Source organism: Nostoc sp., from assembly GCF_036917375.1.
Classification (GTDB): domain Bacteria; phylum Cyanobacteriota; class Cyanobacteriia; order Cyanobacteriales; family Nostocaceae; genus Nostoc.
Genome location: NZ_JBALDN010000083.1, coordinates 1 through 49,310, shown reverse-complemented (window position 1 = coordinate 49,310; position 49,310 = coordinate 1). Strand labels below are relative to the sequence as shown.

The 49,310-nt window shown below is 39.9% G+C and carries 33 protein-coding genes; 19 read left to right on the top strand and 14 right to left on the bottom strand.

All coding sequences use genetic code 11. The features are described from left to right. The first annotated feature begins 435 nt into the window (after positions 1 to 435). The 3 genes from V7K45_RS21755 to V7K45_RS21745 are packed head-to-tail and all read left to right on the top strand — an operon-like array spanning position 436 to position 3,461. Positions 436 to 1,983, top strand: a complete 1,548-nt coding sequence (locus V7K45_RS21755) for an FAD-binding oxidoreductase (protein WP_335007078.1) — start codon at positions 436 to 438, stop codon at positions 1,981 to 1,983. A 23-nt stretch (positions 1,984 to 2,006) separates the two neighbouring features. Beyond that, positions 2,007 to 2,711: an actin-binding WH2 domain-containing protein gene (locus V7K45_RS21750; RefSeq protein WP_334717701.1), complete on the top strand. Its 705-nt coding sequence runs from the start codon at positions 2,007 to 2,009 to the stop codon at positions 2,709 to 2,711. Positions 2,712 to 2,753: 42 nt separating this feature from the next. Beyond that, the gene (locus V7K45_RS21745; protein ID WP_335007077.1) at positions 2,754 to 3,461 is read left to right on the top strand and encodes an actin-binding WH2 domain-containing protein; all 708 of its coding nucleotides are present in this window, start codon (positions 2,754 to 2,756) and stop codon (positions 3,459 to 3,461) included. Positions 3,462 to 3,696: 235 nt separating this feature from the next. Here V7K45_RS21745 and V7K45_RS21740 read toward each other — a convergent pair whose 3' ends face one another. Next, on the bottom strand, positions 3,697 to 4,119 hold the full coding sequence (locus tag V7K45_RS21740; protein WP_335007076.1) for a lysozyme inhibitor LprI family protein: 423 nt from the start codon (positions 4,117 to 4,119) through the stop codon (positions 3,697 to 3,699). 758 nt (positions 4,120 to 4,877) lie between these two features. Here V7K45_RS21740 and crtR point away from each other — a divergent pair. Further along, positions 4,878 to 5,939, top strand: a complete 1,062-nt coding sequence (gene crtR / locus V7K45_RS21735) for a beta-carotene hydroxylase (protein ID WP_335007075.1) — start codon at positions 4,878 to 4,880, stop codon at positions 5,937 to 5,939. Between the two features lie 272 nt (positions 5,940 to 6,211). Here crtR and V7K45_RS21730 read toward each other — a convergent pair whose 3' ends face one another. Continuing rightward, entirely contained in the window at positions 6,212 to 7,138 is a 927-nt protein-coding gene (locus V7K45_RS21730) for a phosphodiester glycosidase family protein (RefSeq protein ID WP_335007074.1), read from the bottom strand. Between the two features lie 84 nt (positions 7,139 to 7,222). Beyond that, positions 7,223 to 8,476 carry a DUF4912 domain-containing protein gene (locus V7K45_RS21725; protein ID WP_335007073.1) on the bottom strand — a complete coding sequence of 418 codons (1,254 nt, stop codon included), beginning with the start codon at positions 8,474 to 8,476 and terminating at the stop codon, positions 7,223 to 7,225. 618 nt (positions 8,477 to 9,094) lie between these two features. On the opposite strand from V7K45_RS21725, the gene V7K45_RS21720 reads away from it, so the two are divergent. Continuing rightward, positions 9,095 to 9,295, top strand: coding sequence for a hypothetical protein (locus V7K45_RS21720; RefSeq protein ID WP_335007072.1), 201 nt, complete (start codon positions 9,095 to 9,097; stop codon positions 9,293 to 9,295). Between the two features lie 905 nt (positions 9,296 to 10,200). Next, entirely contained in the window at positions 10,201 to 15,609 is a 5,409-nt protein-coding gene (locus V7K45_RS21715) for a translocation/assembly module TamB domain-containing protein (protein WP_335007071.1), read from the top strand. 104 nt (positions 15,610 to 15,713) lie between these two features. On the opposite strand, the gene V7K45_RS21710 is transcribed toward V7K45_RS21715, so the two are convergent. The 5 genes from V7K45_RS21710 to V7K45_RS21690 all read right to left on the bottom strand — a co-directional run bounded on the left by V7K45_RS21710 (position 15,714) and on the right by V7K45_RS21690 (position 20,980). Beyond that, entirely contained in the window at positions 15,714 to 16,646 is a 933-nt protein-coding gene (locus tag V7K45_RS21710; RefSeq protein ID WP_335007070.1) for a polysaccharide deacetylase family protein, read from the bottom strand. Positions 16,647 to 17,098: 452 nt separating this feature from the next. Continuing rightward, a complete protein-coding gene (locus V7K45_RS21705) occupies positions 17,099 to 17,437 on the bottom strand; it encodes a hypothetical protein (protein WP_289797160.1) in 339 nt (112 codons plus the stop codon). Positions 17,438 to 18,001: 564 nt separating this feature from the next. Then, entirely contained in the window at positions 18,002 to 19,360 is a 1,359-nt protein-coding gene (locus V7K45_RS21700) for an aromatic ring-hydroxylating dioxygenase subunit alpha (RefSeq protein ID WP_335007069.1), read from the bottom strand. A gap of 696 nt (positions 19,361 to 20,056) precedes the next feature. Continuing rightward, entirely contained in the window at positions 20,057 to 20,422 is a 366-nt protein-coding gene (locus V7K45_RS21695; protein WP_099101269.1) for a Lin0512 family protein, read from the bottom strand. Between the two features lie 189 nt (positions 20,423 to 20,611). Continuing rightward, positions 20,612 to 20,980 (bottom strand): Crp/Fnr family transcriptional regulator, encoded by a 369-nt coding sequence (locus tag V7K45_RS21690; protein WP_335007068.1) that lies wholly within the window; start codon positions 20,978 to 20,980, stop codon positions 20,612 to 20,614. 359 nt (positions 20,981 to 21,339) lie between these two features. On the opposite strand from V7K45_RS21690, the gene ileS reads away from it, so the two are divergent. Continuing rightward, positions 21,340 to 24,222 (top strand): isoleucine--tRNA ligase, encoded by a 2,883-nt coding sequence (gene ileS / locus V7K45_RS21685; protein ID WP_335007067.1) that lies wholly within the window; start codon positions 21,340 to 21,342, stop codon positions 24,220 to 24,222. Between the two features lie 787 nt (positions 24,223 to 25,009). After that, on the top strand, positions 25,010 to 26,167 hold the full coding sequence (locus V7K45_RS21680; RefSeq protein ID WP_335007066.1) for a histidine decarboxylase: 1,158 nt from the start codon (positions 25,010 to 25,012) through the stop codon (positions 26,165 to 26,167). A gap of 68 nt (positions 26,168 to 26,235) precedes the next feature. Here V7K45_RS21680 and V7K45_RS21675 read toward each other — a convergent pair whose 3' ends face one another. Next, positions 26,236 to 29,619, bottom strand: a complete 3,384-nt coding sequence (locus V7K45_RS21675; RefSeq protein ID WP_335007065.1) for an amino acid permease — start codon at positions 29,617 to 29,619, stop codon at positions 26,236 to 26,238. Between the two features lie 422 nt (positions 29,620 to 30,041). Further along, positions 30,042 to 30,926, bottom strand: coding sequence for a ParA family protein (locus V7K45_RS21670; RefSeq protein WP_335007064.1), 885 nt, complete (start codon positions 30,924 to 30,926; stop codon positions 30,042 to 30,044). 517 nt (positions 30,927 to 31,443) lie between these two features. On the opposite strand from V7K45_RS21670, the gene V7K45_RS21665 reads away from it, so the two are divergent. From V7K45_RS21665 to V7K45_RS21655, 3 genes are all read left to right on the top strand, one after another. Next, entirely contained in the window at positions 31,444 to 31,854 is a 411-nt protein-coding gene (locus V7K45_RS21665; RefSeq protein ID WP_335007063.1) for a 2TM domain-containing protein, read from the top strand. A gap of 340 nt (positions 31,855 to 32,194) precedes the next feature. Further along, positions 32,195 to 32,518 (top strand): phasin family protein, encoded by a 324-nt coding sequence (locus V7K45_RS21660; protein ID WP_094352173.1) that lies wholly within the window; start codon positions 32,195 to 32,197, stop codon positions 32,516 to 32,518. Between the two features lie 78 nt (positions 32,519 to 32,596). Next, positions 32,597 to 33,118, top strand: a complete 522-nt coding sequence (locus tag V7K45_RS21655) for an FKBP-type peptidyl-prolyl cis-trans isomerase (RefSeq protein WP_322737549.1) — start codon at positions 32,597 to 32,599, stop codon at positions 33,116 to 33,118. Between the two features lie 185 nt (positions 33,119 to 33,303). On the opposite strand, the gene V7K45_RS21650 is transcribed toward V7K45_RS21655, so the two are convergent. The 4 genes from V7K45_RS21650 to gloB form a co-directional block, all read right to left on the bottom strand. Further along, positions 33,304 to 33,822, bottom strand: coding sequence for an alpha-ketoglutarate-dependent dioxygenase AlkB (locus V7K45_RS21650; protein WP_335007062.1), 519 nt, complete (start codon positions 33,820 to 33,822; stop codon positions 33,304 to 33,306). 24 nt (positions 33,823 to 33,846) lie between these two features. After that, positions 33,847 to 36,744 carry a replicative DNA helicase gene (gene dnaB / locus V7K45_RS21645; protein WP_335007061.1) on the bottom strand — a complete coding sequence of 966 codons (2,898 nt, stop codon included), beginning with the start codon at positions 36,742 to 36,744 and terminating at the stop codon, positions 33,847 to 33,849. Between the two features lie 168 nt (positions 36,745 to 36,912). Further along, positions 36,913 to 37,371 carry a 50S ribosomal protein L9 gene (gene rplI / locus V7K45_RS21640; RefSeq protein ID WP_335007079.1) on the bottom strand — a complete coding sequence of 153 codons (459 nt, stop codon included), beginning with the start codon at positions 37,369 to 37,371 and terminating at the stop codon, positions 36,913 to 36,915. A gap of 413 nt (positions 37,372 to 37,784) precedes the next feature. Next, positions 37,785 to 38,558, bottom strand: coding sequence for a hydroxyacylglutathione hydrolase (gene gloB, locus V7K45_RS21635; protein WP_335007060.1), 774 nt, complete (start codon positions 38,556 to 38,558; stop codon positions 37,785 to 37,787). 420 nt (positions 38,559 to 38,978) lie between these two features. On the opposite strand from gloB, the gene V7K45_RS21630 reads away from it, so the two are divergent. The 8 genes from V7K45_RS21630 (at position 38,979) to V7K45_RS21595 (ending at position 49,118) form a co-directional block, all read left to right on the top strand. Next, the gene (locus V7K45_RS21630) at positions 38,979 to 40,343 is read left to right on the top strand and encodes a glycosyltransferase (protein ID WP_335007058.1); all 1,365 of its coding nucleotides are present in this window, start codon (positions 38,979 to 38,981) and stop codon (positions 40,341 to 40,343) included. 120 nt (positions 40,344 to 40,463) lie between these two features. Beyond that, positions 40,464 to 41,627: a glycosyltransferase family 4 protein gene (locus tag V7K45_RS21625; RefSeq protein ID WP_335007056.1), complete on the top strand. Its 1,164-nt coding sequence runs from the start codon at positions 40,464 to 40,466 to the stop codon at positions 41,625 to 41,627. A 41-nt stretch (positions 41,628 to 41,668) separates the two neighbouring features. After that, complete coding sequence (locus V7K45_RS21620) at positions 41,669 to 43,909, top strand: ATP-binding cassette domain-containing protein (RefSeq protein WP_335007054.1); 2,241 nt, start codon at positions 41,669 to 41,671, stop codon at positions 43,907 to 43,909. Positions 43,910 to 43,977: 68 nt separating this feature from the next. After that, a complete protein-coding gene (locus V7K45_RS21615; protein WP_335007052.1) occupies positions 43,978 to 45,195 on the top strand; it encodes a glycosyltransferase family 4 protein in 1,218 nt (405 codons plus the stop codon). Positions 45,196 to 45,226: 31 nt separating this feature from the next. After that, entirely contained in the window at positions 45,227 to 46,186 is a 960-nt protein-coding gene (locus tag V7K45_RS21610; RefSeq protein ID WP_335007050.1) for a glycosyltransferase family 10 domain-containing protein, read from the top strand. A gap of 3 nt (positions 46,187 to 46,189) precedes the next feature. Next, complete coding sequence (locus V7K45_RS21605; protein ID WP_335007048.1) at positions 46,190 to 47,173, top strand: Npun_R2821/Npun_R2822 family protein; 984 nt, start codon at positions 46,190 to 46,192, stop codon at positions 47,171 to 47,173. 3 nt (positions 47,174 to 47,176) lie between these two features. Further along, positions 47,177 to 48,067 (top strand): Npun_R2821/Npun_R2822 family protein, encoded by an 891-nt coding sequence (locus V7K45_RS21600; protein ID WP_335007046.1) that lies wholly within the window; start codon positions 47,177 to 47,179, stop codon positions 48,065 to 48,067. Positions 48,068 to 48,083: 16 nt separating this feature from the next. Then, positions 48,084 to 49,118, top strand: a complete 1,035-nt coding sequence (locus tag V7K45_RS21595; RefSeq protein WP_335007044.1) for an Npun_R2821/Npun_R2822 family protein — start codon at positions 48,084 to 48,086, stop codon at positions 49,116 to 49,118. Positions 49,119 to 49,310: the final 192 nt, after the last annotated feature.

Here is a 49,310-nt window from a genome sequence, read left to right as displayed (position 1 = left end):
TGATCAACTTACACTTGAGCAGGTAATTTCTGTCTCTTCTTACAACTTTATCCTGGAAGCTTTATTTTATGCAGCTTCATATTAAATTGGTATAAAGCTAGTTGGGTTTACAGGGATGACTTCAGAAGCGTAGCGGTTAAAGTCCCTAACGTTGAAAGATATCCGCCAGGGATTGTAAATCCCTGTCTAATAGCAAAAGTCCATTTATAATGGACTAAATACAGAGACAAATAGATATGTGATTTTTAGAACTTTATTGCAGCATATCCATTATTTTCACTGGCAGATGCAAGATGTGAGTTAGCCTGTTGACTAACATTGAGGCTACAAGCCTAGCATCGTGGTTGACCACGCTTGTAGCTCTCCAAAAATAATATCGTATCTACTTTCTTCATTCTCAGGTAGTTTTGGAATGTAGAGTTAAATTTTTCCAAAATGTCTTTAACTGAAGAAATTCTTTCCCAATTACCCGGCGATGTTTTAAAAGGATTGCGCCAAGGCGATCGCATTCTCACATCTCTGCGCGAAAACACCGCACCACTACCAACGTTAGTCAAAGAAAGTCAACAACCTTTAGGCGATACGGACTTCGATGTAATTATCTGCGGTGGCACTTTAGGGATTTTAATTGGTTGCGCCTTGGCGGTAAAGGGATTGCGGGTGGCGTTGCTGGAACGGGGAATTTTGCGGGGGAGGGAACAAGAGTGGAATATTTCTCGCAAAGAATTAGATGTATTTGTGGAATTGAACTTGCTGACTGAGGAAGAATTAGTAAGTGCGATCGCCACTCAATATAACCCAGCACGAGTTAGTTTTGCTGGCGGCACAGAAGTTTGGGTAGAGGATGTTTTGAATATCGGCGTAGATCCAGTTTATCTACTCGCTACTTTGAAAACCCGATTTCTCGCCGTGGGTGGAAAGTTATTAGAAAACACACCTTTTACCGAAGCAGTGGTTCATCCCGATGGGGTGATGGTAAATAACCAATTCAAAACTCGCTTATTAATCGACGCGATGGGACATTTTTCACCCATCACCCAACAAGCACGCCAAGGCAAAAAACCAGACGCTTTATGCTTGGTTGTCGGAAGTTGCGCCCAAGGTTTTCCTGAAAATAACTCAGGCGACTTATTATTATCATTCACTGAGTTGCAAAATCAATGCCAGTACTTCTGGGAAGCCTTTCCAGCTAGGGATGGCAGAACCACTTACTTGTTTACCTACATGGATGCAGATACTCAACGCTTGAGTTTAGAAACTCTATTTGAGGAATATCTGCGTCTGTTACCAGAATATCAGGGAGTGGAATTAAGCAACCTGAAATTTCAACGGGCGCTATTTGGTTTCTTTCCCACCTATCGCCAAAGTCCCTTAAAAACTCCTTGGAATCGCATTCTACCAGCCGGAGATAGCAGTGGTAATCAATCTCCCTTGAGTTTTGGTGGTTTTGGAGCAATGGTGCGTCACCTGAAGCGTTTAACTTATGGCATTTCCGAAGCGCTGGAAACAGAAAAATTATCTGCAAAAGCGTTAACACTGCTGCAACCTTATCAGCCAAGTTTGACTGTTACCTGGTTGTTTCAAAGAGCGATGAGTGTTGGTGTAAATCAGAAAATTGCCCCAGATCAAATTAACCAATTACTCTCAGCAGTATTTCAGGAAATGCAACAGTTAGGTACACCAGTGCTAAAACCATTTTTACAAGATATCGTGCAGTTTTCAGCACTAACGCAAACACTGTTAAAAACTGGTTTATATCATCCTGGAATAGTTGCCAAGATAATTCCGCAAGTAGGTTTGGCAAGTTTGTTAGATTGGATGTTACATTACAGTAATTTAGGTGTATACACTGCCTTGTTTTCGTTAAGTCCAATGCTAGAAATATGGATTAAGAATCAAGCAAATGAACAACAATATTATTGGCATCGTTTGATTGATGCTTGGAAGTATGGTTCTGGCGGTGATTACTCAGATGAAACTTAGCATTTTATCAGTGTGAGGATAACATGATTGAACGGAAATCATCAGGAATCAAATACTTTGCAGTGCTGATTGGATTCCTGCGCGATCGCCAAGGATTTCTAGAGGAAATTCGTCAAGGTACGAGATTACCAAATAAAATCATTTCACTCTTGGTTTGCAGTTCCTTATTTATCGCCGCTTATGGCGGAATCATTGGTGCATATCATAGCTGGATGCAAGCTTTGTCTTCCGCCATTAAACTCCCAGCCCTTTATTTAATCACACTTTTGATTTGCATTCCAACGTTGTTCTTTGCGAATATTATTTTTGGTTCCAAGCGGAGTTTTGCCCAGCATTTAGCATTAGTATTAACTGCGGTTTCAGTCACGAGCGTACTTTTATTTAGCTTTGCTCCAATCACACTCTTTTTCTTAATTACCACCAATAATTACCAGTTTTTAATTCTGTTAAATGTATTTATCTTTGCCATAACTGGATTTATTGGTGTTTCGTCTTTATACCAAGCCACGAGTTTAGTTTTAGAACAAGATGATGAAGGTAGTAAAACCCGCCAGAAAATTTTACAATTTTGGTTATTTCTTTACGCTTTCGTAGGCAGTCAGTTAGGATGGACTCTCAGACCGTTTTTCGGCACACCTGGTTCTGTGTTTGAACTATTCCGCGAAAGAGAAGGTAATTTCTATTTAAGCGTGATTAAATCTCTTAGCTATCTCTTTGGATTCCGTTAATTAGTCATTAGTAATTCCACAAAATATACAAACGATAAAATTATGCTGAAAAAGCAAAATCGCGGAATTCAACAATTTAGTGTTTTAGTGAATTTACTGCGCGATCGCCAGTCATTTTTAGAAGAAATTCGTCAGGGAATCAGATTACAAAATAAAATTAGTTCTCTATTCGTATCTAGCTCTATATTTTTTGCCCTTTATGGAGCAATTATCGGTGCATCCCACAGTTGGGGACAAGCATTATCTGGTGCTATTAAGCTTCCGGTATTCTATTTAATTACACTGATTATTTGTTTCCCGACGTTATTCTTTTTTAATGTTTTGTTTGGTTCTCGGAGCAGTATTCTACAGCATTTCGTTGTATTACTCACATCTGTGTCAGTGATTAGCGTACTTTTATTTAGCTTGGCACCCGTTACGCTATTTTTTCTAATAACTACACCCGATTCTTATCAATTTTTTAAACTGCTGAATGTGTTCATTTTTGGCATTACAGGCATATTTGGCGTGAAGTTCCTGTATGAAGGAATGCAATTACTTTCTCAACAAGATGAAGTTGGCAAAAAAACCCGCACCACTATTTTAAGATCCTGGTTATTGCTTTATGCCTTTGTTGGTATGCAATTAGGATGGTTTCTCAGACCGTTTTTTGGTGCCCCTGACTCGAAATTTGAGTTATTTCGGGCGGTGAAAGGAAACTTTTATTTAGACATTGTAGCGGCGATTTCCGAAATTTTAGGTTTGCGTTAATCTCAGAAAAAGATAATTACTCTAGTTCCCATTGACAACTAGTAATTAAAAACTTTCCTCGTTCCCACGCTGCCGCTTGGGAATGCATTCATTAAGTCTCTGACTCAATAAACCTCTTGCACAAATGCAAATTTCAAAGTCCCTCTCCCAAGCTTGGGAGAGGGATTTAGAGTGAGGGCTTTAGATTCATGCAACAAGTCTAATCTCTAAAAGCTTCTTCTAGCCTGCTTTCAGCTTAAGGGTCAGTTTTCAGATATTCTTGTAATTGTTGGGTACGCAGTTTTGTGGTATCTCCCAAACAACCAAAATAAATTGTAGGGGCAATACTTCCGCCCTCATATCTGCTTCTCTCAAACTCACAATTGGTATCTCGAAACTTAATCCATGCTTGTTGTGCAGCAATCAATTTCTGTTTTCTAGGCCTTTCTAATGTAGATATCAATTGTTGATAAACTTGATTCAGTTTTTTATCTGCATTCTGATAAGATAACTTCGTACATTCATTAATTGCTGCTTGAGTTTGAGGATTATTGCAGTTTAACTTTTGAACTAAGCGCATCTCAGATAAATCAGGCGTTGTGCCTGCTATTGTCATGGCGAGGGGATTTAAACTGCTGAAAGTTAGTATGCTGGACAAAACTAGTAATAATTGACGCATAGCAAAATCTTCGTTCTTAAATATATAAATTTGATCTTTTTGGTGGTCTCGAACTCAGAATCAGAGTAGAAAGTGGTATGCTCCACAGAGAAGTGTCATGGTTTGCGCGAAGCTTTCCCTATTCTGGCTACCAGTAAACTCCAGCGATGGAGTTTTGGTTAAAACAACAAGACGGCAACTGCATGGAATCGAAAGAGGATAAGCGATCGCTAGTATATATACTTATTGCATCATCAGAAAAAAGGATGAAATTTTTATTTAAGCAAATAAAATATATATTTTTGTTAGAAGTATGATATTTGTGTCTAAAATATTTTAATTATACGCCAAATCCCGATAAAACTCTTGCATTGATCGTTAAAATAACTGTATTCTTTATATTGTTGAAAATTGTTTTTCACAAAAGCAATAACAAAGCACAATTTCAGCACATCGGAAAAAACATTGACTGGGGCAAATCGGTAAATGTCGATATTAAACCAAAATCTATGTATGCCGTTGTTGCTACCATTATGAGTAATAGGAGCAACTCCCGAAATGAAAAACAAAATATTTTGTTTATGTGTGTAGTGTAACAAGGAATTCAAAATTTTTACTATTCCCTATCTCTTACAGTCCATACCTAATTTGAATAGAGAAGAGTATTGGCTAAATTTTCAATCTTTTCATCTCTTTAATCGGGGCAAGAAATCTATTCTGTGCTGGCTGAGTTTGGGATTTAAAACCCATTTTATCAACGAATCAAGACCAGGAAAATTATGACCTCTTTAGATCCTAATTTTTTTGACATCCCGGACAAAAGCCTAATCATCATCGACCCAGCCGTTGATGACTATAAAAAGCTAAATGGCAACAACTTGGAAGTCATCTTTAAAGACGTAGTAGATACAGAAGTAAGAACGGTAACTTCAGAAGCACAAAAACTGCTGAAAGCTCCACCAAAGGAATTTTTAGCGCCTCCTGGTGATTTCAATCCTACACTACTACTGTTTTTAGCATCTGTGACAGTACTGGTGTCATCTCATTGCGGTTACTGGCTTTGGCACTGGCCAGACTGGCTGTGTTTTAGTTTTAACACTATTGCTTTGCATTGTTCTGGAACAGTAATTCATGATGCTTGTCACCAATCTGCCCACCGCAATCGAGTCATTAATGCCATATTAGGGCATGGTAGCGCCCTGATGCTAGGGTTTGTTTTCCCAGTGTTTACACGAGTACATTTGCAGCATCATGCTCATGTCAACGATCCCAAAGATGACCCAGATCATTTTGTTTCTACAGGTGGCCCGCTGTGGATGATTGCATTTCGATTCTTGTCTCACGAGGTGTTTTTCTTTCGACGGCGACTGTGGCGCAAATATGAGCTATGGGAATGGTTAATTAGCCGTTCAATTGTTGTTGCAATTGTTTATATCTCAGTTCAGTATCATTTTTTAATGTACGTTCTCAATTTTTGGGTTGTACCTTCTGGTATCGTGGGATTAGTACTGGGCTTATTTTTTGATTATTTGCCCCATCGTCCCTTTGTTGAACGCGATCGCTGGAAAAATGCTCGTGTATACCCCAGCCCAATTCTTAACATCCTGATTTTAGGCCAGAACTACCATTTAATTCATCATTTATGGACTTGTATTCCCTGGTACAAATATCAGTCTACATACTATTTGATGAAACCTTTATTAGATGAAAAAGGCTGTTATCAAACTTCAGGTTTACTGCAAAAGAAAGACTTTTTAGAGTTTATTTACGATATCTTTGTAGGAATTCGCTTTTCTCATCAAAAAACTAAAAATCAAGAGGAATCACAAAGTCGTAAATAAGCATTCTATCTCGTTCCCATGCTCTGCATGGGAATGCCCTCATTGAGCCTCTGCCTCCAGTCTGGAATTGAGTCAGAGACTCAATGAATGCATTCCCAGTCGGAGACTGGGAACGAGGGAAAATATTTGTAGAGACGGCGATTTATCGCGTCTCAAAAACCCAAAATTATTGCCAGTAGCCCTTAACTGAACCCTATTTTATTAAACACTAATCACCCCTCCCCGATGCTTTGGCGGGGAGGGGTACAATAATTATAGGAATTATAACTATTTTATTTTTTGTAAATCAAAAAAACTGAACCAATCGGCCCAAGATTTTCTACATAAGTTTTCTGGTTGTAATACAATCCTGGAGACATACCTCCATCAAATAAAATTCCTTCTTGAATCTTACCTAAACAGTTATTGCTAGCAATACCTTCCAAGACATTATCAAACATATCTGGCAGTAACTCTTGATTAAGTTGCGATAATTCAATCTCAGAATTAGCTTTCAAGTCATTAACTAATAAAATTACATAGCCTTGATTCGTGATAGCTGCCAAAGAGCGATTAGTTGCATTTTTACAAGCAAATTCTCCCAAATCTTGACAAATATCTTTAAACTTCCCCTGACGATAGAATCTGCCATTCCCGCCCACCAAATTGTAATTGAGAATATCGTTCGTTCTTCTGCCAGCTTGAATAGTAGCCTGTCGCTGCTGGGGTGTACCTCCTGATATCCCAAAGGAGGAACGTTTATTTTTAAATGCTCCTGAATACTCTACGCCACGAGAAATATTTAAGCCTTGGGGTTTATCTTCAGTATCTATATAGTCGGCATTAATTGCGGCAATGGGTAGCTGTCCGTTTAACTTGGCATTCTCATCGGCGATGAGTTCATGAAACTGTTTTGCTACATATTCTTTACGCAATTTCCCTCTACTGTCTTTGGCGTAAAGTTTATGAGATAGACCAACATTAACTTTGAAATCTAATTCTGCTGATTTGGGATTAAAAATAATTACATTGTTAATACCTTTAGGATTTTTTTTACCTTGATTATTGGTTTTAAAAAAATCAATGCTGAACTTGGCATCTTTGCCAGGGCAACTTTTAGACGCTTTTGGGACTAAATTTGCTTCAATCTTTTGACAACCTGATAATAAGCTTGCACTAATTATCAAAATAAATAACAAAAATAATTTTCTTGTAGACATAATAATACAAAAAAACCGCTACAGAATTACTATAGCGGGGAATAATTTAAAATTTCAGTCTGGAGTCAATCTCAGAGCCAAAACTTAAGAGAACCATTCTAAGACAGCTTCTTCTTTGGTGTTAGTATTCCGAGATGGTGTCTCACGGTTAAATTTCATCTGAATTGACCGAGTTTGCTCGCCATCAGCAGCTACAGCCAAAATTGGGTAGTCAATTAAACCATCCTGGAAGGACATCTGGAAGCGGAATGTTCCATCTGGATTCAGCTTAATTGGACGGCCACCAATAGTTACAGTAGCATCGGGTTCGGTTGCACCGTAGACTATCAACTCAGCATCGGCAATCAACCAGAACTTGCGCGGACGCACTGGTACGGCGGAAGCCGAGAAGCCAACACCTGACATTCCTGCACCGGAAGCAGTTAAGCCAGAGACGGTAGGAGTTGCCCACAGACCAACACCCGATGGGAAAATGTAGGAGCTGATGGCTTGTTCAGGACGTACTGCACCTTGTTGGGAGCCGAAGATAGAACCAGCAACCCGTTGTGCTTCGGCAGATTCTGCTAAACTAAAGATTTCGTCGTAGATGGGGTTGCCGTTACCATTCACAACAGCATTACCATTGGCGGTAGCTGCAATCTTCTTGGCAGGAGGAACTAGTTCGTACTGAGTTTTGCCACGTAAATCTTCTTCAAAATTTACAGTAATGAAGACATCCTCAATCCAATCAGAAGGATAGACGGGAGGAATGTGTACTTTACTAGAACGAGCTAGTACTAACCAGCGACCATCAGCAGCACGATAGCCAATATCGATTACATAATCGCGATCGCTAACTGGAACTGGTAGATACCATTCTCTAGCTAGTTCATCAGCGGGATATTCTTGAATGCTATGTGGGCTTTGGTATTCGATATCGATGTCGGTGACATCATAAATCCGTAGTGCCAGTTGTTGTCCGCCTTGCCGACGCAGTTCCTCTTTGTGTTCATTGGGAACATCCCAGTAAGTGTAAGCCCACTGAGGATCGCGCGGTAACAGTACAATCCGGCTTTCACCATAGCCAGAAGGCAAATCTGCCAGTCCTTCATCAACATCAGCTAAAGATCCACCAGTACGATCTTCCTGACCTAATTCAAACTTTGCAGCTTCCACGGTTTCTTGTGCCTCCAATGAACGAGATGGACTGAGTAAGTTTTTGCTACGCTGGACTTCTTGTATTGATGCCAGTAGTTGTGATTTACGCATTCGGCTATAGCGAGAGATGCTATATTCGCTAGCAACTTTGCGTAGTTGGCGTAAGGTCATCTCCTCTAGTGGCGGGCGTTCTTTTGCCATTAATTTGGCCTCCAGTAGTTTAAGCGGTAAATGATTTCCCCTGGTTAAAGAATGCTATGTAAAATCTCATCCATTCCAGATGAATTTCTTATCCTGACTCCTGGTTTTGCCCAGTTTTTAAGTTTTTTAATCTGTTTTTAAATTGAGCCAACACCCTTTCAATTCCTTATTGTGCCAAAATTAGCATTTCTTTGGGATCGGAGGATTTTTATTTGTTAAGTCTATATTAACCACTAAGTATATCTAGGGATCAAGGGGTCAGAGGTAGGTTTTTTACCTGTTTCACGAATTTATCAGCCCTTCTGGGATCTTATTGTCATGAAAACATGACAATTATAACGATTTACATGTTTAGCAATGGACATAATGTCAATTTTTCATGACATTGCTTTCTGGGTTAGCCAAAAACCCCAATTCTTGAAGAATTCAGAAGTCAGAATTTACGAGCAAAGCCAAAGACGCTGCGCTATCCACTCTTTCGTTCAAAATTCATTCTGTTTCGTTAAGCGATCGCCTTTCTCACCCACCATTATGTGAAATTAAGTCCCCAGATAGTGTGTACCCCACCATAGAAGAACTTAAGCTTGGCATATAAGTTTAGGGTTTAGGGAAATAGTTATGAATAAGGAAACAGTTCCTAGTCAAGCTGAAAAGTCTAATCCAGAAGGCGATCCATCACAATTAAGTCCAGAGGTTTTGGACAAAATCAAACACCCTGCGAGAATAGACGATGTTATTCGAGAGCAATCACCAGAAGAACGTAGAAGTAACCCAGCTTTAGTACCAGAAATGATTGACGATCCATCTGATAATGATTGATTGAGCTTGCAAAACAGTAATCGAAAAGCTCAGATTCGCTACTTCTCTACAAAGTAGCGAATCTTGTTAGTAATGTGTTGCTATTCAAGATTATGTAATTATTCGCGATATATTTCCGGCGTGTTGATGTCTAATAGCACAGCCTGAGTATCAAATTTAACTTGATGAATTCATGGATAAAATTATTTGATAATTTTATATAAACCTAAGAGGATGTTTGAAAAGTCCTGATTGATGTATCAAATATTTTTTACCCCACCCTAACCCTCCCCTTATAAAGGGGAGGGAACCGGATTTTTTTGTTTCCCCCCTTTATAAGGGGGGATTAAGGGGGGTAATAATTTGATTAACACAACATACCACTTTTCAAACATCCTCTAAGTTTTATTCATAGATATTTTGTAAGTGTGTTCGCATATACATTTGCCTTTTGAATAATGGGAGGCTAAATTACCATTGTCATCTATACTAAGTTAGATTCTGGAAAGTTAAAGTTTCTAACCAGGGTCGTATATACAGAAGTGATTATAAAGTCATTTAATAAAATATTACTGACTTGCTGAAAGATAATATCTATACCAATTCTTTGGAAGATGCACATAATATTTTAAAGAATTTTCCTAATACCAGCAAAGTTTCCAAATCTCTAAAACTAACAAAACTAATGCCTGGTGAAAAATTATTAATCGAAATAAATTCAGGAATTACACAAAATCATGAAATAACATAGACGCACCGCAAATGCGTCTTATTGGCGCAGCCTCTCCTCGAAAATACAAGTAGCTTGCTATAAAGTTCTTGCGTAAGTCCTGATATTGTGAAACCATAAATTGTAACTTGCTGATACAACTAATTAATTTGTCTCTAGCCTCACTCCAGAAAAATTACTGGTAGTAGTAACAATCATGACGCGATCGCCAAATTCAGAAAACAATCAGGAACCATCTAATCGTCGTCTGTGGCTCCTGCTTTTAGGCCGTACCAGTTTGGCTTTGGGTGGGGTTTTGCTAGTTGGAATTATAGTTGGTGCTTGGTGGGCTAGAAACTATGTATACAAAGATTTAGCACCGTTAGTACAGCAAAATCTTGAGCAATTACTGGGGCGTCCAGTAAAAGTTGGGAACGTTGAACGTTTTTCCCTTTCTAGTCTGAGATTTAGCTCTCTATCGATACCAGCCACTCCCAACGATGCAGATCGGGTGATAGCAAAAGCTTTGGATGTGCAGTTCTCGCCGTTGCAACTCTTTCTTACCCGAAAACTGGCATTAAATGTCACGTTAATTCAACCCAACGTCTACATTCAACAAGATAAAGATGGTCGTTGGGTGACGGCTCAAGTTAAGGCTGGAGAGGGACAAGGTTTTATTCAAACTGAGTTGCAGTCACTTCAAATTCAAGATGGCAATATAGAATTGATGCCATTCACTGCACCGACTAAACCGAAAGGCTCAGTAATATTAGATCGAGTTGGTGGGATTGCCCGATTTTCCGATCGAAATCAAAGGATCGGTTATGACTTCAATACTCAACTCACTAGGGGAGGCGCTGTCAAAATTGTTGGCGAAACCCAAGTAAAAGCTCAACAAACTAACCTCCAACTACAAGCACAAAATTTACAAGCATCTGATATCACTCGATTAATTCAGTTACCCATCGCTCTGCAAGCAGGATATTTAAATGCTGACTTAGGGGTGCAGATTCCACCCAAACTTTCAGATATCGCAATTACGGGAACAGCTACAGCTAATCAAGTCACCGCTAAAATTAAAAATCTTCCTCAGCCGATTTCTAATTTTAATGGGAAATTTCTATTTCAGGGTCAGACAGTTACTTTAGATAATCTGAGTACGAACTTTGGCAAAGTTCCTATTGTGGCGAATGGAACAATTAATACTCAAACAGGTTTTAATGTTTCTGCTCTGATCAAACCTGTTACTGCGAAAAATATCTTAGATACATTTAAAGTGAATTCGTCAGTCCCGGCTAGTGGCGAAATTCAAGCAAATATTAAAATACTAGGCGCACTTCAGCAACCAGTCGTGAGCGGTACGGTAAGTAACACCAAACCGATTCAAGTTGACCGCGTTCAATTTAAATCCATCAATACTGATTTTCGCTTGAATGCATCTCAAACTGCATCTCAACTAACTGTCTCCAATCTGAAAATAGTCCCCGCAGCTGGCGGTCAAATTATCGGCGGCGGTCAAGCTAATCTGGGAGCCAAAGATGGGGTAATATTTAATGCTCAAGCTGATGGAATATCAGGAGATATACTAGCACGCAGCTATGGCGTTACTCTCCCGATCGCAGTGGGGAATGTTTCAGCAAAAGCCCAAATTTCTGGCTCACTTCGCAAACAGCCTTTAAAACTTGATGTTTCCAATGTTCGGATAACGCCGCCAGCCGGGGGACAAATCACAGCCAATGGTCAAATTCAACTCGCTCCCCAAGGTGAGGTAGGCGTAGATATTCAAGCTCAAGGTATCCCAGGAAATGCGATCGCTCAAGGTTACGGCGTTTCAACTCCGATTAATGTTGGTGGTATATCTGCGAACGCTAAAATTTCTGGTTCTCTGGGTACACCGCTAAACGTCAACGTTTCTCGCGTTCAAGCAAATCCAGATGTGGGAGGGCAAGTCACAGCTAGCGGACGAGTTCAGCTTGCACCCCAAGGGAGGGTGGCGTTGAATGTGCAAGCAAAAAATATACCAGGGGATGCGATCGCCAAAGCCTACAATTCCTCACCCTCCATTACCATTGGGAATGTCTCGGCAAATGCCGATATTTCCGGGACTCTGAGCAATCTGCAAACAGTAGCGCGGGTGCAAGCACCTAGTGCTACCTATCCCACTACCGGGCGAGTTGTTGTTACCAAACAAGGAGAGAATATCGTCTTTCCCGATGCGGTTGTGAATGTCGCAGGCGGGACAATCACAGCTCAAGGTCAACTTGCACAACAACGCTGGCAAGGATCTGTCAAAACTTCTCAAATTCAACTCAGCCGTTTCTCACCACAATTGCGAGGACGGCTGAATAGCAATATTCAGTTAGCTGGCACAACACAATCTTTCCAGCTTGCGGATATTCGCGCCGCCGGACAAATCAGCCTTCCCCAAGGAGTAGCGCAGCTAGCAAAACCCCTGACTGCAAGATTTCAGTGGAATGGACAGCAGATTATAGTTGAAAACGCAAGTACCGCAGGATTCAGTGCTAATGGTGCGATCGCTATTCAGTCTCCCCCAACTGGCGCACCCCAAATTGCCGGATTTGATTTAAATGTACTGGCGCGAAATTTCAACTTGCAAAATACTGGTTTTAAAGTTCCTGGGGACGTAGCAATAGCAGGGCGACTGGACTTTAATGGAAAAGTTACAGGCACTCCAGATGTACCGCAAGCGAATGGGAATATCCGGCTGCGGAATTTCAATGTGAGTAACTTGGCATTTGACCCACTGTTAACCGGAAATGTGAATTTTCAAGGGGGACAAGGAGGAAGTCTGCGATTAGCTGGGAAGCAAGATCGGATTGCCCTTAACTTAGGTGCAGATTATCGTCCTACCTCATTTTTAGTTAAACGCGATGAGGCAGTTACTAGAGGGAGAACTGAGGGAGATAACTTGATAATCAACGCCCAGCAGTTTCCCATCGCCCTTGTTGGCGGCTTTTTACCTAACAATCAATTGAAACCTTTGGGGGGGCAATTATCGGGCAATTTAGTTGTCAATCTGAATAATTATGCCATTGCGGGAGATGTGGCGATCGCAGCACCTCGCGTTGCCAGAGTTGCAGCCGATGAATTTCGCGGCAACATCAATTATGCCGATGGTACGGCTAGCTTGGCTAATGGTCTATTGCGGATTGGGGATAGCAACATCGCTCTCAGTGGCAATGTGCAAGCAGGGAATGACCCGCAATTTCAATTTCAAGCTAATTTTGCCCAAGCCAAAATCCAGAGACTTTTACAAGCGTTTAATATCTACGACTTTAAAGACCTTAGTACCGGGTTGCAGCCTCCGACGTTAGCTGGTGCAGAAGCACTGCCAACTGAATCTATCAGTTTGCCCAATGCAGACTTGAAAACACAGTTAGCATATTTCTCGAATATTACAACAGCGATCGCCAAAGAACAGCAAGCAGAAACAAAACAAGCCGCGTCTTTACCCAGCCTTGCAGAATTAACGGGTGCTTTAAGCGGAGCAATTACAGCCAATGGCTCGTTGAAGTCTGGGTTAAATGTTGGCTTTAATTTTCAAGGTGCTAATTGGCAATGGGGTAATTATTCCATCAACCAACTCGTTGCTCAAGGCACTTTTGCCAATGGTCTTGTCACGCTTTCGCCCTTAAGTGTGGGGATTGATGGAGGACTAGTGGCATTTTCAGGACAGTTAGGAACTGAGCAACTATCTGGAAAATTGAATGTAGCCAGTCTGCCTTTATCACTTTTAGAGCCTTTTATCGAAAAATACCCCGTAGATATCACTGGTAATGTAAATGCTGATGCCACTTTAGCAGGTAGTTTACAAGACCCCAGAGTTCAAGGGAAAGTGGCGCTAGCGAATGCGACCCTTAACAAACAACCCGTACAAACAGGACAGGTGAACTTTGATTACAACAAAGCTCGCTTGAATTTTGATAGTACCTTACTCGTGACAGGAACGCAGCCAGTTGCAATTACAGGTAGTGTACCTGCTCCTTTACCTTTTGCCAAAGTGCAACCTGATAGCAATCAAATCAACATCGACGCCAATGTGCAAAATGAAGGATTGGCACTGTTAAATCTGTTGACCAACAATCAAGTCGCTTGGGTAGACGGTCAAGGAAAAGTAGATTTAAATGTTCGAGGTACTTTAAACGAACCAATTATCAATGGCAACGCTACATTTAATAATGCTACCTTTAGCGCTCAAGCCTTATCCGATCCTCTCACGAATGTCACAGGAACAGCGCAATTTAATGGTAGTACGGTAAGCGTTGAAAATATCCAAGGTAATTACAATCAAGGGCAAGTAACTGCATCAGGCATCCTGCCGATTTTTGATGCTCAACAAGCCGCAGCCAATCCCCTAACAGTATCAATAGCAGACAAACTCAACTTTAAGCTTGCAGGACTGTATGAAGGTGGTGTTGGTGGTGATGTCGTGATTCGCGGTACAGCCTTAAAACCTGTAATTGGTGGAGAGATTAAACTGAGTGATGGTAAGGTAATTATTGGCAACTCGCCTACTGCTGCTAAAAAATCAGCAGCTACAACTGAGGCTAATACTAAGGTCATAAATCTAGATAGACAAGAGGCTAACCCTAACGTCACACCGACAGCAGAGAATAGCACTAACCCAGTGGCTACAGTAGATGGAAGTACTAAGCCAGTGGCGACAGCAGACGCAAGCACTAGCACCGCAACTCCACCCAATTTACCTGTAGAGTTTGCAGATTTAAAGTTGATTTTAGACAAAGATATTCGGGTTACAACTCAGTCCTTCCTAAGCTTTGTACCAGGAGGAGAGGCATTAAGTCAGCCTTTATTGAGCTTTGACGCTAAAGGTGACTTGACCATTAATGGTACATTAGCCAAACCGCTTCCTGAAGGAGTCATTCGTTTGACAGGAGGACGACTGAGCTTATTTTCCACTGAGTTCACCTTGGCGAAAGGCTACGAACAAACTGCGCGGTTTACTCCTAGTCAAGGACTTGACCCGACTTTGGATGTCCGATTAACGGCAATTGTACCGGAAGCATCAGCAAGGAACACTCAAACTTTGGAATCACCATTGTCTTCTGAAGTTAGTGATGTTTCTGTAAACAAATTTGGGACTTTACGTAGCGTTACCGTTCAAGCTAGGGTGAACGGGCCAGCTAGTAAATTGGGCGACAATCTAGAACTGACGAGCGAACCTAGCCGTAGTAAGGGAGAAATAGTTGCGCTGCTGGGTGGCTCAATTCTGGGTTCTTTCGGTCAAGCAGATGCAGGACAAGGGCTGACTAATTTTGCTAGTTCTACCATTTTAGGTAGTTTACAAGGAACCATCACTGCGATCGGACAGGCTGTTGGTTTCAGTGAATTTCGGATATTTCCGACTCCATCTATTAATAATGAAGAATCAAAAGCATCAAGAGCTTCAATTCTTAATTTATCAGCAGAAGGTGTGTTTGATATTAATAAAAATTTCTCTGCCTCTTTATCACGCGCTCTTTCTAGCGATGACTCTTTCCGTTTCAATGTCCTCTATCGAGTCAATGACGAAATTCTGATGCGAGGCTCAACTGATGTGGGGGATGACAATCAACTTCAAGTTGAGTATGAAACCCGATTTTAGATTGCTGTATTGGCATTGTCAGTTAAGGCAAGAGACGCGATGAATCGCGTCTTTGACGAGCAATAATTTTCATCAAAAAACCTTAACCGAACCGTATTGGGATATCACTGATGATTAAGCTGTTGGTTTGGATGTTCTTGATTTTTTACCACAGGTGATGCTGCTGTCTCTACACTTTTTTCTTGAGCTTGTATTTCCAGTAGTTGGGGAATTGTCACAAATCTATAGCCTTGGGCCTTTAAACCTGAGATCATTTCTGGTAAAGCTTTGACAGATTTGGAACGGTTGCCACCCCCATCGTGCAACAGTACAATTGCACCCGGTTTTGCATATTTCAGCACATTTTTGACCAGCCCTGGAACTTGAGGCGAACGACGTTCAGCATCTCCCGATTGTTCTGACCACATCATGACAGCGTATTTCTCGCTTTTGGCATATTCGACTAGCCCATTATTCAGAAAACCCCCAGGAGGACGAAACAGAGTAGTTTTCTCTCCAGTAGTCTTGTAAATGATTTCTGCTGTACGATCGATTTCACTAGCCGCAGTAGCTAAATCCATGTGGCGATACCAATGATGCCATGTGTGATTACCAATTACGTGACCATCAGCAGCCACTTGCTTGGCAACTTCGGGAAAATATTTCACCATTTCCCCGACCATGAAGAATGTTGCCTTGATATCATTTTTCTTCAAGATTTCTAAAATCTGTGCCGTATTTTTGGGGCTGGGGCCATCATCAAAAGTTAGGGCAATAACTTTCTCATTCGGTTTTAGTTTCCCTTGATAAACGATTGTTCCCTGAAATGCCTTTGGCATTTCATTTATCTGGTCTGTGACTGGACTTATATTCTCTGCATCTGCACTCATCAGCTTGTTATGACTAGCTTTACCACTCTCGCTTTTTGGCTTGACAATTCCCAACAAATGCTCAAATCCGCTTGTAGTTAAAAGCAAGCTGATACCTAAACTACTAGCACCAGTAACCAATGTAACAAATATTATTTTCAGTAATAAAGATAATTTACGACTAGACACATTAAATCTCCTCAATCAAATATTAGTTATTAGTTATTGGGGATTGGTTTCTCCCTGATGTTCCCATACCTTATATCATGTCCGCGCGATCGCTTATTAAACTGGAATTATCCGGACTTGATATTATTTCTAGTCTGTTGTAATTAATATATCTACTGCTGAAAGAAAAAAGAAAACAATAAAATACCTTGAAACATTCTAGCTAAAGGATGTCTCAATCTAGTCTGTACTAATTTGCTACTATTATTAAACTGAATAAAATAATACTCAGTAAATTTAGCTGACCAGTAGAGCCAGCAATGATAGCAGTATAACCGTAACTTGGAGAAATGCTAGGTAGTCTTTATTGGCTATTTGCTTGCGATCGCTTCCAGGGGGCGGTTACGCCATCGCAGTTATTTCTTATCCTTGTAGAGAGGCAGAAGGTGACAACCTACTACCTCATGTCCTTTTCAATCTTCGTCTAGGGCTGGGAAAGCTTCTTCAAGCTGCCACAACCGATCTTTATTTTCAACAAACCAAATACGAGTTTCTGGAGTTAATTTACTCCAAATGTCTTCAACCGGGATGTGAGGAGATGCATACTGGTACTGCTGACCAAGTGATTTGAGATTGTCCGCTACATCACGGGGAATTCCGAATTGTTCCCAGTCAACTGTTATATGTCTTCCCGAAACTCCGGCTGTGGGGTCGAAAACCAATTGTGCCGATCTGACTAAATCAGCAAAGTGTTTTGGTTTGAGTTTGGTGATCTCCTGAATTTGGAGTGATTCGTTATGCTCTTGAGACATGATCGCCGCAGTGGTAAAGATTAGTGGTCTATTGAACTTACTGCCAGAGATTTTTATCCCAATATTTTTACTTTAGCGCAGACCCACTAACTCGATCGTGACTTAACCACACAAGGGGTTTGAGCAAATCGTTTCAGGTGAGCAAATTTACCACACATCTATCAGTACAATAGACCTCTTGGCATTTGTGCTTTTTGCATTCTTGGGGAAAAGGGTAAAGGTTAAAGGGGAAGGGGACAATACAGAACTTTTTCCCCCCGCCCCTTATCCCCTTCTTGGGACCCCACCTTCCCCTTTTCCCGACAAATGCCAAGAAGTCTAATGTCTAATACCAATTTGAAAAATGATTGCGACAGATGGAAAACTGAAACACTTATCCAATGGATGTTTCACAATCCAAAATCTAAAATCGTTCGACTGAGCGTAGCCGTTCGCGTAGCGTTCCGCAGGAAAGTCTAAAATCCAAAATGGTATAAGCTAGTAATGAAAAGTTTGTAGTAAGCACTTTAGTGCTTAGAAAATAAGGACTAAAGTCCTTACTACGAACTGTTCCCAGTACTTATTTTAGTGACGAGTGTAGGAATGCTCAAAGTGAGTTTTGAGTGTATGAGCCATAACAGAGATGACAATTGCTGCTATGGAAACCGATATTGCTGCGATTTTGATTCTAGAATCATCTGCAAGTATTGCTACAGCCGCTAGAGCGATCGCTACTCCGATACAACCTTGTTTGACCTGATTTGTCACTTGATAAGCTCGATTGCAAGAACTACAAATAAGTGTGTGTCGCGAAAATCTGTCTAGCAAAATCGGCTTTGAATTCAACTCGTCATTGTCAACATTTTTAAATGTAGAATAGCCGTGATAAAAAGGCAAAGATGACCCAAATTGATCTAGCCACTTGCGGTACTCAATCACTAATGTGTCAGATGTTTTCAGCGGCAAATATAATTCTTTGAGACTTCTTCCCAAACGCTCAATTTCTGCTTGTTGTCCCGCAATCAGAGGCAAATCCTGCTCCAATATTTTGTTCGTATTCAAGTGATCGAGCCAGCGCGGCCTCAGCTTGACTCCCCAAGTCATGAAATTACGATAACCTCTAGCTAAAAGACGGCATCGCCCTTTACCTAAAGGAATTGAATACAAAGCTAGTCCAAATGTCCAATCTTTTTTTTCAATATAAGCAGTGTTCAGCACAAGGCTTGGAGCAACAAAATTAATATATTTCCAGGGTTCATTTGATTTGTTAGCTCCCCGCCACCTGCCTTTAACCCCCTGAGCCGAATTCTCTAGCACTTCCATTTCTAGCGGTTGGGCATTTTTCCGATTACCACCCCCTCTAGTGCCATTATGGCTAATAGCAACATGAGCCGGATCGATGACATTTTCGACTAGATATGTTTGGTCATAAGGCAGATCCAATATAAAGTCTGCACACACAAATCCTGGCTTGTCTAAATCTGGCAAAATTGGAATAATTTCATCAACAGCAGTTTCTTTTTCGCCTGCCCATACCCAAATCATGCCTTGGCGTTCCACAACTTTAAAAGATGGCACGCAAGCATTTACTGGAATTTTTGCATCTGTTGCTAATTGGGGAATGTGCAGACATTGACCATCACTGCCAAACTGCCAGCCGTGATACAAGCACTCAATTTTGCCGTCAATAATTTGTCCTTCAGAAAGTTTGGCTGTACGGTGAGGACAACGATCTGCTAAACAAATCAATTGTCCATCTTTGTCTTTGAACAAAACCAAAGGTTCATCGTACAAGGAAAAGCTATGAGGGCGGTTGACAGGCAAATCTTTTACAAAGGTGACAGGATACCAGCATTGCCTCCAGTTAAATTCTGGCTTTTCCTCTAGTTTCTCAAAGGTAGAAGTTGGTGGTGTCGCCTGTAGTGTTTCTGTTTCTAATGACATATTTATCTCCAGGTTTCTATTATTTTAGACTTTTGGATTAGCAAATCTTTAGTCCTATAGATAGAACATTTCTAGGGAAAAACTTTAAAAATCACCAAAGTAGAGCGGTGTAAATAATTTAAGGTTTGTAGTGAGAGCTTCAACCCTCATAAGAAAACTAAAGCCCTCACTACGAATTAATCTCAATATTTTTTATATTACTTAATCTAGTTTGATTTATTCTCACCGACTTACTAATGAGCAAGCATTGAAATAAGTCAAAGGTCATTTTGCTTGCGGAAAATACTGAAATTAGTAAGCAAACTGGGGTTTGAATAAGTCAAAGGTCATTTTGCTTGCGGAAAATACCAAAATGAGTAAGCAAACTGGGGTTTGAATAAGTCAAAGGTCATTTTACTTGCGGAAAACACCAAAATGAGTAAGCAAACTGGGGTTTGAGTAAGTCAAAGGTCATTTTGCTTGCGGAAAACACCAAAATGAGTAAGCAAACACAGCTTTTGAGTAAGTCAAACCTCATTTTGAGAAAGCATTTAAGTATTTTGAGAAAGTAAACGGGTATTTTTATAAAGAAATGAGGCTTTTTGATAAAGTAATCAGCAAATATACTTGACGATTGAAAATCGCGCCTGCACAAATGAAGTCGGCGATCGAATAACTTGATAACTTAGTGATTTGTTTATAGAATAATTACCTCAGCTACTCATCTTCGATTAGAACTGTAACAGCTGCGATCGCAATCAACATTTCGTCATTTTTATCATTGAGTTCGGGAATCGCCCGCCCCTGAACTATCATCCCCCCAGATTCTACGGTGAGGGTTTTTCGCCCAAATGGTAATACAGCGAGTACTTCTTCTTCTCTAACTTGTTCTGGGTATGGGACTGCTACCTGAACTTCTATAATCATTTGATTGGGGTGACTCAAACCTGCAACCTCCCAAACACCAGGTAAAGCATTGTGAGCGATCGCATTACGTACTGCCCTAGATGCTGCTACAGTCGGTTCTTGTCCGTGTTGATCTATTCCCATCCCCATCTCAATAATCAAGCGTTTACGCGCCATTGCTAACTCCGGTAAATCTTGCACCTTTCACTTTATATAAATCAGGAGTCAAAAACCAGCATCTAGAATTCTCTAAATACTGACTTCTAACTCCCCAAGGGAGAGAATATATTTATGGCCTTCTAAAAAAGCAGGCAAAATTAGTGGCAGATTCTGATTAGTTTTGGAACTTATGCCGACTGAGGTGATTTAGACCATACGCTGCAAACGACTTAAACGCTCTGAGTAGCTTTTCATCACCTGTATCGCAAACATAGGTGTTTCCTGAACAGCAAAGAGAAACCCCTCTTCATCAAGGAAACCTAGTTTAGTATCCACCTTGGCAATAGCTGTGTAATTTCTATTTTTTACCCCTACAAGTATGCCAGCACCAAAAACTTCGCCTGTTTCAATGGTTTCTACAACCTTGCCATTGACTACTATATCTACCTCTCCTTCCACAATGCCGTACATATTATCACCAGACTGTCCTTCTTCAAAGATGACTTGGCCTGCTGAAAATGCTTTAGGATCGGGTTGTTTTTGAAATATACCGACTGTTACAACAGGACTTAACATTAGAGCAACCCCAAAATTCTTGGTTTTTAGACGAAACTTTTTGATAGCTTTAGGCGAACCCAGAAAAGTATACTACTTTCTGTTGGTTAACTCTCAATCTCCGCAAAATTCCTGATTAGTTGCCTGGTTGACTTTTATTAGGAGCGGACAAGAGAACATGAAAACCCGCCCTAGTACAGAATGGCGTAAATCAACATACCATTTCAAATGGGGTAAGAGTTTAGAATACAATTCTTTTGATTTTTGACTTCCGCCTTGCGGTACTAGCCTTATAAAGGTAAATAAAATAGCGAATTTTGGTTTTCAGGCTATCTTCTATAATTAATAAAACCTGCACACCTAATTCTAGGCATGAGACTGTGACCGAATCAGGAAGTTACAAAGATACTGTAAACCTACCCAAGACTAACTTTGATATGCGGGCAAACGCCATCAAGCGCGAGCCTGAAATCCAAAAATTTTGGGAAGAAAATAAAATTTACGATCGCCTCTTTGAAAATAACCCCGGCGAATTATTTATACTGCACGATGGGCCTCCCTACGCTAATGGCTCACTCCATATTGGTCATGCCTTAAATAAAATTCTCAAAGATATTATTAACCGCTACCAAATGTTACAAGGGCGTAAAGTTCGCTACGTCCCTGGTTGGGATTGTCACGGTTTACCGATTGAGTTAAAAGTTTTGCAGAACATGAAGTCAGCAGAACGGCAAAATTTAACGTCTTTACAACTGCGGCAGAAAGCGAAAGAATTTGGACTAGCTACGGTAAACGACCAGCGCCAAAATTTTAAACGCTACGGTATTTGGGGTGATTGGGAACATCCTTATCTAACTCTGAAGCCGGAATATGAAGCGGCTCAAATTGGCGTGTTTGGTCAGATGTTCTTAAAAGGCTACATCTATCGCGGTTTGAAGCCGGTTCACTGGAGTCCCAGTTCTAAAACTGCTTTGGCTGAAGCTGAGTTGGAATATCCAGAAGGTCACGTTTCCCGCAGTATCTATGCAGCTTTTGCAGTTACAAGTTTGGCTGAAACTGTAAAACCACTGTTGGCGGAATATCAGTCAGATTTGGGCGTGGCTATCTGGACGACTACACCTTGGACAATTCCAGGGAATTTGGCTGTGGCAGTAAATGCAGATTTAAATTATGCAGTGGTGGAAGTTTCCCGCCCAACAGGGGAGGCGCAGGGTAATTTCAAATACCTAATCGTTGCTGCTGATTTAGTCGAACGTTTATCTTCAACCTTGGGAGTTGAGTTAACTGTAAAAGCCACGTTCAAGGGGAATGATTTAGAACATACTACTTACCGTCATCCTCTATATGACCGCGAAAGTCCGATTGTTGTCGGTGGTGATTACATCACTACTGAGTCGGGTACGGGGTTGGTACATACTGCTCCCGGTCATGGTCAAGAAGATTACATCGTTGGTCAACGTTACGGTTTGCCCATCCTTGCACCAGTAGATGACAATGGCAATTTTACCGAAGAAGCGGGACAATTTGCGGGGTTGAATGTGCTGGGTGATGGGAATCAGGCGGTGATTGATGCATTAAATGCGGCTGGTTCTTTGTTGAAGGAAGAACCATATCCCCACAAGTATCCTTATGATTGGCGGACGAAAAAGCCAACGATTTTCCGCGCCACTGAACAATGGTTTGCTTCCGTGGAAGGATTTAGAGAAGAAGCATTGAAAGCGATCGCCACGGTAAAATGGATTCCAGCCCAAGGTGAAAATCGGATCACGCCAATGGTGGCGGAACGTTCCGATTGGTGTATCTCTCGTCAACGTGCTTGGGGTGTACCCATTCCCGTTTTCTACGATGAAGCGACGGGAGAACCACTGCTGAATGAGGAAACAATCAACCATGTCCAAGGAATTATCGCTGAAAAAGGTTCCGATGCTTGGTGGGAACTTTCAGTTGAGGAGTTATTACCCGAATCCTATCGCCAAAATGGCAAGTCTTACCGCAAAGGTACAGACACAATGGATGTATGGTTTGATTCTGGCTCATCTTGGGCGGCTGTTGTCCAACAACGTCCAGAGTTACGCTACCCTGCTGACATATATTTGGAAGGTTCCGACCAACATCGCGGTTGGTTTCAATCCAGCTTGCTCACCAGTGTAGCGGTAAATGACATTGCGCCTTACAAAACTGTGCTAACTCACGGCTTCGCTTTGGACGAACAAGGGCGAAAGATGAGTAAGTCAGAAGGAAATGTGGTCGATCCAAATACAATCATTGAAGGTGGAAAAAATCAAAAAGTAGAACCGCCTTACGGTGCAGATGTATTGCGATTGTGGGTATCATCGGTTGACTACTCCGGCGATGTTCGCATTGGCAAAAACATCATTAAGCAAATGAATGATGTTAGAGGCAAAATTCGCAATACGGCGCGGTTTTTGTTGGGTAGCTTGGATGATTTTGACCCGGAAAAAGATGCAGTTCCCTTCGAGGAATTGCCAGAACTTGACCGTTATATGCTGCACCGCATCACCGAAGTATTTGAAGAAGTTACCGAAGCCTTTGAGAGTTTCCAATTCTTCCGCTTTTTCCAAACAGTGCAGAATTTCTGCGTGGTGGATTTATCCAACTTTTATTTAGATGTGGCCAAAGATAGGCTGTACATCAGTGCAAAAGATGCTTTCCGCCGTCGCAGTTGTCAAACGGTGCTGAAAATAGCTTTAGATAATTTAGCACGAGCGATCGCACCAGTACTATCCCACACCGCCGAAGATATCTGGCAATATCTCCCATACAAAACACCTTACAAATCGGTGTTTGAAGCCGGTTGGGTGCAGGTTGAGGAAAAATGGCGTAATCCAGATTTAGCGGAATTTTGGGAAACGTTGCGACAACTCCGCACCGATGTTAACAAGGTGTTGGAACAAGCCAGGATAGAAAAACTCATTGGTTCTTCCCTAGAGGCGAAAGCTTTGATTCACATACCTCACAAACAGTTAGGCGATGCTATCAAAGCCTTTAACCCTGTGAAGGGTAACGGGATTGACGAACTGCGGTATTTATTGCTGACTTCTCAAGTGGAATTATTAGATTCTGCTGAGGGATTGCAAGGATTGAAATATACAGCGCAGACGGAAGACTGGGGAATTGGGGTAACGAATGCAGACGGGGAAAAATGCGATCGCTGTTGGAACTACTCTACTCATGTGGGAGAATCAGCAGAACATCCCTTAATTTGCGAACGATGCGTTGCAGCCTTAGCTGGAGAGTTCTAAAAGCAAAAATCCCACGGTAGGAGTGGAAAAGAATATAGAGACGAGCAGTGCTAAGTCTCTATTAGGGTTCTGGATAATATTATGTCCGATTGATTACTTGTTAAACCCGAATCACCCCACCCCTAACCCCTCCCCACCTGCGGGGTGGGGTTCTTTTATTATGGGTAATTTGGCGGATATGATATAACGCCTATTTAATTTCTGGAAATATCTTTTTAGCTTGATGAAGTCCGCATAAGCGGACTTTGCTTGTATAGCCTAGTACAGCATGGCGTAAATAAATGTACCATTTGAAATAGCGCAAGAGCTTGGAATATAATTCTTTTGGCTTTTGCCGCGCCAATTTTAGATTTTAGATTATTTGGTTCAGGTCAATCCAAAATCCAAAATCAGATGTCCCTTGTGGTCGGAATCAATCCAAAATCCAAAATTTAAAATCCAAAATCAGTTGACTTCTGCCTTGCGGTACTAGTCATTCCCAGAAATTACGCAATGGGCACAAAGTTAAATATGTAATTAAATTAGGTTGGAGTCAGCGACTTAAAAAATATTTTACGTAATACGCATTCTGGTTATTTCGTATTATGCAGAAGTTCTAAATGTAATATACTTTAGCAAAAAAAAATTGGGTATTATTACTGAATCTTTGTCAGTGTTTTCACTGTATTATCTTTTCTTAAGGCGTTAAATAGATACATCCTTAAGAAAATCTAAAGGTATGGATTAATACGTGTAATTTAGTTTAAAACATCCATTAACTCAATCAAAATTTAAGAGATACAAAGATATGTCAAATAAAGTTGCTAAGGAATTGACTGATTTTCTATTGCAAATAGAACAGCGATCGCAGCTTCATGCAGGCTATCCATATAATTTAAGTTGTGATTACAGTGCGATCGGCAAATTTTTCAATTTTCTATTAAATAATGCTGGAGATCCATATATTGAACCAGATTTTGGTCTACATTCTCGTAAGTTTGAGCAAGAAGTATTATCTTTTTTTGCCCAACTTTATAAAATTCCAGAAAATCAGTTTTGGGGTTATGTTACTGCTGGCGGAACTGAAGGTAATTTATATGGAATATTCTTAGCAAGAGAAATCTATCCTAATGGCATTCTTTATTCATCACAAGACTCTCATTACTCCATACCAAAAGCGGCAAAATTATTCCGTATCCAACACAATGTTGTTAACTCACAAATTAATGGAGAGATGAATTATGAACATTTTGAACAACTCATTAGCGAAAATCGTAATTGTCCAGCGATCGTCAATTTAAATATTGGGACTACTGTCAAAGGCGCAATTGATAACTTAGATAAAGTTCTAGAAATCTTAGAACGCAATCAAATTAAAGATTACTACATCCATTGTGATGCCGCTCTTTCAGGATTAATATTACCCTTTCTAGATGGCGCTCCACAAGTTAACTTTCAAAAACCCATAGATAGTATAGCTATTTCTGCTAAATTCATTGGTTCACCTTTGCCTTGCGGTGTAGTTTTAACCAAGAAAAAATGGGTAGAAAAAGTTGAAACAGAAATTGAATATATTGGTTCATCAGATACAACCATTCTGGGTTCTAGGAACGGTCATGCCCCTCTGATTCTCTGGTATGCAATAAAAACCAGAGGTTATGATGGATTAGCTAAAGAAGCAAAAACCTGTATAGATAATGCTCAATATCTTTTTCAACAACTTAAAATCAGAGAATATCCATGTATGCTCAATAAATTTTCCAATACCGTAGTGTTTCAAAAACCTTCTCAAAGGTTAATTAAAAAGTGGCAGCTAGCGATTTATGAAAATTGGGTACACATTGTAGTCATGCAAAATATCGATCGGCACAAAATAGATATTTTTGTTAACGAGCTTTTGTTAGAAGAAGGGTTAGTTGATAACGTAGAGAATTTCCAGCTACAATCAGCGCTACACTATAAATAGATTGTCAAGTGAAATTGAACGTCCAGTTTGAGAAGATAGTTCTCTAAAAAGAATTTGCTCCCAAGATTTTATCTTTTTAAAAAGTTTTTTCCGCACAAGTTAGCAGCAAGTAGTATTTCAACTTCTGCCCGTTCCATAGGTGGTAAGAAGAAATACCCTTGCCCATAATCACATTGTAAATCCTTCAATTGTGCTAATTGGTCTACAGTTTCTATGCCTTCTGCTGTTACAGACATATTTAAATTATGGGCTAATGTCACAATCGCTCGAATAATTTCTAAATTTTCTCCTCGACTACCTATACTGGTGACAAAAGAACGGTCAATCTTGATGGTTTTGATTGGTAGGCGATGTAGATAACTTAAGGATGAATAGCCAGTCCCAAAATCATCCATGTGCATTTCAACATTCAGCGCTGTTAATTGAGAAAGCACAGTGGTAGCTAATTCAAAATTATCCATCAACAAGCTTTCAGTAATCTCCAATTTCAAACAGCATGGCTCTAGTCCAGTTTGCTGTAAAATATGTTTAACTTGTTTAAACACATCAGGTTGCGTAATTTGTTTACCAGAAAAATTTACGCTAATCGTCAAAGGTTGTGAGGTAGGAAATTGTTTATGCCATTTGTGCATTTGGTGACAGGCTTCATAAAGCACCCATTGCCCGATACTCACAATCATTCCAGTTTCTTCAGCCAGGGGAATAAAATCTTGAGGAGAAATAAGTCCTCGTTCTGGATGATACCAACGTATTAGCGCCTCAAATCCAATAATTTTGCCAGTTGTGAGTGAAATAATTGGCTGGTAATTAAGGCGAAATTCTTCTTGCTTGAGCAGCGCATTTCGCAGAGCAGTTTCTAACTCTAAGAGCAAAGCTGCACCCTCGTGCATCTTTGGATCAAAAACCTCATAACGTGCCTTACCAAGTGATTTGGCACAATACATTGCCACATCAGCATCGCGTAAAATCTGCGCTGCTTGCTCATAATCTGCTCTACTCAAAGCGATGCCAATACTAACATTCGTAAACACCCGATGCTCATTTAATTGAAATGGCAAAGCTAGCACCTTTTTAATTCGCTCGGCCACCTGTATCGCTGTGTTGATATCCTCAATTTCCTCAATTAAGATTGTGAACTCATCTCCGCCAAAACGAGCTACTATGTCTTCGCCTCGCAGAACTGACTTGAGCCGATGAGAAATTGCAATCAAAAGTTGATTTCCTAGTAGATGTCCAAGGCTGTCATTAACAACTTTAAAGCGATCTAGGTCTAAGAAGAGTACGGCAAATAAATAATTACTTTGCTGTTTAGACTGTTCTATTGCCTGCTGCACCCGCTCCATAAATAACCGTTGATTAGGTAATCCAGTTAGGCCATCATGAAGACTATTGTGCAGTAATTGTTCTTGTGCTTCTTGACGTTTAACAATGTCTTGTTGAAGTTGTTGATTAACCCTAATAAGTTCAATAGTGCGTTCTAGCACCAACTGCTCAAGTTGATAACGATACTGGACTAATTCTTCTTCTGCTAGCTTCCGTTTAGTGATGTCACGGACAATAACAATATACTCACGTAGCAGAGAATTAAATGGCTGGGAAATCGTTGATTCAACAATTCGCAAACCTTGGTTAATTTTCAAGCTTTGCTCACTTCTAGTAGACCATTGCTCCGGTTTGCCGCGATAGCATATTAGAAGTTGATTCAAGTTTTGCCCAAGCAACTGCTGAATACTTGTTTGAAATAATTCTTCAGCAGCAGCATTTGTCTGAGAAATATTTCCGTCTTCATCTAATACTAAAACAGTATCTGGAACTGTATCGAGAGTAGTGATAAATAGGTTTCTTGCTTGTTTGCGTGCTTCATCAATAGCAATGATTTGTGGTAAGGTTGTCCAACAAGCGATCGCAACCCCTGTAAAAGAAAGCGTCACTAATAAAATCGCTAGAAACGAATTTTGAGGATGATTAGAAAGTCTATCTAAAAAATCGCGAATAACCCAACTAATTGTGGCAGTAATACAAATCAATGATACTAAAACAATCACTTGTAATACTACAAAATCTGGATTATTTCTACTAGACTTAGTATCGTAACGCAGTGTCCACCAATTTGGGTCTAATGGTGCAAATCTGAAGCGACGTAGCACTAAGTCTCCGACCATCAAAATAATAGGTAATAATAATCCTGCTAAGAAATCTCTCCAGTTCCAAGCTAAACCTCCGACTATTAGAACTACCGCTTCTACCAAGAAAAAACCAAGTGACCACCAAGGCCATAACACGTGTGGTTTGCCACGACACATCCATAATCCCAGATGTAGACCCATAATAGACATGAGATAACAGGTGCCTGCTACTGTGACAAGTTGAGATATATTTCCCAAATTCAGACAAAGCAAACTGAGTAGAAAGGTAACTAAAATAGCAGGAACAAGAACACCTTGACGGGAAACTAATGCAAATATAGGAGAAAGCTGTCTGTCTAAGGCAAGCTGATATAATATCCGAGGAGAATTAGAAACTGCTGTAGCAGAACTTAGAAGGCAAGATATAGTAATTAGAAGTGTTACTAGAAAAGGGGCAGATTCACCCCAAAAAGGTTTAGAAGCTTCTACTAGATTTAAAAACGCATCCTCACCTATTGTTGAATTTGGAGTAGAACACATTAATACCCAAGAACCACCTAGAAATACCGGAGGAATTAACCAAGCAGCTAGGGTTAAAAACTTTAAAGTTTTATATGGGTGGCGGCTATCAGCAACAAAAGAAGAAGTGGTTTCACAAGCATAAATTGAATAGCTAGCTAGAAAAAACCATTTTGCCCATTCTTGAAAGCTCAGGCTATGTGTGCTATTTGGGAGAAAATTAAAATTACCAGATGAGAAAGCTAACCATAATATGCCTTGAACACAAAATAATAACAGTAATAAAATTGCTGGTAATACAAAAAATAAATGTAGAAGCGCCAAAGCACGGGTGCCACTGAACGCTAAAATAAAAGGAATCGCTGTAAATAAAATTTTTAATAAAGTTTCTGGACAAGAAATACCTAATGTTTCAAAATTGACTTTAATTAGGTTGGTGAGAATAATTGCATACAGTGCAGGTGCTGCTGCCCAGCTAAAAAAGTATCCTAATGCTACGTAACGGCCTAAGCCAGGAAACTTTTTTAATAGTCTTGTGGTATAGTTTGGTGTTCCTCCGGCAACATCTGACCAATGTCTACCTAGACTTTGTACCTGCAAGTTAAGCAAAAAGGAAATAATCGTGCCAAAAAACCAAACTAAGATAGCTTTCGGCCCTAACGCTGCATGAATGATAGGGGCAGTACCAATCCATCCAACATGACCAGTTAACCCGAAGCCCCAGGTTTCGAGATAACTCAAAGTCCGTGGTAGGCGCATTAGCAAGTGCTGATTGTTCTCCGCCCGTGCAGAATCGTTACTAACCATTGTTTCTTAGTGAAATTTACTGACCTTTTCACTCAATAGCTGAATCTCACCAATTATAGCTTCCGTATAACTGCTGAACTTTAAAAAAGGATAACTTATTTGTTACTGAATTGGGGATTTGAGATTTTAGATTGACCTCATGCTTAAAGAGTTTTCTTGAATAGAGAATTTTAAATTGGGGATTTGAGATTTATTTCATATAACTTGTTTCTCACAGAGTAAGTATAAATTCTCTTGATTCAGACCTTTATAAAAATTGAAAGGTTTAGATTTGTGACCTACTTAATAGACATAGATATCTCCAAAAATAAATTACTCATTGCCTGAAACCCATGTAAAGACGTAGGAATGCTACGCCTTTACATTTATATCTCTAATTTAATAAATCGGAAATCATGTTGTTCATCAATGATTAACTAAAGCTATAGCTTTTGCAACAATTCTTGAGTTAATTGAAAGAAAGCTTTTGAACCTGCTGATTGGGGAGCATTTAAAACAGCAGGTGTAAAACTATCAACAGCCTTAGCAACGTTGACATCAACTGGTATTTGCACCTTACAAATTTTTTCGACACCAAAATCTTCTACAACGCGGTGCATTACTTGTTTATAGTATCTGCCAGTGAGCAGGTTAGCGCTGGACATGCTAAATACAATTCCCAACATTTTTATATCTATCTTGGTTTCATGTCCGTGACTATCTTTTAATTGGGCAATCCGTCTTTCTAACAGTTGAATACCCACTACAGATAATGGTTCTGGTTTGGCAGGAAGTATGTAGAAATCACTGGCGGCTAAAGCGCTACGAGTCAAGAGATTATAGCCAGGGGCGCAATCGAGAAGAATAAAATCATATTCTTGACGTACTGGTTTTAAGATATTATTAATTAAGACCCTTTCAAAGCGATTCCAAATCGTTTCAAAGTCCTGTTCGCCCAAAGCAGTTGCTTGCTGATGCAGCATTTCTGAAACAACAAATTCATCATATAAATCGATGTCTCCCGGCAATAAATCTAGTCCGGGAAGATTACAAACCTGGGATTGAATGATATCCTGAATTTTAAATTTTGCTTGGGGGTCTGGATTGATAACTTCGTCTATCAGATACCTAAATGTCTTACTTTGTTTGCGAAGCTTGGCAAAATCTAAAGGCGACATCAAACTGAGTGTGGCACTAATTTGGCTGTCTAAATCAAGAACCAGCACCCGCTTGCCATGATTTTTAGCTAAACAGGTAGCTAAGTTGACGGTGAGGGTGGTTTTACCAACGCCACCTTTCATATTGGCAGTAGCAATTACATATCCCATTGATTGAGTCCTCTATTGACGCATTCCCACTTGTAGTCTGCCAAGAAATAATTGAGGGTACGGATTGTTTGTAGTTAACGCTAAAGCACAAACTACGAACCGATCAAATCAAACTTGACAGACTACTAGGTAGCGTACACCTCTGCTGATATCTTAAATCTTCCATTAAATTTAATATTTTTGGAAATTCAAAAGAGTGATTTCAGTGATGTTGACTCGATTGAGGCAGCAATATATAGTTGGATCTTTGCCTGGATTTGAGCTACCAACCTCTTTTACTCCATAATGACAATCTTGAGCTTAATGCCGTAATAGCGATCGCTCTCACAAAGCAATTATAGAGGTATTGACAAATACAGTAGCCCTAAATCAATTGTGAGAAAATAATAGTGTTGTGAATATCACTAAGTATTGGGTGCAAAATGTGGATGCATTTGCTAATTGAATTGAACGAATCCCATCGATAATTTCGTCAAATCAAAGGCGCATTTACACACAAACTTATAAGGTAATTAAAATGACTTACGATTCCGAAGATGTAGAACAAATCTTGCAAAAAGCACTCACTCGTAAAGACAAAGGTGAATTTTCACGAGAACAGCTTTTAGAAATGGCATCTGAGTTAGGTATTTCTTCTAATATTTTGGAAGCAACTGAACAAAAGTGGCTGGCTCAACAAGAAGAGGAACGTTCGCGACACACATTTAATACTTTCCGACGCAGAGCCTTTTGGACACACCTTGTTTCTTTCCTAGCGGTGAATTTATTCCTCATTCTTTTAAATTTAATCACTAGTCCTAGTTATTTTTGGGCTATTTTCCCAGTATTAGGATGGGGGTTAGGATTATTTTTTCATTGGTGGAGTGTTTATCAGAGTAAATCAGAGGATTACGAGATCGCTTTTCAGAAATGGCGTACACAAATTTAACTTCTCCTTTAACCATCAATCTCAGATATTCAGCGATCGCTGTTGTCTAAATTTGTGCCTCTTTCTAAATAAAATCTTCCCATGAACTACTCACATTCACCGCCAGGGGTGAGTGTGAGCTTTGCAATTTATAGGGAATTGCCTCTGACATCGCAAAATAGGTAAATTTGGGCAACCTCAAACTTAAGGAGTTGTGTAATCACGCCCTTTGATCCTTATCCTTGTGCTTGCCAATTTGCCAAAATAGAGCTGTAGGCTAGAATAACTACGCTTTAAGAAGCTTGATTGCCTAAACTCAGGAGCAAGGGTCGGCTGGTTAATAAGATAAAAGGAAGGGAGTATGGATAACAACAACTGGTTGCAACAGCTAATGATGGTTGGTCTTGGCACAACGTCTATAGTCGCAGAAAAATTGCGGCAAGTCAGCGATGATTTAGTCAAAGACGGTAAGCTCAATCCTGAACAAGCCAAGGCGGTAATAGATGATATTGCCCAGCAGTTAAAGTCGGAGCAGGGAAACTTCGATGTGCAAATGCAACGGCAAATGCGAAATATGATGCAGGATTTGGGGGTGGCTCGCCAGTCAGAAGTGGATGAGCTGAGAGGTAGAATTGACCGTTTAGAGCGTCAATTACGCGATTTAGAAAATAAGCTTTGGCGTTAGAATGTCCTTTGTGATTTAAACTAAATGTGTCCTGTTGGTAATCTTTTTGCCAGGATACCTAAGTAAGGAGAACTGATTTTGAAACCAATTTTCCTCAGCGTGGCGTTCATGCTGGTGTGTGTTGTGCTTTTGGTTGTAGGGCAAGTAGGCAGTAAACAAAATACTGCCATTGCTGCCGAGTTAACCCAAACGCCGCCAGCCTCCACAACTGTAACTGAAAACAATATCTTAATTGCGAGTAATACTATGTCTGATGCTAATGCCGTAACCACTCCCTCTGGATTAAAGTATGTGGAATTAAAAGAGGGGACTGGGGCGACTCCTAAACCCGGACAAACGGTTGAAGTTCACTATGTCGGCACTTTAGAAAATGGTACTCAGTTTGATAGTTCACGCGATCGCGGTCAACCCTTCAGCTTTAAAATCGGTGCTGGACAGGTAATCAAAGGTTGGGATGAAGGACTTAGCACCATGAAAGTAGGCGGTCTTCGTAAGTTAATCATTCCATCTGAATTAGGCTATGGCGCTCGTGGTGCTGGTGGCGTGATTCCACCCAATGCAACTCTAATTTTTGAAGTGGAATTGCTGGGAGTTAAATAGGGACTGGGGACTAGGGATTGGGTACTGGGAACAAGGAGGAGTTATTAACATAAGTTTCTATTCTCTCTGTTCTGAATGCCCAATACCTTATCAGATAAATTAGGTATTTCAGACTACAGATGGGACAGAAGTATAGCTAGAAAAGATGAGAAAAAGTATCTATAACTTTAATCGGACTGCCGCAACTATACCAACAACCTAAAAGTCAGACTGATACGCCCGAATGTTTCTGGTTGCTTGAGAATTCCATGCTTCCAGTATCGCTGCGTCTTTTGAGACATAAAAAGTAGAGAACCACTTTTGAGTAAGTAACTATGTTCAATGGTTTTGTCTAGTTTATTTTGAAATGTAATTATTCTTTCAGCCCCTAACGAAATAATAGAGATACCAGTATCGTCCATGAGTTCATCAATTGAATCGGAGTGAAATCCCATTGTTGAGTTACCATTTGTGTAATAATTGACTAAACAGTTGTTTGGTCGAAACCCAAAGTGTTTTTCAAGCCTATCAATAATAGGAATTAACTCATTCAGCATCGGGCATGAGTCGTAAGAAATATTTGAGTAGTTATATGGTGAACCAAAGCTAGCTGTTTTTCGTGCCCGTATACGCTCATCCCAGTTAATTATGGATATAAGACTATCAAATAGAGAATGACTATTTGAAAAAAATACATCATTAATGAGTAAATCAGGCTCATTCATTGCTCAAATAATTACTTAGGCTGGCTAAATTTTTAAATTTTGAAACTTTGTAAACTGTGGATTAAACAAAAGTTTCGCAGTACCTGTAGGCCCGTTACGATGTTTAGCTATAATTACTTCTGCAATGCCGCGATCGGGAGTATCGGGAGAGTAATATTCATCGCGGTACAACATTATTACTAAATCCGCGTCTTGTTCGATCGAACCGGATTCTCTCAAATCAGATAACATCGGGCGTTTGTTAGTACGCGCTTCTACCCCTCGACTCAACTGAGATAAGGCAATAACTGGAACAGATAATTCCCGCGCTAAACCCTTGAGCTGACGCGTAATTTTTGATAATTCTTGTACGCGATTATCACCTGCTCCTTCCATCAATTGCAAGTAATCTATTACAATTAATCCTAATTCAGTTCCAATTTCAGCTTGCAGTCTTCTTGACTGACTACGCATTTGTGTAACTGTAATATTCGGCGTATCGTCAATATAAATTGGCATCTCAGAGAGGATACCAATAGCACGGCTTAAAGGTTCCCACTGTGTTTGACTTAGGCGGCCAGTTCGCAAATAACTACTTTCAATTTGCGCTTCACTAGCTAATAAACGTTGCGTCAGTTGCTCTTTGGACATTTCCAAGCTGAAAAAAGCAACTGGTAATTTATAAGAAGCGGCGATATTATGAGCAAGGTTTAAGCAAAAAGCTGTATTGTGTACACAAATATCATTAGCAACAAAATTGTGTGTTTCTGGAATTGTTAAGTCATAAACTTGTTTATTCCCCACCGACTCAATCGTAACTATTTCATCCCAATAAATATCACTATTTGCTAACTGTTGAAGTGGTAAATTATCTAAAGCTGTAGCTAGTATCCAAAGTCTTTCACGCTTTAAAGCACGTTTACCAACATGCATATTTGTATAGCCTTGAATACCAGCCCGTCTAGCTAAACTACTCCAAGTTTCATTGCCTTTTGCTACTGCTATTTGTTCCCAAATCTCTACAGGTATCAAGTCACGATTAGTTTGATATCTTTTTTGAGATATTGCATCTGCAACTTTTGCTATTGCTCCTTCTTTGCCAAAGATACCTATTTCTGTGATAAAAGTTTTGATAGATAAGGCATCAGTAATATCTAATTGCCACGCTGGTCTGCGGGTATTTTTATACTTAACAGACCTTTTTTTGAGTGATGCAATAATGCCAAATCTTAATAAAAGATGTTGAATTTGTTTTGCTAGTTTCTCGCTGACTGTTGCATAGCCTAACTGTGATTGACCACTAGTAAGTAGTGCAGCCCATCCATCAGTAGCAAAGAGACGATTGAGGAATAAGGCTATTTGCGATCGCTCTAATTTAAAAACGATGTTTGGGATAGTTTTAGAATGAGCATCTTTGCCCCATAAACCTAATTCTTCTAACCAAAGTGTGAGCGAATTCTTCCGAGATTTGCTCATACAAGCAAATCCATGAGATACAAACTCTTCTAAATCTAATTGTAAAATTTCGCATAATAGCTCAAAAGTTTCTAAAGTTGGTACACACTTTCCTTGCTTCCAAGCGCAAAGTAAAGTAGGACTGACTCCAACTAATTGGCTTATTTCTTTTACTGTCAATGACTGCGATTGAATCGCTAGTTTAAAACTTTCAGCAAAAATCTGTCTTTGAATCGCAATAAATTCCAAGTTTCCACGTACACAAAGTGATGGTGTGCGTGTTTCTTGAGAATCATGAGTGCGAATTTTTAAACCAACAAAATCAGCAACAGCTTGAGAAAATTCTGCTTGCAATAACGGATTACTATTTGTAAATCGTGGAGTGCAATTAGTTAAGCCACCATCACCAATTAAGTATGCTAATAACTTTACTTCGCACTCACGGATGGTTTTTGTACCAAATACATTTATTTTTCGCGGAACCGCAATCTTATCGCCAACTGTCAGATTTTCTAATTTTTCCCAGCCTTTAATAGTCAAATATGGGTGAGTGATTGTAGTTTCAATAGACCTACCTAAGCGAGTTGTTACTCGAAAAACTGGTTTGATACCATCATCGACAAATGCACAGGGTTGAGTAAAGGTAAATTTCCAGTCGTTATTTAGTGTCAATAATGAGCCACTTGTGTTGAGCATCTCGGCTCCGCTCGATGGAACCGGAGTCGAAACATGACGTTGTTTATATAATTCTTCAATTGTGGTAATTTTTCCATCTGCCAAAACTATTTCTGAATCATGGCTGAGGCATTTTCCCATCGATGGTCTACCAGCGATAATAATCAAATCAGAACGCTGAAAGCCGCTGGTCATGGCATCTAAATCGTAAAATCCGCAGGGAATTCCAGGTAAGGCAATACCTTGGTTTCTATCTTCAATATCTTGGAAATTATTAATTAGAGTATCAGAAATGTGAACTAAACCCGATTGGGGACGCTCTTGAGTAACGCCAAAAACTTTCTGTTCTGCCTGATCTAAAACTTGTGGTAACTCGGTTTCTGTCTCGTAACCAAGATGTACAATTTCATTGCCAGCTTTAATTAACTGTCGCCGCAGGTATTTTTCCATGACTAACCCTGCTAAGGCGTCGATGTTAACTGCTGACACTGTACGGTCTACCAGAGTTGCTAATTTATTTCTACCACCAATGCGGGCTAGCATTTCATGGTCGGTCAGCCAACTTGTCACAGAGAGTAAGTCTGTGGGTTTACCTTGGGCGTGGAGCCTCACAGCAGCTTGATAAATATCTTTGTGAGCGCTAATGTAAAAAGCTTCGGGAAGGAGGCGATCGCTAACTCGACTAATCGCTTCTGGATCTAGCAAAATACCCCCCAAAATCGCTTCTTCCGCCTCAATATTTTGTGGTGGGAGGCGTAGTTTACCGCCGTAGGTATCGCTACCATCGCCTTGAAAACTCAATTCTTCAGCCATAAACGATTTTAGTTAGATTTTGCTAGAGACGCGATTAATCGCGTCTGTGTAGGATTAGAGACGCGATTAATCGCGTCTGTACAGGAGTTAGAAGTTATTTACTTTTACTATCCCTTGCTCCTCGATCCTCATCCCTACATCTTTGCGTCCCTTTGTCCTTCTCCTGAGTTAGCTAGCGACTACTTGAATATCGACTCGTGCCGCTACTTCCGAATGCAGCTTAATCTCAGCTTGATAAGTACCAAGGTGGTTAATATCGGGGATGGTAATTCCACGCCGATCGATTTCCTGACCGGTGGCTGCCTTAATTGCATCTACAACATCTTGGGTGGTGATAGTACCGAAAATTGCTTCGTTTTCACCAACTGGCTTGGCAATTGTCAAGCTGCCAACTTTTTCTAAAGATTCTTTTTGCTCAAGAGCTTGTTGTCTGAGTTCTAATTGCCGTTGACGCTCTTGCTCGCGACGGCGTTCTACTTGCTTGAGAATACCAGGAGTGGCATTGGTTGCCAATTTCTGGGGAATCAGATAGTTACGAGCGTAGCCAGGAGCTACTTCCACTAAGTCGCCAGATTTTCCCAGCTTGCTGATATCCTGATTTAAAACTAACTGCACGCGTTTCGCCATCGTTTTTCGTTTTTCCGGTAAAATATGATTAATTTGGGTGGGTTTGAGCAGCATAGCTCACTAAAACAGTGCTGTTAGCAGTTTTGAGCCATTGCTGAGTAAATAGTCCTCAATAACGAGTGTTTTTTCAGAACTTAGAACTCCTGAAATGAGTATATTGTCCCAAGTAGCTTTGCCCATACCCTAAAGCTTACAGATCCTAGCGAAAGGAAGGGTGCGATCGCAACTATTAAGGCTAGAAAGTTGGAGGAATGGGAGCAGGGGAGCAGGGAGATGAGGGAGTGAGGGAGTTAGGGGACAAGGGGACAAGGGGATAAACAAAACTCCTAACTCCTAACTCAGCACTCAGCACTCAGCACGGGCTAAACGCCCCGCTACCGCTAACAGCACTCCTAACGCCCAATGCCCAATGCCTAAAAGTTATTTTTCATTTCCCGTATGCGCGCAAAGGTTTGCACTCCATCGCTACCCTTAACGGTTGATTGTAATGATGGTTGATCCCAACGTAAAAAGGGATTGGTTCGCTTCTCTATTCCCAGCAGCGAGGGTATGGTAGCTTCTCCTCGACTACGGTAAGTTTTCACTTCATTGAAGCGTTTTTGCAAGTCGGCATTGTCGCCATCCACAGTTAAAGCAAATTGCAGATTTCCTAAAGTGTATTCGTGGGCACACCAGATACGCGTATCATCTGGTAAAGAGCGCAGTTTACTTAAAGAATCTACCATTTGAGTTGGTGTTCCTTCAAATAAGCGACCGCAACCGCCAGAAAATAAGGTATCGCCGCAAAATAAATCGCCTGTCTCACCAGCTTTTTCGGGGGAGAAGTAGTAAGCGATGTGAGCGCGGGTATGCCCGGGAACAAAAATAACTTCAGCTGTGCGATCTGCAAACTGGACGCGATCGCCTTGTTGTAAAAATACCTGCTGTCCGGGAATTCGCCCGCGATCTTCGACGCCACCGTAGACTGTTACTTCCGGGAAGTGTTTTATTAATTGCTGATTGCCACCTACATGGTCATTGTGGTGGTGTGTGTTGAAAATCGACACCAACTCAACTTTTAACTGTGCAAGTTGCTTTAGTACTGGTTCAGCCTCTGCTGGATCGACAACCGCAGCAATTTGTTTCTGGCGATCCACCAGCAAAAATATGTAGTTATCCGAGAGTGCCTCAAGCCTGATTACTTGCATTACTTAATATCTCCCTTTGAAGTAAATACTTTGGAATTTATCAGCAATCTTAAATATCTCAGAGAGAAAAGGTTGAGAAAGCCCATGAATACTATGATAGTATACACCCGTAATAATACTTAAAATACACCAAGTAACTATAAATTACGATCTGACCATCTCAGTAAAATTTCTCTGGGAGGAAGTGTAAAAGCTAAGTTAGATTTATTCTGTTCTTTTTGTCCTAAATTGTCTTTTTTACTCAAAAACACAAAATCAGCTATCGAAAATTTTTTATTTGTAGATACTAACTATTAATACGGAATCTTATAGATTCACTTTGGGTTATTTATAAAAGATAGATGTTAATAACGACAAATATAGCAATCAATCGTGGTAAAAAAAGATGAGCTTTCCAATTTTTTCTTTGCAGGTTCATAAATGAAGCTAATCCATACAACTAGCTGGTATTTTCCAGATACATCAGCCGGTGCTGAAGTATACTTAGATTCACTACTGCATGGCTTACAAGTACATGGACTCGAAAGTATTGTCGCTGCTCCTAAACAAGGTACAGAGGAAGATGCCTACGAATACAATGGCATCTCAGTTTATCGTTATCCTGTTTTTCCTAACCCCAGCAAGATAGAGGTACACAAACAGCTACCCCACGGCGGCTTTAAAACTTTTGCTAATTGGCTAGAAAACAATCGAGCCGATGTCTATCATCAACATTCTTGGCGATTTGACTGCGGTTTACATCATCTTGCTCTCGCCCGCCAGTTAGGGATGGCTACTGTAGTTACTGTACACATACCTGAGCCTATATGTCTGCGTGGTACGATGATGCGCTGGGGTGAAGAACCTTGCAATGGGTTGATTGACTCTGTTAATTGTAGTCAATGTTTGGGAGTAGCAAAACAAGCAACACCTTGGATGCTCAAGGCTTTTAGTCAAGTTCCCTTGGATGTTGGCATAGCAGCAGAAACAAAATTACTTACCTCTAAAAATTTCAAGCTACGCGTGCTTGGTAAAACTCTTGGTATTCCTACCCTAGTGTCTCAACACAGACGCAATTTGATGCAACTAGCAAAACTAGCCGATCGCATTGTTGTAACGAGTAATTGGCAATACAATGCTTTTGTTGCAAACAAGGTTCCTCCCGAAAAACTTACTGTCTCTCGGCAAGGTGTTGCTAACACTTTCAAACGTGAAGTAACACCAAATAAACTACAAAACTCTACATTAAAAATCGGCTTTTTGGGTCGCTGGCAAGAAACTAAAGGGGTACAAGTTTTAGTAGAAGCGGTACATAGTCTACCGAATGATATACCCGTAGAGTTAATTCTCCATGCTACTCATCCGGGAAAATACGGTGCTGCCAATCGTGAAAAAGTTATGGCGATCGCATCTCGCGATCGCCGGATTCGGATTGCTGAACCACTTTCACGCGAAGCAGTACCAGAGGCATTAGCAGGTTTCGATATACTAGCAATACCGTCGCAGTGGTTAGAAACCGGGCCGATAGTTGCTTTAGAAGCACAAGCTATGGGCATTCCCGTACTAGGTTCAAATTTAGGAGGGATTGCTGAGTTAGTCCGTCACGGCATCGATGGTTGGTTAGTTCCAGCCAAAGATGTCCAAGCATGGGCTGAAGCGATCGCAACTTTAGCCAAAGACGCCGATTTACTAGCTAAATTACGTCAAGGTATTCAGCCAGTACGTACAATGGATACTGTTGCCTCAGAGATGTTGGAACTTTATCATGAAATATTAAATATTCCTCAGAAAAATTTTGTATCTTGATGAATTAGCAACTAATTTATTTAGTGACTCCGACTCCGACAAGACAAATTAAATTAATATTTGCAGCTTTAGCAACTGCTGACAAATACTGGAAAAATTAAATAAAAAAGTATAAAAGTAGTGAGAAAATTTTCTAAAATATCCTTGTTGGTTTCAGATTTATCAAGTGCAGCGATTCTGCGTGCATACTTGATAGCAAAAGCTCTCAATCAGTTAGGATATGAAGTTGAAATTATGGGTTTTTTATTTGGAAATAATTTCTATTTAAATTTACCATCCGAATTCAACGTTTATAACCTACCAGGCAAAGACTTTCCAGAGTTTTTTGGAGAAATCCAAAAATTTTTACCAAAAATCAATGGCGATATAATTTATGCTATCAAACCCCAAATAGCTAGTTTTGGAGTTGGACTATTAAGGAAAATATTCACGAGAAAGCCATTAATTTTAGACATAGATGATTGGGAACTCAGTTGGCATGGCGGTGATAACTGGCATTATCATCCTACACCCAAAGAACTAGCTAGGGACTTATTGAAACCACAGGGCGCACTCAAAAATCCTCATCATACTTTATATGTGAAATGGATGGAAGGTTTGGTAAGTCACGCTGATGCTGTGACAGTGCATACTAAATTTTTGCAGCAGCGTTTTGGTGGTACATTTGTTCCGAATGGCAAAGATGTTTCCTTATTCGATCCCGCTCAATACGATGCTGAGTCCAGTAGGGATCGTTATGGTTTATCTGAATATCGGATTTTAATGTTTCCCGGTGCGCCAAGACCTTATAAAGGTTTAGAAGATGTTCTCATGGCGCTCGATAAACTTAATCAACCAGACTTGAGACTAGTAATTGTAGGTGGTAGTCCTTATGATGATTATGATAAACAACTTCAACAAAAGTGGGGACGTTGGATTATCAAATTACCTAAGTATCCAGCCGACGTTATGCCTGACTTGGTAGCAGCTGCTCACATTGTAGTTGTTCCTCAGCGAGATACTCCAGAAACTCGCGCTCAATTTCCCTTGAAGTTGACAGATGGGATGGCAATGGCTAAACCTGTATTATCAACGCGTGTTGGAGATATTCCCCAACTTTTAGGTGATACTGGTTATTTAGTCGAGCCTGGTTGTCCTGAGCAAATTGCTGAACAAATTCAATTGATTTTTCAGAATTTAGAGTCAGCAAGCCAGAAAGGTATCAAGGCAAGAGAAAGATGTGTGGAACACTATAGCATAGAGGCTATGGCTTCTACGCTCAAGTCAGTAATTGCTCAGTTGTGAATAATATTAATAATTAAGTTAAATTGGCATAAAAATACCCAATGTCTACCAGAAAACTAATACTAAGATTCGCCAAACCCTATCCAGGTTTAATTATCCTAACGATGCTGTTGGGATTTTCTGGTGCTTTATTTAATGGTGTCGGTGTGACTTTAATTGTGCCAGTAATTTTGAAAATTGTCGGACAACCAGTAGATTTAACTGGTTTTCCTCCGATTCTCAAAGCTGTGATGTTCCCATTTGATAATCTTCCCGAAAATTATCGGAATTTGGGAATGGCTGGAACAATTATATTTATAATTTTATTAAAAAATTTATCTAGTTATTTTAGTATTTTAACATCGAGTATTTTCACTAGGAGATTAAATGCGGACATTCGGGAAGCTAGCTTAGAGTTATTGCTAGATATTGATATAGACTATTATTCAAAAACAAAAGTAGGCGATATTATTAATCGCCTTGGTTCGGAAACTGCCCGTACTTCTAGCGCTATTGGCAGTATTATCAATTTAATTATTTTAATAATTACAATTTTAGTTTTCGTTGGTTTATTATTAGCGATTTCTTGGCAGCTAACAATCGCCGCAACAATTTTATTGGGTTTTATAACATTAATCAATCAATACACAATTAGTAGAGCGAAAAAATTTGGTCAGCAACTATCAGAAATGTCTACATCTTATTCCATCAGTGTTTTAGAAACATTGAATGGAATTCGTTTGGTAAAGTCAACCGCTAATGAAGACAGAGAATATCAAAAGATTACTAAATTAATCCGCGATCGCGAGAAAGCAGATTTTCAATCTCAGGTAAACTCACAAGCGATCGGGCCGATAAGTGAGGTAATGGGAGTAGTAGCCTTACTTCTAATTGTATTCTTGAGTAAAGCTTTCTTTGCCAACCAGGTTTCTTTCATTTCTACAGTACTACTGACATATTTATTAGTATTACTGCGACTGCTGCCTTTGGTATCTCAGTTAAATAGTCTTCGTAGTAGCTTTGCTAATAGTGCTACTAGCGTAGAAATAGTGACTGAGTTTTTAAATCGCGATCGCAAGCCGTTTATGAAAAACGGTAATATTATATACACAGAATTAAAAGAAGGAATACGTTTTAATTCACTTACCTTTGCCTACCCTAGTCATGAAAAGTTAGTACTCAAAGATGTAAATTTATTTTTACCCCGTGCGACAACTCTCGCTTTGGTAGGTGGTTCTGGTGCTGGTAAATCCACTTTGGCTGACCTCTTACCCAGATTTTACGATCCGACATCTGGCAGTATCTCCATCGATGGCACAGACCTGCGTGATTTTGATATCAAATCTCTCAGAACACACATGGGAATTGTCAGTCAAGATACATTTCTCTTTAATGACTCCGTGCGAAATAACATTGCTTATGGAAGGCCTGAAGCTACTGAAGATGAAATTATCTCAGCAGCCAAACGAGCAAATGCTTATGAATTTATTGATAAATTACCTCAAGGATTAGACAGCCAAATTGGCGATCGCGGCGTCATGTTATCTGGTGGACAAAGGCAAAGATTAGCGATCGCTCGCGCCCTCCTGCAAAATCCAGAAATTTTGATTTTAGATGAAGCCACCAGCGCTTTAGATACCGTTTCCGAACGCTTAGTACAAGCTGCACTCGACGATCTCAGTCGCGATCGTACAACCCTTGTAATTGCTCACCGCCTTTCCACAGTCCAAAAAGCCGATCAAATTGCCGTATTAGATCAAGGACAGGTGGTAGAAGTGGGAACCCATGAAGAACTTTTACAAAAAGGTGGTTACTACTCACGCCTCTACTCAATGCAATTTGCCGCTCAAACTGAAATTTCCACCAAAACTAATCCCAGCTTTAACCGCATTTCTCACGAACTGCGTACAAGGCTTAATTCAATGATTGGTTTCCTCGGACTATTAGTTGACGATCTAGTAGACAATTCCCAAGAGCGCCAGGAATTAATTGACCAATCATACAACTCAGCTTTAAGAGTTCTCAACGCCATCGATCTCTTCAGCGATGTAGTTAACTTGAAAATTAACTGGCAGTTATCGTCAGATATAGACCAAAATCAAGATGAACATAACCAGTATCAAAGCTTTAGTCATATCTCAGATGAGTTTCGCACGCGTCTCTATCCTCTGATTAGCTCTCTGCACTTGCTAGCCGATAAATTAGAATCCGAACCCCAAAAACAAAATCTATTAATTGCAGAATCTTATCAATCTGCTATTTACCTATTAGATATATTAAAAGTTTTTGAAAATAAAATTTAATTTTAGTTAATGTCAGGAACAAAAATACTTATACCACAATCTTTAAAAACCTATCATCTCCAAAAAAAATGATAAATTATTCCAAGAAAAATCAATATATTTTTTACACCGGAGAGCTATCATTCAAGCCGGACACAGCACACGAAATTCATGATGTTCTTTGTGCCAACGCCGCAGCTAACTTAGGCTACTCCTCAGTTTTAATTTATCAAGATAAAAAAAATTCTTCTGTTAATTTACTATCGTTAATTTATCCCTATCAACCCAAAAAACCCGACAAAGAATTTATAGAATTTTACGATGTTCAAGAAAAGCTCAAAATTGCGGCATTGCCAATGCCTTGGCCTATCGATCGAATCGGTGGCAAATTTACTAACTCCAGTACAGTAGTAACCAAATATTATTTACCAATTCATATCCTACCTCATACTAAAGTTGTCCATACGCGAGATTGGAACTTTGTGAAAGCCGCAGTCAAAAATAAGGTTCCGACAATTTATGAACGTCACTACTTTCAAGACCGAAAATTTGAGCAAGAAATTGTCCACAGTCCCTATTTTAAAATAGCCATAACTCAGTCAGAACCCATCCGGCAAAGTCTAATAGAAAATGGAATGCCACCGGAAAAAGTAGTTTGGCTACATAACGGATTCAATCAATCATTTTCAATCAGACAGCCCCAAGAAGCCGAAAATTGGCGGCAAGAATTGCTTGGAAATGGACGGAAGCATTTAGTTGTCTATTCAGGCGCTTTGTATCCTTTCAAAGGAGTCGATCTCTTAATTGATTCTGCTAAAGAATTACCAGAAATTCAGTTTATCATCACAGGAGGAACAGAAGCACAAGTACAAGCATATCAACAAATAGCCAGAGAGAAAAATGTCGAAAACGTTAAATTCTTAGGCTGGATACTTCCACGAGAACGATTAGTCAGCTTATTTCAAGCAGCTGATATTTTGGTTCATCCTCACTGCGCTGGAAAATCAGCAGATTTCACGAATCCAGTTAAATTTTTTCAGTACATGGCTGCTGGCACTCCTATAGTTGCAACTGAGATTCCACCTTTAATGGAATTCAAAACATCACCTTTGATTGCCAGTTGGTGTATACCAGATAACCCGCAGAAACTTGCCCAATCTATTCAACATACTTTAGAAACTTATCCCAGAAAAATAGAGGGTTACGCAGCTAGTATAGATTTTGCCCAGCAATTTTCTTGGGAGAATAGAATTACCAAAATATTAAGCTACGTAGAAGAAGCTCAACGTCCACCAACTTTAGGGTAACAGTACAAAAATAACCGAATAAATACGATTTATGACTATTAAAACTGTTGGCATGATTAGCAGCTATTCAGGTCTGGCTAAAAACAAAGATTGGCTATGGCAACAAACTCCGCACTATTTTGGTGTTTGGAAGAATATGCAAATGTTGAAAATGGCACAAAAGCCAGATTTTATGTTGCTATATCAATTTGATTTTCCCCAAGCACCGCCACAAAAATCTTGGTTAGATAGTTTTCGCAAACAGCAGCAAAAACCAGTAGTAAATGTTGAATCTCTACTGCGTGGTGTTGACAAAGAGCGGATTATTTATTTGCTCAGAGAACCGCCTTTAGATGAGGTTGTAAAAATAACTAATCATAATTATCAAGAAGCCCAGAAGTATTGCGGCTACGTTTCTGGCCCCGATGATTTTGCTCCCATTCCTGACTATATGCCTGCTATTTGGTATCACTCAAATTCATTTCAAGATTTAAATGAAATGCCACCGCCTCCAAAAGTTGCCCCATGTAGTTGGATTACGTCGGGAATTAGCCGCACAGCCAACCATCGCCAGCGTTTAGATTTTTTACAATCTTTACAATCTAGTGGCATGAAATTTGATTTGTATGGGCGTAACTTACCAGAATGGGCGAACAGTTCGGGAGAACTAGGTAACAAATGGTATGGCATGGCACCATACTATTACAATTTGGCAATTGAAAACTATGCTGATAATAATTGGTATGTGAGTGAGAAACTTTGGGATAGTTTACTTGCTTGGTGTTTACCAATTTACTATGGCGGCCCGGCTGCTGATAAATTATTGCCACCGGGTAGTTTTTTGCGGTTGCCCAGTTTAGATGAAAAAGGCATTGCGTACATCCAAGAAGTGACAGCTACACCTGATGCTTGGTATGCTGCCAAAGATGCGATCGCAGAAGCACGTCAAATCATTTTACACAAATTAAACCTGCTTAATTGGTTATCAAACTTTGTCGATCAACACTCATAAATTATGAATGGTATTTGTACCCTTGGCAATGATTATGTTTTCGATCAACTGGTGGCTTTGCTCAACAGTATTGATGTTATCTTAGGCCCAGAAACTCCTGTTTGTATCTATCCTTTTGACGATCGGACGCAACGGATTGCTGACGAAATAGCTAAACGCCCGAATGTATTTCTTTACGACGACCAAGAATCAATCAACCGCTGGGATCAATTTATGCTAGCAGCAGCCCCAGAACGATTGAATCGGAGTAAATCCCGTCTTTATGGTGCTCACCGTCGTTTTTGCGCTTTTGATGGCCCATTCGAGAAGTTTATCTATTTAGACGCAGACACCTTGGTAATGAAGTCACTTGCAGCAGTGTTTGAAAAGCTAGATAGTTATGATTTTGTGGTCTACGATTTTCAATTTACAGATGTTAGTAAAATATATAATGTCAATTCTCCCAAATTACTAAAAGTTTTTGAGCAAAAACGCATTGATTCTGAAATATTTTGTTCAGGCTTTTATGGAGCAAAACAAGGACTATTTGACTCAGAAAAAAGAGATTGGCTAATATCACATTTACAAAATGGCGAGTCAGAAATTTTGTATGGTGGTGCTGGCGAACAACCATTAATCAACTACATGGTAATGAGGTCTAATCTTCCTATTTATAACTTTGCTCGCCAATTGCCAGATAATGAGAAAACAGGATGTTCTGCTAGCTCTAAACACTTCGAAGAACGAGAACATCTTCTTTACGATCGCGGTAATCAACTAACTTATCTCCATTATATTGGGATTCCTCCTAATATTAATCAAGCAGTCTGTGCGGGAGAAAATATTGAGTTTCCCTATCGAGATTTATTTCTCTATTATCGTTACTTACACGAACCAGAAAAGCGTCCAGTATTTACCAGTCCTCCTAAAAATTATAATGACGCTCCACCAGTGCCAAATTTACTTACCAGAGCTTTGCAAAAACTTAAGTTAATTAACCAAGGATAATTTATGAGTAGGGGCATTTATATAGTTGCTAATGACCGCGTTATCGATAATGCTATTGCTCTCCTTAATAGCATTCGTTACTATGACCCAGAAGTTAGCATTTATCTCATACCTTTTAACGAAAATTATCACAAGGTAGCAGAACAGCTTGCTACCTTACACAACGTCCAAATTTTCCCAGACTTAGAACTTATTGATAGCTTTACTAAACGCATCGGAGAAATTTTTGACCGAGATTTTCTCGCCTTACCTAATAAAATGCGTAAACTGGTGGCGTGGTTTGGGCCTTTAGATGAATTTATTTATATTGATACAGATATTGTCGTTTTTGAAAAAATTGCCGACAATTTAGACAAACTTTCAGAAGTCGATTTCTTCTGCTGTGATTACCATCATGCTAATGAAAAGCTGCGAAATATATTTTCCCCATTTGTGAAAGAACAGCAAATTTTTTCTGACGCCCAACTTCAAGATGTTTTCAACAGCGGTTTTTGGGCTTCCAGAAAAGGAGTTATTACCGAACAACAAATGGATGAAGCTTTACGCGAGTGTGCAGCACATCGCGAATATTTCGATTTTTCGGAAGGAGTTACAGACCAACCAATTTTAAATTATCTTGTTCTCAAACTAATTTCTAAACGTGGAAATCTCGTTAAAATTCCTGGGGGAGGGCCTGGTAGTTGGGCCGGTTCGCGAAATTTCCAACAGCAAGATTACGCCCTGTATGACCGAGGACAACGACTCAAATATCTCCACTGGGCTGGTACGCGGATGAAAACTGGTAGTCCCTATTGGCAATTGTGGGAACACTATCGTTATCTGCATGAGGGTAAATTTGCCTTCATTCCCAAACTGACTCGCCGTTTATTTCCCTTTGTTTCTGCGCGTACTTAATATTAGGAGTATCTCAATGATAGATGGTATTTATATCCTAGCCAATGATGTTGTCTATGACCAATTAGTGGCGTTGCTCAACAGTATAGAGGCTAATGCTGGTAGAAAATTTCCTATTTGTATAATTCCATATAATGACCAGTTAGAGAAAGTAAAGGTAGAGATTGCATCAAGAGATAATGTGACGCTATTTGAGGACTCTGTATCTATAGCTTACTGGGATAACTTTGCAACCCAGGTCTGGCAAAATCATTCAAGGGCACAAAAAACTTGGCGAAAATGGGGGCTTCCAGAACTTTATCGTCTACCAATGCATCGTAAGCTTTGTGGTTTAGATGGTCCCTTTGATAAATTTATTTATTTTGATGCAGATACGCTCCTTATGGGGCCTATAGACTATATATATGAAAAATTAGATAAATATGATTGGGTAACAAATGATTTTCAATATAAATCTGAATTGAAATATATTTTTGATGGTTCACCAGAACTTATACAGCAAATTTTTGATCAAGAAAAATTGCATTCTCATATATTTTGTGCCGGTTGGTTTGCAACTAAAAAAGATATTTTTTCTCAAGCTACATTAGCAAACCTACTCGAAAAATTACAGGTTAGTGAAGCTGATGTCATGGCTCTTGGAGGTCCTGACCAATCTTTATTTAACTACATGGTATTGAGAAGTGGAATTTCCTATTATAACTTTGCTTATCATGACTGCGAACAGGCAACTGGCAACCATTGGAGTTCTCAATTTGATGTGGTAGATAACATCCTTTACGACCAAGGACGGCGCCTGACATATCTGCACTATATGAGTATAACTTCACCACACTTTACTCAACTTTGCGCTGGTGAAGATGTCGATATTCCATATCGAGATATATTTTTGCATTATAGATATTTAAACTCACCAGAACAAAGACCCAAAAGCTTTAGGCGTCAGAGTCCGCTAATGCGTTTGCAAAAGACTACTACAAGTTTTTTCAATCGAAAAGTCAACAATATTAAGCTTAACTATCGTAATTTAAAGGATAAAATGACTAAGTAATTAAGCAAAAGTGGACTAAAATGCTGTTTAATTTTTAGCTTATCTATTGCCAATTTATCGGTAATAAAGGTAATTTGAACACAATTAAATATTGGAATGATTACTGGAGTTTAGACTAAATCGTCGAAATCAAAGAAAAAAGAGGAGGTCTGATTGAACACAGGCCCACTTTTGACAGAAGGTGAGAGAAGA

Coding starts and splice junctions, on each gene's coding strand:
- V7K45_RS21605 (WP_335007048.1), top strand. CDS start 46,190: ATGAATGGTATTTGTACCCTTGGCAATGATTATGTTTTCGATCAACTG.
- crtR (WP_335007075.1), top strand. CDS start 4,878: ATGACCTCTTTAGATCCTAATTTTTTTGACATCCCGGACAAAAGCCTA.
- V7K45_RS21715 (WP_335007071.1), top strand. CDS start 10,201: ATGACGCGATCGCCAAATTCAGAAAACAATCAGGAACCATCTAATCGT.
- gloB (WP_335007060.1), bottom strand. CDS start 38,558: ATGCAAGTAATCAGGCTTGAGGCACTCTCGGATAACTACATATTTTTG.
- V7K45_RS21745 (WP_335007077.1), top strand. CDS start 2,754: ATGCTGAAAAAGCAAAATCGCGGAATTCAACAATTTAGTGTTTTAGTG.
- V7K45_RS21630 (WP_335007058.1), top strand. CDS start 38,979: ATGAAGCTAATCCATACAACTAGCTGGTATTTTCCAGATACATCAGCC.
- V7K45_RS21700 (WP_335007069.1), bottom strand. CDS start 19,360: ATGTCATTAGAAACAGAAACACTACAGGCGACACCACCAACTTCTACC.
- V7K45_RS21620 (WP_335007054.1), top strand. CDS start 41,669: ATGTCTACCAGAAAACTAATACTAAGATTCGCCAAACCCTATCCAGGT.
- V7K45_RS21595 (WP_335007044.1), top strand. CDS start 48,084: ATGATAGATGGTATTTATATCCTAGCCAATGATGTTGTCTATGACCAA.
- V7K45_RS21670 (WP_335007064.1), bottom strand. CDS start 30,926: ATGGGATATGTAATTGCTACTGCCAATATGAAAGGTGGCGTTGGTAAA.
- V7K45_RS21660 (WP_094352173.1), top strand. CDS start 32,195: ATGGATAACAACAACTGGTTGCAACAGCTAATGATGGTTGGTCTTGGC.
- V7K45_RS21730 (WP_335007074.1), bottom strand. CDS start 7,138: ATGTCTACAAGAAAATTATTTTTGTTATTTATTTTGATAATTAGTGCA.
- V7K45_RS21750 (WP_334717701.1), top strand. CDS start 2,007: ATGATTGAACGGAAATCATCAGGAATCAAATACTTTGCAGTGCTGATT.
- V7K45_RS21755 (WP_335007078.1), top strand. CDS start 436: ATGTCTTTAACTGAAGAAATTCTTTCCCAATTACCCGGCGATGTTTTA.
- V7K45_RS21615 (WP_335007052.1), top strand. CDS start 43,978: ATGATAAATTATTCCAAGAAAAATCAATATATTTTTTACACCGGAGAG.
- dnaB (WP_335007061.1), bottom strand. CDS start 36,744: ATGGCTGAAGAATTGAGTTTTCAAGGCGATGGTAGCGATACCTACGGC.
- V7K45_RS21675 (WP_335007065.1), bottom strand. CDS start 29,619: ATGGTTAGTAACGATTCTGCACGGGCGGAGAACAATCAGCACTTGCTA.
- V7K45_RS21610 (WP_335007050.1), top strand. CDS start 45,227: ATGACTATTAAAACTGTTGGCATGATTAGCAGCTATTCAGGTCTGGCT.
- V7K45_RS21695 (WP_099101269.1), bottom strand. CDS start 20,422: ATGGCGCGTAAACGCTTGATTATTGAGATGGGGATGGGAATAGATCAA.
- V7K45_RS21740 (WP_335007076.1), bottom strand. CDS start 4,119: ATGCGTCAATTATTACTAGTTTTGTCCAGCATACTAACTTTCAGCAGT.
- V7K45_RS21725 (WP_335007073.1), bottom strand. CDS start 8,476: ATGGCAAAAGAACGCCCGCCACTAGAGGAGATGACCTTACGCCAACTA.
- V7K45_RS21705 (WP_289797160.1), bottom strand. CDS start 17,437: ATGTCTCAAGAGCATAACGAATCACTCCAAATTCAGGAGATCACCAAA.
- rplI (WP_335007079.1), bottom strand. CDS start 37,371: ATGGCGAAACGCGTGCAGTTAGTTTTAAATCAGGATATCAGCAAGCTG.
- V7K45_RS21665 (WP_335007063.1), top strand. CDS start 31,444: ATGACTTACGATTCCGAAGATGTAGAACAAATCTTGCAAAAAGCACTC.
- V7K45_RS21600 (WP_335007046.1), top strand. CDS start 47,177: ATGAGTAGGGGCATTTATATAGTTGCTAATGACCGCGTTATCGATAAT.
- V7K45_RS21650 (WP_335007062.1), bottom strand. CDS start 33,822: ATGAATGAGCCTGATTTACTCATTAATGATGTATTTTTTTCAAATAGT.
- V7K45_RS21720 (WP_335007072.1), top strand. CDS start 9,095: ATGAATAAGGAAACAGTTCCTAGTCAAGCTGAAAAGTCTAATCCAGAA.
- V7K45_RS21690 (WP_335007068.1), bottom strand. CDS start 20,980: ATGTTAAGTCCTGTTGTAACAGTCGGTATATTTCAAAAACAACCCGAT.
- V7K45_RS21680 (WP_335007066.1), top strand. CDS start 25,010: ATGTCAAATAAAGTTGCTAAGGAATTGACTGATTTTCTATTGCAAATA.